We start from the raw sequence: 53,042 nt of genomic DNA, 5'->3' as shown, positions 1-53,042 counted from the left end.
TGGCCAGGTTGTACGCCAGGGCGTGCAGTTGCAGCCGCACCTCATTGTCGCGGAACTTCCGGCACGACAGCCGCGTCCAGCGAAAGGCGTATTTGCCCTCTTTGATGTGCTGCTCGGCGGTGCCGCGCTGGTTGTAGAACCGCACCACCCAGTCCGGCTCCATCGGCAGGTTGGTGACGATGAAGCCGACACGCGGGAACAGTTCGCCCGGATGCCATTCGATCTTGGCGATCACCCGGCGTTCCTTGTCCCAGGACGCCGCCTGATACTCGAATTCCTCGAAGAACCGCTTGACCTTGGTCAGTGACGGCCGCCCGACAGGGCGCGTTAGCCGATGCGCGATCTTGTCCTTGAGGACCGCGTTTGCGGGCAGCCGGATGGCGTAGAAGAACCGCGCTTCTTCCAATCGCTCATAGATCGCCGGGATCGCGTAGGCAGCATCGGCCCGGAAGAACCTGCCACCAAGGTCGCGCTCCGCGTAGCGCGCAATGACGGGGTCGAGAACATCACGCCAGCCATCGGCGCTGTGGACGTTGCCATGGCGCAGGGCGCAGCGTTCCAGCATCCCGAACTGGTTGAACAGAAAGTTGGGGTGATAGCAGCTACAGTCGAAATGGCCATTCCAGGCGGACCCTTCCTGGTCGCCATGGGTCGGGCTGACCGAGCTGTCCATGTCCAGAACGATGTACTTCAGCCCGTTACGGTCATGGAACCGGTCGATCCATTGCCCGTTCAGGTCGGCCAGCGCGGCACGGTTCCCGGCCAGAGCCAGCGTCTCGGTCTCGAACCGTCCCATCTGCGATGCCGAGGCCGCTTGTGCATCGACCGCTCTGCCGCCGACAACTTGGCGCATGACCGGATCGCAGGCGAGACGGTTGGCGTCGTTGACATCCTCGTATCCGGCCAGCCGCCCAAAGACTGATTGCCGGAACAGGCCGTCGAGCCGATGGACCGTGTTCTTGCCAGAGCGAGTATCGCGCAGCGCCGCTGACGCCAAATCGGACAACCCGAGCGCGTCATCAAGCTCGCGCATCACCAGAAGGCCGCCGTCGGAACTGAGCTGCGTGCCGCGAAATTCCAGCCGCACGCGAGGGTCGAAATCCACCCGATCTGCCCGTTGCAAGCCCGCACCCTCTGGGTGATCCATGAAACGCGCCCCTCGCAGCCTTCAACACCATGTTTTATATAGGAAATATAATGGTCAGGACAGCGAAATCAGCGCCTTACTTGGGAAATGTGGGATTGGACGCCGCCCTTGGTGATCCCGGCGGCGCGCGCCACTGCCTCGAAGGTCAGACCCGAGGCTCCGACACGGCTGACAATCGCCTCGGCCGCGTCCAGCACCTTGTCGCGGTCGATCGTTCTGGGACGTCCCGACATTTTCACCCTTCCATTTCAGTACGGGCGTATTTATTCCTTTCCGCAAGTTTGTCAAAGCCGCTTCTTCACTTCATGAGGTCCCGATGCCCGCTCGCAACCGCTGGTTGGCCCTTGCCGTCATCTCAAGCGCCCTGTTCCTCATCGTCATCGACATGACGGTGCTTTACACGGCGCTGCCTCGGCTGACGCATGATCTGGGCGCGACGGCGAACCAGAAGCTGTGGATCGTGAACGCCTATCCTCTGGTCGTCGCGGGCCTGCTGCCGGGCTTGGGCACGCTGGGCGACCGCTTCGGCCACCGCCGGATGTTCATGCTGGGGCTGGCGGTCTTCGGCTTGGCCTCGACCATGGCGGCCTTTGCCTGGTCGCCGCAGGCGCTGATCGGCGCGCGGGTGGCGATGGCCGTGGGCGCGGCAATGATGATGCCCGCCACATTGTCACTGATCCGCCTGACCTTCACCGATGAGGATGAGCGCGCCTTCGCCATCGGCATCTGGGCGGCCGTCGCCTCGGGCGGCGCGGCCATCGGGCCGGTGATCGGCGGCATCCTTCTGGAGTATTTCTGGTGGGGCTCGGTCTTCCTGATCAACGTGCCGGTGGTGCTGGTCGCGCTGGTGCTGGTGCCTCTGCTGCTGCCCTATCGCGAGGGGGTGAAGGACCGGCCCTGGGACCTCATCGGCTCATTGCAGGTGATGGTGGGTCTGGTCGGGCTGGTCTATGCGATCAAGGAAATCGCCAAACGCGATCCCGCCTGGGGTGAGGCCGCGCTGGTCTTCGCCATCGGCCTGATCGCCATGGTGCTGTTCGTCCGCAGACAGCTGGCCAGCGCCCATCCCCTGATCGACTTTTCGCTGTTCGCCATTCCGCGCTTCACGGCGGGGGTGATTGCGGCGCTGGTCGCCGCGGGCACGCTGATCGGGTTCGAGTTGGTCTTTACCCAACGCATGCAGCTGGTGCTGGGGCATTCGCCGCTTTACGCGGGGCTGTTGAACCTGCCCCTGCCGCTGGCGGCCTTCTTTGCCGGTCCGATTGCCGGGCTAATGCTGTCGCGTCTGGGGACCGAGCGGATGATCTGGCTGACGCTTCTGGTCGCCGGACTGGGGCTTGCGGGCTATCTTCTCAGCTATCAAGCCGCGGCCGCGATCTGGCTGGGCGCGCTGGCGGTGATGGGCTTCGCCATCGGGGCCTGCATGACCGCCGCCTCCAGCGCCATCATGCTGTCGGCACCCGAGGATCGCGCAGGCATGGCCGCCTCGGTCGAGGAGGTCTCCTATGAGCTGGGGGGTGCGCTTGGCGTGGCGATCCTCGGCAGCCTGTTCTCGGCGCTCTACACCTTCTTCCTGCATGTGCCGGACTCGGTCCCGCTCAGCGCCGCCGCGCGCGACAGTCTGGATGAGGCGATGATCCACGCCGAGACCCTGCCCGCCGATCAGGCGGCCGAGCTTCTTCAATACGCACGGCTCGCCTTCGATCACGCCTTCGTCTGGGTGACTTTCGCCGCCATCGTGATGCTTCTGGCGGCGTCGCTGATCGTCTGGAAACGCAGCGGAAAGCCCGTCGCGGCGCTCAATTCGGCCTCGTCGCAGCAGCCCGGAATGTGATCGACCGCTGCGGGAGGCCCCGCAGCGGCTCGACGCCCGTACCTCAGGTTGTTTCGAGAACTTTCCGATAATCTACTGTAGTCGGCAGATTTAATGCCAAAGCACCGGAACGGCCCCGCATCCGCCCCATGCGCGTGATTGCCTATGCTGCGCCATGATCCTTGCGCGGATTGCCCCATGGCTCGCACAATAACTCCATTGTGAACGCCAAGAGGGAGGAACCGACATGGCGGGAACGCAGCCGGCAACCGGATCGGTGCCAGCACAACCGGAACTGCACCGGGTCATGGGCCCGAAGCTACTTCTGCTTTTCATCATCGGAGACATTCTGGGAACCGGGGTCTATGCCCTGACCGGCACCGTCGCGGGCGAGGTCGGCGGCGCGGCATGGGCTCCGTTCCTGATCGCCTTTCTGGTGGCCACGATCACCGCGCTCTCATATCTGGAGCTGGTCACCAAATACCCACAGGCCGCAGGCGCTGCGCTTTACACGCATCGCGCCTTCGGCATCCACTTCCTGACCTTTCTGGTCGCCTTCACCGTCATGTGCTCGGGCATCACCTCAGCCTCGACCGCGTCGAACGCCTTTGCGGGCTTCGTGAACGACGGCTTCCACCTGGGCTTTCAGGCGGGCGGCACCGGCATCCTGACCATCGCTTTGGGCTTCATGGCGCTGGTCGCGATCATCAACTTCCGGGGCGTCGGCGAAAGCGTCAAGGCCAACGTCGTGCTGACCTGCGTCGAGCTTTCGGGCCTTCTGATGATCATCATGATCGGCTTTTACGCCATGAGCCAGGGCCGCGCCGATTTCTCCGAGGTGATGGTCTTCAAATCTTCCGAGGACAAGGGCGCCTTTCTGGCCCTGACCGCCGCCACGGCGCTGGCCTTCTTCGCCATGGTCGGGTTCGAAGATTCGGTGAACATGGCCGAGGAGGTCAAGGACCCCGTCCGGATCTTCCCGAAGATCATGTTGACCGGGCTGGGCGTCACCGGGGTCATCTATGTGCTGGTCTCGATCTGCGCGGTGGCGCTGGTGCCGGTGGGCGATCTCTCGGACCCGAGCAAAGGATCGGCGTTGACGCAGGTGGTGCGGGCCGGGGCACCGAACTTCCCCTTCGACAAGATCTTCCCCTTCATCGGCATGTTCGCAGTGGCGAACTCGGCGCTGATCAATATGCTGATGGCCAGCCGGTTGCTTTACGGGCTGGCGCGGCAGCGGGTCCTGCCGCATGGGCTTGGCCTTGTGCATCCGACGCGGCGCACGCCCTATGTCTCGATCGCCTTCACCACGGCTCTGGCCTTCGGGCTGATCTATTTCGTGGTCACCCGCTCCGAGACCCCGGCGATCAGCCTTCTGGGTGGCACGACCGCGCTGCTGTTGCTGTGCGTCTTCACGGTGGTGAACATCGCGCTGCTGGTGCTGCGCCGTCAGCCGGTCTCGCATGAGCATTTCCGCACCCCCGGCATCCTGCCCTGGATCGGCGCGCTGACCTGCGCCTTTCTGGCCGGGCCCTGGGCGCGCAGCGCCGCGCAGATGGAGCAGTACCGCATTGCCGGATGGCTGCTGGCGGTCGGTGTCGTGCTGTGGGTGGTGACCTGGATCTGGAACCGCGCGAGCCACCGCCATGCGGCGGGCTATCTTGAGAATGTCGAGGATCTGGCCGCGCATCACGGCGACTCCACCCGCAACTGATACCCGCAACTGATCTGGACCGAGGGGGCAAGCCGCCCCCTCGGCGCTAAATTCTCGCCTCCCGAGTGCCGGAGTTTTCCCCGCGTCACATCGCTTCGGGCTGGTCATTCAACAGCTTGAACGCCATAGTGACGCCAGTTTTTCAGCCGGTGCCGCCTATGTTCGATCCGTGGTTATTGCCAGTCTCTGACGATCCCCAGCCGCGATCCGCGCCGCAGAAAACCACCCTTGAAGGGGTTCAGCCTCTGGCGCGGCAGATCGGGGTCTGGCCCCGCCCGACGGTCCCTGACGCCCTGCATCCATGGCTCTTTGGCGATCCGGCTCAGCGCAGCTTTGCGCTGCTCGACGCCGCCCGCATCCGCTTCCTGCCCGAGCGCCTGCGCCAATCCGGCCTGCCGCACGCCTGCCTGTTTGACGGCACCACGGCCGAGGATCTGGCCGATACCGCGCCCTGGCTGGTGGAACTGGCCGAGGGCAATGACTTCACCCGCAGCCTTTTCACCCGGGGCGATGCGCATCGCGACCTGTGGGATGCCGAGGCGGGGGTGTTCCTGCGCTCGCCCCTGCCCCTGCAAGAGGTGCGCGCCCATCTGCGCAAGCTAACGCGGCTCTGCGATGAACAGGGCGAGTGGTTCTATCTGCGCTTTTGCGACCCGCTTTACGCGCGCCACCTGCTGACCCATGGCTCGGAAGAGATGCGGGCGCGTCTGTTGCGCAGCGGCCCGATGATGATGCGTGGCCCGCAGGACGGCCAGATGCTGATCTGGACGCCGCCCGCACAGCCCGATGATCTGGCCCCCCGCCGCGCGCTTCTGCTGCGCGTGCAGGACAGGCAGGCGCTGAAACTGGCGCGGCTGGAAAGCTTCACCACGCGCATGATCACCTGGCTGAGCGGACAGATCTGTCCAGCCGCTTTCGTTCAGTTTGAGCGTGGATCGCGATCATGCGCATAGCGGTGGCGCTCGCAATCGGCGGATAGCGGCGAGGATGGCGCGTACCATCGTGCCGGTGACAGCGACCTCGGCCAGCTGGAAGGTGATGGTGCGGGCGTGACGGACCACACGTGCCCCGATCTTGATCAGCTTCAGTTGCAGGCTGGTCAACGACCAGTCGGCCATGGCCTCGGGCAGCTCGATGCAGTGCAAGAAGGTGGCCAGGTTGTACGCCAGGGCGTGCAGTTGCAGCCGCACCTCATTGTCGCGGAACTTCCGGCACGACAGCCGCGTCCAGCGAAAGGCGTATTTGCCCTCTTTGATGTGCTGCTCGGCGGTGCCGCGCTGGTTGTAGAACCGCACCACCCAGTCCGGCTCCATCGGCAGGTTGGTGACGATGAAGCCGACACGCGGGAACAGTTCGCCCGGATGCCATTCGATCTTGGCGATCACCCGGCGTTCCTTGTCCCAGGACGCCGCCTGATACTCGAATTCCTCGAAGAACCGCTTGACCTTGGTCAGTGACGGCCGCCCGACAGGGCGCGTTAGCCGATGCGCGATCTTGTCCTTGAGGACCGCGTTTGCGGGCAGCCGGATGGCGTAGAAGAACCGCGCTTCTTCCAATCGCTCATAGATCGCCGGGATCGCGTAGGCAGCATCGGCCCGGAAGAACCTGCCACCAAGGTCGCGCTCCGCGTAGCGCGCAATGACGGGGTCGAGAACATCACGCCAGCCATCGGCGCTGTGGACGTTGCCATGGCGCAGGGCGCAGCGTTCCAGCATCCCGAACTGGTTGAACAGAAAGTTGGGGTGATAGCAGCTACAGTCGAAATGGCCATTCCAGGCGGACCCTTCCTGGTCGCCATGGGTCGGGCTGACCGAGCTGTCCATGTCCAGAACGATGTACTTCAGCCCGTTACGGTCATGGAACCGGTCGATCCATTGCCCGTTCAGGTCGGCCAGCGCGGCACGGTTCCCGGCCAGAGCCAGCGTCTCGGTCTCGAACCGTCCCATCTGCGATGCCGAGGCCGCTTGTGCATCGACCGCTCTGCCGCCGACAACTTGGCGCATGACCGGATCGCAGGCGAGACGGTTGGCGTCGTTGACATCCTCGTATCCGGCCAGCCGCCCAAAGACTGATTGCCGGAACAGGCCGTCGAGCCGATGGACCGTGTTCTTGCCAGAGCGAGTATCGCGCAGCGCCGCTGACGCCAAATCGGACAACCCGAGCGCGTCATCAAGCTCGCGCATCACCAGAAGGCCGCCGTCGGAACTGAGCTGCGTGCCGCGAAATTCCAGCCGCACGCGAGGGTCGAAATCCACCCGATCTGCCCGTTGCAAGCCCGCACCCTCTGGGTGATCCATGAAACGCGCCCCTCGCAGCCTTCAACACCATGTTTTATATAGGAAATATAATGGTCAGGACAGCGAAATCAGCGCCTTACTTGGGAAATGTGGGTTGATACTGGGCCTTTTCGTTTTCGATCTCGGCAGCGGCCGACCGGACCTGTGCAACCATCCCAGCGCCACCGATTGAGAAATAGAGGGTGGGCACCAGGAGCAGGAGAGCGACAACACCAGCCCCGACCAGGCCGAAGGTCAGCTTCCTGATCTGCGCATCCTTTTGGGCTGTCAGATCGTCTAACTGGGCCTTGGACGCGGCAACCTCGCGCGTGAACACCTTCACGACCTCGACCGTATCATGCAGATCGCGTTCGGCACCCTTCACCAACACGTCTTTCGTCTCGGTAGCCACCTTCTGAAAATCTGTCAGAAATCCGCTGATGGTTCTGCGAGCTGCCTCGACCGACTTCGAGGTTTCTCCCGAGGCGAACTCCAGCTCCGCGTTCTGAACCGCAGCTGCATCGCTGGCCTTCTTTACAAAGCCCTCCAAGAGCGCGTTCATCTGCTTGTCCGTCGCCTTCACGGCATCGCTGGCGCGAGCATCAAGCGCCTGTTCCACGGCCTTGGAGATCGCGGGCTGCAAACCCTCGATCTGGGCCTGAACCTCATCCCTGACACGCTTTGCGCCCTGTCTGGCCGCTTCCTCGATCAAGAGGATCTTCGGATCATCGATCTGGCCGAATCCATCACTGAATGCCGGTCCCGTCAGAACGACCGGCCGTCGCGCTTTCGCCGCAAGCTCGGCGTCGTCACCAACATATCGAACCGTGAGCGCTTGGGGTTCCGCCTTGACCAGCTCGAAACCGATCTTCCCCAGGTCGGCAATCACATCGCCCCGCGAACGCAGCTCGCCCGCCATAACAGCGTCTTCGACAAAGGTGGTCAGCGCCGGGCGCAGCCCTTTGTTCGCGCCCCTGTCGGCCAGCTGGAAGCTGGGTCGGATACCAGCCCGGTGCCGAGGCATCGGGTCTTGCAGATCGAACGTAAGGGCCTGCACCCGCGTCCAGAGCGCTGCCTTGTCGATCATCACCTTTGGCAGGGGCAGAGCTGCCTGCTCGGCCTTGTTCCACAAAGGCAGCAGGAACCGCAATTCGTGTCCCGCCCCCCAATTCAGATGCTGCCAGACGATCTCATAGTGCTCATGCCGCGCAAAATCTGGGAAAAAATCCGCCTCCCAGCGCTCCGCTATGCGCCGCAGGAACACATCATCATCTGGCTCGCGACCGGCGAACACGATAGCACCGGCCAGAGCGCGAGGCTGGCCCTGTATCGCCGCCTGGACGGCCTTGGAGCCGGTCTTCTTGAAAGCGGCCTCGACCGCTGGCAACCGGCCAATCAACTCGACTACGCGCGGGTTGTTCTGTCTATCCAGGAACCCGGTATCTTCAACCCTTGCCGCATCACGCGGAATGTCATCAAAGCGAAGCAGCATGGCTCCCTCCTGTGTCAGATGGCCGAAGGGGCCGAAATTTCCCGATAATAGTCCACGCCGCGTTCCGTGACCCCATAGCCCGATCCGGCGACTTCGCCATCCTCGGTGAATAGGCCATTGCGGTATTGGCAGTATCCTCGCTGCGTCAGATCGCGCAGGAAGCCTCTGGCAACCTCTCGCGGCATCCACTCCGTGGTGAAGTGTTGAAGCCTGTAGAACGTCTCACAGCGCCCGAATGGCGCTTCCCCGTCGATCATGACCGACAGGATATGCCGGTCAAAGAAAACCCTCGCCTCGGGGCATCTGTCAGCCTGTGCCATGACCCTTCCCCGCTGCTATTCTCGCGGATCGACCGCAAGCGCCCCGATCCGATCCGGCCGGAAGCCCGCCCAATGCTCGTCATCGGCAACCACCACCGGGGCTTGCCGATAGCCCAGCGTCTCCACAAAGGCATAAGCCTCCGCGTCCTCGACCAGATCAATCAGCTCGTAGGGAATGCCCTTTGCATCCAAGGCTTTTGTTGTGGCCGTGCATTGGACACAGCCTGGCTTGGTATAAACTGTCACAGTCATTTCATGTCCCTCAATCCATGTCGTCATTTTCAATCACAACATCGTCGTCGTCGTCGGCCACCATCACACCAGCGGCTCGCTTCGCAGCCCGCTCTTCGGCGGTCCTCGCCTTCACGGCATCCAGAAGGCGTTGAACCTCGGCTTTGGCCTTCTCGTGCTCGGATTGGTCGTTCCCAAGGGCCAGCACCATGTAGGAAAGTGAGGTTTTCAGATCGTCCTCGCCATGCCCGAGGATCTGGGCGAAGAACGCCGACTTCGTGCGGCGCAGCGAACCGAACCGCGCATATGCCAGCTCGGCATAGAGGGCGCGAAGCCATTTGACCGAGAGCTTGTCCAGCAGCTCTTCTGTCATTCCTTCGATATTGGAAAGGGAACCGCGCAGCTGCGCGTTGAACCGGCCGCTCTCACCGGAATTCAGATCACGGTAGTCAAACCCCTGCCAGCGCTGCCCCAGCTTGGATTCCCGGATTTCTTCCATCGCCTTGAGGATCAGCGGAACTGTGTCCACCTTCCCGTTCGGAATGACCGGGATGCGATAGGTCGCGCCGTGCATGGTGCCCTCGGCACCGCGCGTCTTTGCTTGGCCGGTGAATTCGAGCACATATTTCAGACGAACGCGCCCTTTCTTGATCTGCTCGACAACCGGCGTGAACTCGCCATCACGCACGACCTCAATAAAGCGCCGCCCGGTAAGCCCCATGACGCCCAACGCCTTCTGGCGCACATCAGTGCTGTCCAGCCACTCGACAAATGCCGCAACCATCTGCTCCGGGTTGGGGCACAGAACAAGGTTCTCGGCGCGGGACTTCACCGCCTTGGTGTAATCCCGGTTCAGCGTCTCGATCATACCCTCGGGAAAGGTGATGATCGCCAGAACGCGGCCTTCCAGATCGCGGCGCTCGTCGCCCTCGTCAAGCGACTCGAACCACTCTTTGATGCCTGCGCGAAACTTCACGATGTAGAGCTTTTGCGACCCAAGGGCCTTATCCGAGAATTCTTCGCGCTTGGTATTCCAAGCCGCCGTGAGCCGCCCCTGCCAGCCATGCTGGCCGACCATCAAGGCAACCTGGTGCGCGAATTCATCGATCTTCTTGGTAAGGGGATAGCGAGCCATATACCTCAACTCCTGTCGGGTTTGTTTAGGTATATATAAAACAGGGCAAGCCTGCTGGCAAGCTGTTTCCAAGGTAAACATTATTTTTACCTAATCACCCGAATGAAGGCATCTGGGTATCCCGACCGCCGCGCCCATCCCGCAAGCACTTCAGCTGTGTTGCGCTCTGTCTCCGGCATCAAGACGAGGTTCCAGGAACCTTGACGCCCCAAACGAGCTTCAAGCCCCACAGAGCGAATACGCTCGATCTGCCCTTCTGCGCTTTCCTGACGCCGGAAAGCCCCAACCTGGACATAGCGGGCACCGGCCGAAGCCTGCTGCCCGGCCTGTCCAAGGAAGACATGCACATCCAGCACCCGTGAAAGGTGCCGAGGCTCCGGCAGCGTGTCCCATTCCATGTCCTGCGCCACGGCCGGAGCGGCCCCCAGGGCCGCAACAGTCGCAACCGCCAGTATCAGCTTCGATCTCACCGCGTCATCCTTTCCTTTGTGATTAAGGTCCGCGCTTATGCGCGAGCCTTGCGCTTCCGTCCGGTTGCCGCCTTGCCCGACTTCGATCCGTGCGAGTCGATCCACTTGGAGAGAGACGACTTCGATTTGAGGGTTTCCGGGGGTATCTCGATCCCCTTCTGCCCCGCGATTTTCTCGGCCAGCTCAACCTGCTTCGAGCTGGGGCGATCATCGCCTTCACCTTTCGGCACCTGATCCTTGTGTGCATCAATCCACGCCGACAGCTGCTTGCGATCTTGCAGAACCTCATCGGCCAAAGTGACACCCAGCGCTCCGGCGATCTTGCGAGCGAAGGCCAGCTGGCTTTCGCTAGGACCGCCACCCTCGGTCATCGGCCCCAAGAACTCGCGGCAGATGCGCGCGTCCGAAGCAGCGCCTCGCGGCAGGCTGACACCATCACGCTGGGCCTTTGCCTTCGCAGCGGCCAGCATCTTTGCGCTCGGGGGCTGTTTCACATCGACCTTGAGCGCCCCGGCTCCTTCGGATCGGCGCTTCATCGCCTCAAGTAAGCGCTGCGTCTTCATCAGGATTTCATCGATCACATGCCGAGGATCGGCCTCGCCGCGCAGGATCGCATCGAGCGCCATTTCCATTTCAGCGGTCGCGGCAGGATCAAGCCACTCCGGGCATTCCTTCATCAGCTCCCGGTAGAATTCCAGCGCCAAGGGCGAAGCGTTGAGCCTGCCCTTCACCACCATGAAATATCCCTGCTTGATAAGCCCGGCGATAATGCTGTCGCGTGTCGCAGGCGTCCCAATCCCCTTGGCCTCATTGAGGCGTTCGGCCATCGCCGGATCGTCCGCAAAGCGCCAGGCTTCCTGCATAGCCTTGATGAGCGAGCCTTCCGTATAGAGCGACGGCGGTTTGGTCATCTTCGCGTCCACACCAGCGTCCTTGGCTGTGGCCTGCGCTCCGTTCGGCCATGCCGGGACGGCGGGATATTCCTCGCCATCCTCTTCGGCCTCGGCGGCGCTGGCTCCCATGGCCTCGCGCCAGCCCGCAATCTTCTCGACCACACCCACGGCCGAAAACTTTCGCTTCTCGCTCGACATGGATATTTCGGTGCGATCATAGATGCGATCCGGCCCGACAGCGGCCAGATAGGTTCGGGCGATATGATCGAACAGCTTGCCTTCGTCCTGGCTCAACCGATTGTAGATCGTCTCCCAAGCCTCGACGGTCTTGATGTTGGGCACGATGGCATGGTGCGATGACCCTTCCAGAGCTTTATCTGAAAAGTGACCAGCCTTGCCCTTACGGATCACCGGAGTCTGGTAGCTCACGCCCAGCTTGCCCAGCGCATTCAGCCCGTCCAGCATAGCCTGTGCATTGCCGATCTCGACTTCCGGCAGATAGCGGTTTTCTGCACGGGGATAGGTCGTGATCTTGTGCGTTTCATAGAGGGCCTGCGCCACATCCAAGGTCTTCTTGGCTGACCAGCCCCACCGCGAAGCATAGATTTGCAGCGTGGGAAGGTCGTTCAGCTTCGGCGGGCCTTGGCGCTTCTCTTCCTTCACGACAGACAAAGGCCCGGCCCATGTCCGCAGCCCGGCGACTATCGCCTCACCTACGGCCTTGTCGAAGATCCGCGCATCCTCGCCCGGCCTGTGGTTCAGCCTGACGATTTCACCGTTGTGCTGCGCATCCAACCACAAATCCCAATAGGGACGCGGTGTAAAACCATCGACCTCGATCTGTCGCTTGCACACGATAGCCATGGTGGGCGTTTTGACACGGCCCATGCCCATGGCACCGCGCATCCCGTCCGGTTTCAGGGCAACCGTTGCGGCTCGGGTCGCGGAAAGGTTGGCGATCTGATCGACCTGGGCACGAGCGACAGCGGCTTGATAGAGCCGCAGATGCTCGCTGTTCGGCCGCAGGTTGGCGAATGCCTCTTGCAGGGATTTCTCATCCTCCGCATTGAACATAGCGCGGAAAACCTGCCCCTTGAATTTGAGATAGCGCGTCAGGTTCTCCCCGATGGCCTGCCCCTCGCGGTCACAGTCCGTCGCGATGATGACGCGATCCGCGTCCTTCAGCTCGGCCTTGATTTCCCGCAGGAGCTTGTCTTTTCCGCCCGACTTGTCTTCGGAAAAGGGATAGAAGCCCGATGCAGGCCGCAGCAACTCGCAGCTCCACTTCGCCCAATCGGGATTGACCTCTTCGGGATCGGCCAGACGGATGATGTGGCCCCGCAGGCCGATCACCCGGCCGAACCGATTGCCGACCGCCGCTTGGACATTGCGGGCTTGGGATGGCTTTTCGCAAAGCACGATGGATTTCATGGACGGATCAATCTCCTACGCTCACGCCCTGCCCAAGGCCCCCTTCAAAGGGAGCCTTGGGCCATGCGTCTATTCTAGAACGGGATCTCATCATCATAGTCGTGCTGATCGATGGGGTTGCGGCCATCGATGGGCGGGCCATCCGGCACCTTGCCCTTGCCCTTGGCCTTGCCGCCGCTCGCGGCACCCCGGCCGATTTCATTGGATTGCGACTCGTCGCGGTCATTCGCCTCGCCGCGCTCAAGAGAATGCAGCTTGCCGCCCATGGGAACGAGGACACCGCGATTGTAGAAGGTCTGGCCGTCAACCTCGCGCCGGGACTCGTTGTTCTCGCCCTCGACATAGACCAACATGCCTTTGCGCAGCCGATCCCGGCCATGCTTGATGCGGTATTTGTCGAACGTCACCACGTTGTGGCCGACAGTGACCTCCTGCCACTGGTCGTTTTGGTCGCGGTAGCTGCGCGATGTAATCACGCGAACCCGCATGAAGTCTCGACCAGCTGGCGTCTGCCCGAAAGTCGGATCATCCGCCAGTCGGCCGAGCAACCGGACCTCATTGATGTTCAGCATTCCCCGAAACTCCTGCTTATGTTGACGACTTGCACGGTAGCCGATGGTCAAGCATAATTCAATCTAAATACAATTTGCAAATTATCGAAGGGGAATCCCATGAAGCCTGTTCAGGCTCAATTCGCCATCGCCATGATCGCCATGGGTGGCGGGACCGCTGCCGGGGGCGCGGTCCACAGCGCCAGCCAATGGGCCTATGGTCCCTTGGGCTTGCTGTGCATCGTCCTGGCGTTCACACAGGCCAAGACGGCCAAGAGCGCCGCACTGGTGGGCTGGATCGGTGGCTTTTGCTATTTCGCAGCCGCCTTACCCTTCTTGCTGACCGGCTATGCCGCCATCGGCATCACCGGCTTGAAACCCGTGATCGGCGTTGTCGCTCTCTATGCTTTGTTGTCGGTCTGGTGGCCGGTCGCATTCGCACTGGCGTTCCGCTACGGGCGGGGCGTCTATGCACCCTTCCTGCTTGCGGTCTTGTGGAGCCTTGCAGAGCTGCTGCGCAGCTACGTCTTCCCCGCGATCCCCGTGGCGCAAATCGCCTCGATCCTCTCCCAGATGCCTATGGTCCAGCTCTCACGATTCATCACCGTCGAGCTGCTGGGCACATTCCTGATCGCGGTCTGCGCGACAGCGGCCTTCGACATGACGAAGCGCCGCTGGCCGCTGGCAAGCATCGCAATTTTTGTGGGCGCATCGGTTCTCGGCCTATGGGCCAGCAAACCCGCGCCCCTCCCTGAAATGCCGCGTATCGCCTCGATCAGCACCGCGATCCCGCAAGCCGAGCGTTGGAACGATGCGCTGATGCCGTCCTATATCGCTGATTTGACCAGCCGCACCCGCACAGCCTTTGATGCCGGTGCCGAGCTGGTGATCTGGCCCGAAGTTGCGGTGCCGTTCTTTCATGACGAGCTGACGACCGAGCTGGCCGCAGCAAAGCCGCCCGAAGGCGCATATCTGGCCCTGGGCATCATGACGCCCATCGAGGCGGAACCCGGCCGCTTCTGGAACAGCTTCCTGATCCTGGATTCTAATCTGAACGAGGTCGCCCGATATGATAAGCGCCAGCTCTTCCCCTTTGGTGAATACATCCCCTATGCCGAAGAGCTTGAACGCCTCTTTGGAATGAGCACCATCGCCGCCAGTCCAAATGCGATTGCACACGGCGCAGGATCGCCGCTCATAACCCTTCCGGGCCTGCCCGGCACCATCGTAGCCCAAATCTGCTATGAAGGCTCCTATGCCGTCTCTCGCGCTGATAGGGGCGCTGCTGGGGCATACATCGTCAATATCAGCAATGACGCCTGGTGGCCTGGTGTTGGCGCTCGCTTTGTCGAACAGGAAGCCCGGCTTCGGGCTATCGAGGCAGGCTTGCCGCTGGTCCGAGTTCCAAACAAGCACCCCGCCGCAACCTTCGATGCGCGGGGGAACCCCCTTTGATGAATTAGCCCTGTGCGGCAAGTCCGACACCGCTTCGGATGTTTTTGAAAACTCGATCAAGGGCAGCATAGCGCAAGCCCTGATCGTGGATCGCACTCGCCTCGCGCCATGAGCGGGCCATTCTATCGCCCTTCGCCACCCCCCTACACAAAGCGTCAACGACCATCAAAATCTCGCACTCGCAGGGATCGTCATCCGCTGACGCCAAAACAGCCATTTCCAAAGTATCGAGCGCTGCGCGGAGTTCTTCACGGATAGGTATTTGCTCCGACCAGTCGCCACCAAACGCGACATTTCGCAGCTGCTGCCTGCGTTCCATGCTCTTCATCCCTTCAAACCGAAAAAGAACATATGTAGAACATGCGTGATGCAGAGTCACGTTTAAGAGTAATCCATGGGAGAGTTTCGGACCCTATACATCGACATGAACGGCTTCTTCGCGAGCGTGGAGCAGCATGAAAACCCGCGACTCCGTGGTCGGCCGGTTGCGATCACGGCTGTCGATGACAAAAGCGGGGCCTGCGTGGCTTGCAGCTACGAGGCCAAAGCCTTCGGCATCAAGACAGGAACGCCCGTCTGGGAAGCCAAGCGCCTGTGCCCCCAGGTCGTTTTCCTACCATCGCGCCATAGGCTCTATGTGCGTTACAATCTGCGCATATCTGGCATCCTGGACGAGATGGCGGAAGTGGAGCGCATCCGCTCTGTCGATGAATTCCAGATCAGGCTATCAGGCGAGGCTACCGAGCAGGCCGGGGCCTATGAGCTGGTGCGGCGCATGAAGGACCGAGTGTCGCGCGAGATCGGTCCAAGCATCAAGTTTTCCGCTGGCATCGGGCCAAACGCTCTTCTCAGCAAGATTGCTGGCAAGCTGGAAAAGCCAGATGGGTGCCAGTGGTTAAGCCCGCGAAACATGCCAGACCGCCTGTCGCATCTGAAGCTCGATGACCTCCCCGGCATCAGCAAGGGCATCAAGGCTCGCCTCTTTGCAGCTCGCGTATGGGACATACCAGCCCTCTATGCCTTGGACCCGCGCCACGCCCGCATGATCTGGCGCTCTGTCGAGGGCGAGCGGTTTGTCAGGGCCTTACAAGGCGCGGACATACCAGTGGTTCCGACAGAGAGGAACGGCTACGGCAACAGCAAGATCCTGTCGCCGGAGAACCGGCCGGTGCCGCAAGCCTATCTGGTAGGAAGGTGGCTGGTAGAGAAATCGACCTCACGTCTTCGCCGTGATGGGCGCGTATCGTGCCGCTTCACATTGTCCGTCCACCTTATGCCCGATGGCGGCTTCACACGCTCGATCCGATGCGAAGCAAGCCAGGACACGGCCTACTTCCTCGATCTGCACCGCAGCTTATGGCGTCAGCTATGGCCGATGCTGCGCGGCCGACTGGTCATGTCGGTAGGCGTCCACTTGGCTGACGTATCCATGCTTGCGGATCGGCCGGGTGATCTGTTTGCGCCCAGAAGCCCGGCCACCCCTACTCAGGGCGAAAGGCTCTCTGGTGTAGTTGACCTGATAAATCGAAGGTTCGGCGCTGGCTCAATCCATTTCGGTGTAAATAAACCGCACCCTGGCTTTTTTGAACGCGGGTAGACTACAGCTCAGATGCTGGCGCTTGGCGCAAGGCAAACACCGGGTGCAAGATTTCCCTACGGCCCGAGGCATCGCAGGCGCGGATATAGCCGACCTGCACAAAGTCAGGCGAACGGCGGGCCGCGTCAATCACAGATTTTATCTTGTTCAACAGATGCCTCCGGCTTCCGCCAGATCGCTCATAGGCATCATGGCAAAGGTTCGGATCACCAGCCCACGCCCGCTTGGCACCCTGTTCAAGCATGACGGCTTTCAGGCATTGGGCGATAGGCTGGCGCATCACTAGACCCTGTTTGCCGCGTCCCGATAAACAGCGTTGCGTTCGCGCTTCCCGACCGCCACCACACTCACGACAAGCTCTGCATCCCTGACCTCATAGACCAGACGATACCCGACAGATCGCAGCTTGATCTTGTAGCGGTTGTGCGATCCATGGAGCTTTGAAGCTGGCACATGCGGGTTCTCCAGCCGCTCTGCCAGCTTCTTCTTGAATTGGGCGCGGATCGTCGCCCCAAGTCCGTCCCATTCCTTCTTGGCTTCCTCTCGGAAGCGCAGCTCATAGGTCATCGAGCTTGACCGGGATTTCGCGGCTGTTGGCTCTGGCGTCCGCGATGGCGTTCAGCTCTGCGTCCTCGATCAGGTTCAGCATGGCCTCGTATTCGTCGGCCGGAACGCAATAGAACGCAGGCTCATTGCGATTCAGGATCGCGACCGCCGCCCCGTTCCCCGCCGCCATGGTCCCCATGGGGTTGCGCTTCAACTCTGTAACGCTGGCAGTCACGCTCGCATGAATGGAATGTGTCACGGGCCTTCTCCTTCGCGCCTTTTATAGACCATTAAATAGCACTCTTACAGGCGCTTTTCAATGCCCGCCCGCGTGTGACATTTCCGCCTCGGTGGCCGGGCGGTTTGAGACGTGGTTGCCGCCCACACTCACAGCAACGCCCCGAGGATCATCACATGCAAGCAGATCGTGCCGAGGCTCGCGATCAGCTGGGAGACCGGGCCATAGCGATGGACTGTCCACGCTAGAGCTGCGCCAGACATTAGCGAGAGGATGACCAGCAGCCGGTGCTGGGCGTAGAAACTGTCCAGCGCTGCATTCATGGCCCCGAAGGCGCTTTCCCCGGCCAAACCGAAGCTGCTGTAAACGCCATCCCCCAGCTCGGCGCTACCCACGTCCAGAAGCACCGCCGCGAATCCGACGAGGCTCCCCCCGAAGATCAGAAGCGCCCAGAACCCAAGCAGGTAGTGCATCGTCCCGTATCCGAGCCGGTAGCAGGCGCTCGTGAATTCCTTGGGCAGCTCGAAGCCCTGATCTGAATGCCTTGCCGTCATGACTTTCCCTTTCTCTATCTAAATATGAATTGTATTCTGCCCGCCTTCCTGTTTAGCTGCAAGGCATATGTTTTTTCGCCTATGTCACATATGAGGGAACCCATATGGCACTTTTCATTGACAACGAAGACGTTGTGACCCTGGCCGCGCAGCTGGTCGCTGCGACCGGCAAAACGAAGGTTGCTGTGGTCAAGGAAGCTCTGGCGCTTCACCTTCAGCAGATTCAGTCGAAGCCATCGCTGTCAGAAAGCATCCGGGCCTTGCAGGCCAAGGTGAAGGATGACGGCTTCATCGCACCGGGGGGCCTGTGATGTTCATCGACAGCTCTGCCTTTCTGGCGATCCTTATGGCCGATCCTGCCGCGAACGATCTGCTCTCCCGCCTGCAAGCCTCGCGGCGCAAGCCGGTCACAACCACGACCACCCGCCCCCAGGTCATCATGACGATGGCCGAGAATCGCGCCCAAGGCCGCGCCATCGCCCCAGAGGACGTGCAGCTTGCCACGGATGCCTATGACGAACTCCTGAAGCTGCTCGAATGCGCGGAGATCATGGTCACGACCAAGATCAGCCGTCTTGCCGTGGAGACGGCCGCAATCTACGGCGTGGGCGCTGGGCACCCCGCCCAGCTGACCATGGCCGACTGCATGGCCTATGCCGGTGCCAAATCCTCGGGGATGCCCCTGCTCCACGCCAGCAAGCATTTAGCGGAGACGGACCTTGCGTAGCATCCTGATCCTCGCCCTCATCGCCAGCACGGCGACAGCAGCCATTGCCGGTGACGGCCTGGTCGGCCGAGCTTCCGTGATCGACGGCGACACCATCGAGCTGCACGGCCAGCGCATTCGCCTCCACGGCATGGACGCCCCAGAGGCCCGGCAGCGGTGCTCGCACCCTGACGGTTCCGAATGGCGGTGCGGCCGAGAGGCCGCGTTTGCCCTCGACGAGCTTCTACGCGGCCGTGTTCTGACCTGTGAAAGACGCGATCAGGACCGCTATCAGCGCGTCGTTGCCGTGTGCCGGATCGAATCGATCGATATAGGGGAATGGATGGTGCTGAATGGGCTTGTCCAAGACGGCCATTCCATTGCTGCTCGCGGCCTATGGTGCGGCCAACGTAGCGGGAAATCTTGTCGTCGGGCGGTTCGCTGACCGATTCACAATTCCGGTTCTCGCCATTGGCCTGATAGCCCTTGCCATTGCGCTCGCCGTCTTCGCGCTCTTTGCGGCGATTCCTGCAATCAGCGTATCGGCCTTCATCCTGATCGGCCTGTTTGGCGTGGCGATGAATCCGGCAATGGTCGCGCGAGTGATGCGTGCCGCTCATCCCGGCCCGCTGGTGAATGCCATGCACGCCTCCGTCATCACGGCCGGACTCGCTTTCGGCACCTGGGCCGGCGGCGCGAGTATCGATGTCGGTTATGGTCTTACCGCGCCGCTTTGGGTTGGGTTCGGCCTTGCGGTGCTTGGACTCGTGAGCCTCGCCCCGTCGAGCGCGCGGCGGCTTTCGTCGGAGAAAATTCGATGAGGCGAGCATAGCGATGCGGCGGCGGCGTTCGGCACCGATGAATGATCGCCAAGGGGGGATGCCGACCGCACTGGGGTCGCGCATTCCCATGACATCGCTGATCCAGACGCTTGCTGTCGCCGAATATCTGAACTTCCGCCACGCGGCGAACGCGCTCGGCGTGGCGCAATCCAGCGTCAGTGCGCGCGTGAAGGCGCTGGAGGAAGACCTTGGCATCCTCCTGTTCGAGCGTCATGCCCGTGGCGTTCGACTGACGGAAGCCGGCCGCCACTTCGTCGAACGGGTGGCAACCGGCATCGACCATCTCGACCATGCAGTCAGGACCGCCGGCATGGTGGCGCGGGGAGAGCATGGCCGGCTGCGCGTCGGCATCCACGCGCTGATCCCCGGCAGCTTCCTCGCCACCCTGATCGAACGCTACCGGGAGCAGCATCCGGGCGTCGAGGTTGAGATCGCCGAAGGCACCGCCCGCGAGAGCGTCATGCGGCTTCGCGCCAACGGGCTCGATTTGGCTTTCGTGGCGGGCTCGCCCGAATTTCCCGACTGTCATTCACGCCGGATATGGAGCGAACGGCTTCTCGCCGTGCTGCCATCATGCCACCCGTTCGCCGAGGCAGCGGGCATCACCTGGGCCGATCTGGCGAGCGAGACCTTCATCGTCCGGCAGGGCGGCACCGGGCCGCAGGTGCATGACCATATCGTGCTGCGCCTCGCCGCCAGCGCGCCGGGGCTGTCGATCCTCCGCTTCGACGTTGAGCGCGGCACGCTGCTGTCGATGGTGGCGCAGGGCTACGGCATCACCATAGTCGGAGAGTCGACGACGCTTCTGCATACGTCCGGCGTGACGTTCCTGCCGATCCGCGACGAGCCGGAACCGCTGGCGTTCTCGGCCGTCTGGTCGCCGTTCAACCGCAGCGCAGCACTGCGAAACCTGCTCTCCTTGGCTGACGAAATGGGCCGATTGATCCTGACTCCTGACCCATCGGCCCGATAGCGGCATTCCTAGCGTTAAATTCCCAACATAAACTGCATGCGCATGCAAATATATTGACTTGCCCAGGCGGATCATTAATGTGCATGCACACGCAAATAAATGGCCGAGGTAAAATGACCCAGATAACCGTCTATTCCGACTATGTATGCCCCTACTGCCTGCTCGCAGAGCAGGTGCTCTCCGACGCGATCGGAGACCGAGACATCCGCATTGCCTGGCGGGCTTTCGAGCTTCGACCTGACCCGTTGCCCACGCTACGGCCCGAAGACCCCTACCTGCCGGCGGTCTGGCGCAAGTCAGTCTATCCCCTCGCGGAGAGGCTGGGTGTGCCGATCAAGCTGCCGTCACTCTCGCCCCAGCCGCGAACCGCCAAGGCGTTCGAGCTGCTGGCGCTGGCGCAGGACAGGGGACTGGACCACTCCTACTCCATGCGCGTCCTGCGCGCCTTCTTCGAGGAGGATCGCGACATCGGCGATCCAGACGTTCTCGTGGCACTTGCAGCCGATGCGGGAATCGATCCCGACGAAGCCCGACAGGTGCTTGAAGACGGCACCTATGCCGAACGTCACCGCGAAGCTCTGCGCCATGCCCGCGAGGACATGACGATCACCTCGGTTCCGACCATCGTTGTCGGCGACCGGGTGTTCCGGGGAACGCCGCCCGCAGACGAATTAAAAGCAGCCATCGATCGGCTCGAAAGCGAAGCCGCCGCCGATGATCGCTCCCTTCCGAACAAGACTGGAGAATAGTCATGCACTGGTTGTATCTGGGCGTCGCCGTGGTCTTCGAGGTCGCGGTCGCGATCTCGGCGGGCAACGCCAAAGGCTTCACCCGTCCGGGCTGGACCGCCGCCACCCTCATTAGCGGCGCCATCGCCACCTTCTTCCTCAGCCTCGCGCTGCTCACCTTCGACGTCGGCGTCGGCTATGCGATGTGGACCTCCATCGCGGGCGTGGGGATCGTCATCCTCGGCGCGCTGTTCTTCGGCCAGCGTCTCGACTGGAAAAAGTTCTTGGGCATCGTCCTCGTGATCGGCGGCGTCGTCGGCTTGCGCCTCAGTGGCGCGGCATAGGCTACCGCTTCATCCCTTCACCTTCTCTCAATCGAAAGACCTGAACATCATGACCAATATCGATGAGACCAAAGGCAGCGGGCGCGCATGGGCCGCGCTGCTGCTCGCCAGCGCCTTCGAGATCGGCTACGCGCTCAGCGTCGGCGGCAGCCAGGCCTTCACCGTCCTGAGCTGGTCGATCTCCGCCCTCGTGTTCTTCCTGCTCACGCTCTATTTCCTCAGCGTCGCCCTGCGCAGCATCGACGTAGGGATCGGTTACGCCGTATGGGCCGGCATCGGCGCGGTCGGCGCGGCCGTCTTCGGCGGCATCCTGCTCGACCAGCCGCTCACCCCGATCCAGGCCTTCTGGCTGGCCGTTATCATCGGTGGCGTCGTCTGGCTCAAGCTCGCCGACAGCGCCAAGATTCAGGCGAAGCTGAGCTGATCTCTCGGCCAGAGATGAAGCCCCCGGGAGAATCCGATGACCGTCGATCCCACCACCCGTCTTACGCAGCTCATGTCCGAGGCGGTTTCCTTCTCAACCGAGCATGTCCATGCCGGAGGCATACCGTTCACGGCTTTCGTCGTGGATACCGCCGGAAAAGTCCTCGGGCGCGGCGTCAACCGCGTCCGGGAGCATCACGACCCGACTGCGCATGCGGAGGTCGAGGCGATCCGCAATGCGTGCCGCACCCACCGCACGCCCTATCTGCATGGCACAACGCTGCTGGCGTCGGGTGAACCCTGTGCGATGTGCTACATGAGCGCGCTCTATGCGGGCGTCTCGCAGGTGTTCTTCGCCGCCGACCGCGACGAGGCGGCGGCGCACGGGTTCGACTATCGCGAAACCTATGCCTTGTTCGCAGACGATCCCCTGACTTGGCGCGCTCCGGCCGTTGGAAAGCTCGCCGTGCCGGAAGCGCTGCGCCCGTTCACCGAGTTTCACACCGCCCGACATGTTTCCTGAAATGCGTGTGGCACCTTGAGAGAGCGCTTGCATGGGCATACATATGAGTTATCGCCCTGCTCATTCCCTGTCCAATAGGAGCCTGCCAATTATGTCGAAGAGAAGCGCGTCATGGCTCAAGCTGATTCACGTCGTCGCCAACATCGAGGCGGAACTTGGCAAGGTCCTGCAAGCGGGACATGGGCTTGGCCTGTCGGAATACCGTGCGCTGGAGGTGCTGGCGCGTTCGCAGGATTCCGAGCTTCGCATGCAGGAGCTGGCTGCTCATCTAAGGCTGAACCAAAGCTCGGTGTCGCGAATGGTCGAGCGTCTGGAGCGGGGCGGGCTGACGGTTCGCGATCTCTGCCCGGACGACAAGCGCGGCGTCTACACGGTCCTGACCGACAAGGGACGCCAGCGTCTCGAAAGCGCGCAGCCGGATTACGAAAAGGCGCTCGACGCGGCGTTGAAAGAGCATGGCTGCGAGGACCTGCTGGCGGCGCGGTTCATCAAGGTCCCGCAGCCGGCGTAGAGTTGGATTTCCCGGCTGGCGGAACCGTTCGTTTCCTCCCATCCCGTCATCGCCAGGAAAAGCGCTCATGACGACCTATCACAGCTACGATCCGCGCGAAGGACACCGGCTGGCTCACAGTCCGATCAAGGCGATCATCGCGCCGCGTCCGATCGGCTGGATTTCCACGCTCGGCCCGGACGGCGTTGCCAACCTCGCTCCCTACAGCTTCTTCAACATCGTCTCGGAGAAGCCGCCGATCCTGCTGTTCAGCAGCGAGGGACGGAAGGATACCATCCGCAACATCGAGGCGGCGGGAGAGTTCGTTTTCAACCTCGCGACGAGCAGCCTCGCTGATGCCATGAATGTCACATCAGCGGACTGGCCGGCCGAAGTCGATGAGTTTCAGAAAGCGGGGCTGGGGAAGGTAGCATCCGAGGTGGTAGCCGCGCCGCGTATTGCAAAATCGCCGGCCGCAATGGAATGCAAGCTTCTCGACGTAAGGCGGCTCGTAGATCTCGACGGCCGTGACGTGGACGCCGAAATCGTCATCGGCCAGGCGGCGCGCATCCACATTCGTCAGGATGTTATCACCGAGGGGCAATTCGACATCGCAAAGGCCGGCACGATTGCCCGCGCGGGTTATCGTGGTGATTATGTCGTCGTAACGGAGACATTCGAGATGCTCCGGCCATCCGTGGTTCGTTGAGCCATGCGACGGCGGCGGCATTCAGCACCGATGATCGACCGCCAACGGGGAATGCCAACCGTGCTGGGGTCGCGCATTCCCCTTGTGGCGCTCATCCAGACGCTCGCCGTCGCCGAATATCTGAACTTCCGCCATGCCGCGAACGCCCTGGGCATCAGCCAGTCGAGCGTCAGTGCCCGTGTCAAGGCGCTGGAAGAAGACCTTGGCGTCCTCCTGTTCGAGCGCCATGCGCGCGGCGTCCGACTGACCGAAGCCGGACGCCACTTCGTCGAGCGGGTGGCGGTCGGCATCGACCAGCTAGACCACGCCGTCAGGACCGCCGGCATGGTGGCGCGCGGAGAGCATGGCCGGTTGCGCGTCGGCATCCATGCCCTCATTCCCGGCAGCTTCCCGGCCAACCTGATCGAACGCTACCGGGAGCAGCATCCGGGCATCGAGGTGCAGATTGCCGAAAGCGCCGCCCGCGAGAGCATCATGCAGGTTCGGGCCAACAGGCTGGACGTGACCTTCGTGGCGGGATCGCCCGAGTTGCCCGACTGTCATTCACGCCGGATATGGAGCGAACGGCTTCTCGCCGTGCTCCCCTCGTGCCATCCGCTCCGCGATACCGAGGGCGTTACCTGGGCCGATCTGACGAACGAGACCTTCATTGTCCGGCAGGGCGGCACCGGGCCGCAGGTGCATGACCACATCGTCATGCGCCTCGCCGGGAACGCGCCGAACCTCTCGATCCTGCGCTTCGACGTTGAGCGCGGCACGCTGCTGTCGATGGTCGCGCAGGGCTATGGCGTCACCATAGTCGGAGAGTCGACAACGCTCCTGCACACGTCCGGCGTGACGTTCCTGCCGATCCTCGACGAGCCGGAACCGCTTGCGTTCTCCGCGATCTGGTCGCCGCACAATCGCAGTCCGGCTCTCCAAAGCCTTCTCGACATTGCAGGCCAGATGAGTCGGTCGGGCCGGTCGATCTGAATTCTTCGGCAGTTATCGGCCTCGCGCTCCCGGTACGATCCGTCCTATTTGCCGCCGATAGTATCCGGCAGCCCTCCGGCACCGTCTTTCCTGTTGCCTGTCGCGAATTTGCCTACTCTCTGATCGGCTCCGTCTCTTTTGCCGATTGGAGCCCGTGTGCGCGGAGGCCGAATCCTTTGGGGTCAGATCGCCGTGGTCTTCACCATCGTTCTGGTGATGACCTGGGCCGCGACGCAATGGGTCGCCTTCCGCCTCGGCTTCCAGCCCCAGCTTGGCAATCCATGGTTCGAGCTGGCGGGATTGCCCGTCTATCACCCGCCGGCCTTCTTCTGGTGGTGGTTCTCGTTCGACGCCTACGCGCCCGCGATCTTTACCGAAGGCGGCATCATCGCCGTGTCCGGCGGCTTCCTCGCCATCGTCGCCGCCATCTTCATGTCGATCATCCGGGCACGCGAGGCGCGCAACGTCGCCACCTACGGTTCGGCGCGATGGGCCGAGGATCGCGAAATCCGCGCCGCTGGATTGCTCGGCCCCGATGGCGTCGTGCTCGGCCGATACGACCGGGACTATCTGCGCCATGATGGTCCCGAGCATGTCCTTTGCTTCGCGCCGACCCGCAGCGGCAAGGGCGTCGGCCTTGTGGTGCCGACGCTGCTGACCTGGCCGGGAAGCTGCATCGTCCACGACATCAAGGGCGAGAACTGGACGCTGACGGCCGGCTTTCGGGCCAAGCACGGCCGCGTCCTGCTGTTCGATCCGACCAACGCGAAGTCCTCGGCCTACAACCCGCTGCTGGAGGTGCGGCAAGGGGAATGGGAAGTCCGCGACGTGCAGAACATCGCGGATATTCTGGTCGATCCCGAAGGCAGCCTCGACAAGCGCAACCATTGGGAAAAGACCAGCCATTCGCTGCTTGTCGGCGCGATCCTGCACGTCCTCTATGCCGAGAAGGACAAGACGCTGGCGGGCGTCGCCAACTTCCTGTCCGATCCGCGCCGGCCGGTCGAGGCGACGTTGCGCGCGATGATGGACACGCCGCACCTGGGCGAAGCCGGCGTTCATCCCGTCATCGCCTCGTCGGCGCGCGAACTGCTGAACAAGTCCGAGAATGAACGGTCGGGCGTGCTCAGCACCGCCATGTCGTTTCTCGGCCTCTATCGCGATCCCGTCGTGGCGCGGGTGACGGCGCGCTGCGACTGGCGCATCGCCGATCTGGTCGGGAGCCGCAAGCCGGTCACGCTCTACCTCGTCGTGCCACCGTCCGACATCAACCGCACAAAGCCGCTGATCCGGCTCATCCTCAACCAGATCGGCCGGCGGCTGACCGAGGAGTTGCACACGTCCGGCAAGCGCCATCGCCTGCTGTTGATGCTGGACGAGTTTCCCGCATTGGGCCGGCTCGATTTCTTCGAAAGCGCCTTGGCCTTCATGGCGGGCTACGGCCTCAAGGGCTTCCTGATCGCGCAGAGCCTCAATCAGATCGAGCGCGCCTATGGGCCGAACAACGCCATCCTCGACAACTGCCACGTCCGCGTCAGCTTTGCCACGAACGACGAACGCACCGCCAAGCGGGTGAGTGATGCGCTCGGCACCGCGACCGAGCTGCGCGATTCCACCAACTATGCCGGGCACCGCCTCGCGCCCTGGCTCGGCCATCTCATGGTGTCGCGGCAGGAGACCGCGCGGCCGTTGATGACGCCGGGCGAGATCATGCAGCTTCCGCCGACCGACGAGATCGTCATGGTGGCGGGGACTCCGCCGATCCGCGCCGCCAAGGCCCGCTATTACGAGGACGCGCGGTTTCGCGAGCGCATCCTGACGCCGCCCGATCCGGCAGGCGATCGTGCTGCCACCGATCCGTCATCCGACGACTGGTCGAGCCGGATCGCCGCGCCCGCCAGCCGCGCCGCCACGGCGACCGCCAGCGACGCCGAGGGTGATCCCGCCAATGCCGGCATCCGCTGCGAGCCGGAATTGCCCGAGCATGAGGAAGTGGTCGCGCCGCCGCCGCCCGAACAGGAGTTCGAGTTACTGGACGACAACGAGCCCGAGATCGACGCCGCAAAGGCCCGCGCCATGCGGCAGCGCATGCGGATGGTGGCGCGGCAGGTCTCCATGAACCCGGACGATGGAATCGAACTGTGAGGACACGCCCATGACGAACCGCAGCCGCGTCAATGTGTATCTGGCCCCCGAACTGCTCGGCGAGGTGAAGGCGCTGGCCCCGCGCCCCAAGGTCGCCCAATCGAGGATCGTCGAGGCGGCGGTTGCCTCTTTCCTCTCCAATGATTCAGCCGAGCTTCTGGAGGCGGCCATGTCGCGCCGCCTGGACAAGCTCGGCCGCCAGATCGACGCGCTCGACGAAGATCTCGCCGTGCTCGGCGAGACGCTCTCGCTGTTCGTGCAATTCTGGATGACCATCACGCCGCCATTGCCGGAAGCCGCGCAATCGGCCGCCCGCACGAAGGGGACCGAGCGGTTCGAGGGCTTCCTGCAAACCCTCGGCAAGCGGCTGGCGACCGGCGACAGGTTCCTGAAAGAACTGTCGCGCGATTTCGATTCGCTTTCCGAAAGTCATTCGACAGTTCAGTCCGAGACCAGCGGCGATCAAACGTAGGTTTTCAGACCCGTCCTATTTGCCGTCGATCACCGCCGATGCCCGCACGCAGCTAGATACTTGTTGAACCGGCCCGATTTGGGGCTCTTTTAATCGACCCCGTTACGGGGACCGTCTGTCGCGCCCCATGAGGAATCGGGGCTGACATGACCGCCAACCACCACAGACCGGAAGCGCTCCAGCGCGGCGCGCGCATGCTACGCACCGCGCTCGGCCCCGCCATCGCGCGCTTCCTCGAAGACCCGGCCGTGGTCGAGGTGATGCTGAACCCGGACGGGCGGTTGTGGATCGACCGCCTATCCGAAGGGCTTTCCGACACGGGCGAGCGCCTGTCCGCTGCCGATGGCGAACGTATCGTTCGGCTGGTCGCGCATCATGTCGGCGCGGAGGTTCATGCCCGCAGCCCGCGCGTCTCGGCCGAGCTGCCGGAGTCGGGCGAAAGATTCGAGGGCCTGCTGCCGCCCGTGGTCGCCGCCCCGGCCTTCGCCATCCGCAAGCCCGCCGTCGCCGTGTTCAGCCTAGACGACTATGTGGCGGCGGGGATCATGTCCACCGATCAGGCCGCGACGTTACGCGCGGCCGTTTCCTCCCGCGCAAACATGCTCGTGGCGGGCGGCACCAGCACCGGCAAGACCACATTGACCAACGCGCTGCTCGCCGAGGTGGCGAAGACGGCGGATCGCGTCGTCATCATCGAGGATACGCGCGAGCTGCAATGCGCCGCGCCCAACCTTGTCGCCATGCGGACCAAGGACGGCGTGGCGACGCTCTCCGATCTGGTCCGCTCGTCGCTGCGCCTGCGCCCCGACCGCATTCCCATCGGCGAGGTGCGCGGCGCGGAAGCCCTTGACCTTCTGAAAGCATGGGGCACCGGGCATCCGGGCGGGATCGGCACCATCCATGCCGGTTCCGGCATCGGCGCGCTGCGCCGCCTTGAACAGCTCATTCAAGAGGCTGTCGTCACCGTCCCGCGCGCGCTGATCGCCGAGACCATCGACCTCGTGGCCGTCCTGTCCGGGCGCGGCTCCGCGCGCCGGCTGGCCGAACTCGCCCGCGTCGAGGGGCTGGGGCCGGACGGCGACTACCGCATCACTCATCCCAGCCCATTGGCAATCCCCACCAGCACAGGAGAACCCGAATGATCCGCACCCTTACGCGCGGCTATCGCTTCGCCGCGACAGCCACGTCCGCTCTCGCTATCAGCCTCATGCTCGCCCCGGCCGCCCATGCGTCGGGATCGTCGATGCCGTGGGAGCAGCCGCTTCAGCAAATCCTCCAGTCGATCGAAGGGCCGGTCGCCAAGATCATCGCCGTCATCATCATCATCGTGACCGGCCTGACGCTGGCCTTCGGCGACACCAGCGGCGGCTTCCGTCGCCTGATCCAGATCGTGTTCGGCCTGTCCATCGCCTTCGCGGCAAGCTCGTTCTTCCTGTCGTTCTTCTCGTTCGGCGGCGGGGCGCTCGTTTGATGGCGGTCGGCCTCGAACAGCTCGACGCGGTGCCGGGCTTCACCGTGCCGGTCCACCGGGCGCTGACCGAGCACATCCTGCTCGGCGGCGCGCCGCGCGCCATCGCCATCATGAACGGCACGCTGGCCGGGGCCGTGGGCCTCGGCCTGCGCCTCTGGCTGGTCGGCCTCGCCATCTGGGCCATCGGCCATTTCGCGGCCGTGTGGGCGGCCAAGCGCGACCCGCTCTTCGTCGAGGTCGGGCGGCGGCATCTGCGCATCCCGGCTTTTCTGGCGGTCTGAGGGGAGACGCATCCATGATGAACCTTGCTGAATACCGCCGCACCGCCGCCCGGCTGGCAGACTATCTGCCCTGGGCCGCGCTGGTCGGCTCCGGCGTCGTCTTGAACAAGGACGGCTCTTTCCAGAGGACGGCGAAGTTTCGCGGTCCCGATCTGGATTCCGCCGTTGCGGCCGAGCTGGTCGCCGTCGCCGGCCGCATCAACAACGCCGTGCGCCGTCTGGGCTCGGGCTGGAGCATCTTCGTCGAGGCGCAGCGCAGCGAGGCCGCGACCTATCCCGACAGCACCTTTCCCGATCCCGCGTCGGCGCTGGTCGATGCCGAGCGCAAGGCCGGGTTCGAGGAAGCCGGCACGCATTTCGTGTCGGGCTGCTTCCTGACCTTCCTCTATCTGCCGCCGGCCGAGGAAGCCGCCCGCGCCGAAACCTGGCTCTACGAGGGCCGCGAGCAATCCGGCGTCGATCCCTGGGAAGCCCTGCGCGGCTTCGCCGATCGCACCGACCGCGTGCTGGCGCTGCTCGACGGCTTCATGCCCGAATGCCGCTGGCTCGATGACGGCGAGACCCTGACCTACCTGCATTCGACGGTTTCAACGAACCGGCATCGCGTGCGCGTGCCCGAAGTGCCGATGCACCTCGACGCGCTGCTCGCCGACCAGCCGCTGACCGGCGGGCTGGAGCCACGCCTTGGCGGCGCGCATCTGCGCGTGCTGACCATCGTCGGCTTCCCGACCGCGACGACGCCCGGCCTGCTCGACGAGATGAACCGGCTGCCGTTCCCGTATCGCTGGAGCACCCGCGCGATCCTGCTCGACAAGACGGACGCGACCCGGCTGCTCACCAAGATCAGGCGGCAATGGTTCGCCAAGCGCAAGTCGATCGCGGCGATCCTCAAAGAGGTGATGACCAACGAGCAATCCGCGCTCGTGGACACCGACGCCGCCAACAAGGCGCTCGACGCCGACATGGCCCTGCAGGAACTCGGCGCGGACGTGGCGGGCATGGCCTATGTCACCGCGACCGTCACCGTCTGGGATGCCGACCCGCGCATCGCCGACGAGAAGCTGCGGCTGGTCGAGAAGGTCATCCAGGGCCGCGACTTCACCGCCATGGCCGAGAGCGTCAACGCGGTGGATGCGTGGCTCGGCTCGCTGCCCGGACACGCCTACGCGAACGTCCGCCAGCCGCCCATCAGCACCTTGAATCTCGCCCACATGATCCCGCTTTCGGCGGTGTGGGCGGGGCCGGAACGGGACGAGCATTTCGGTAGCCCCCCTCTGCTTTATGCACAGACCGAAGGCTCGACCCCGTTCCGGTTATCCCTCCATGTCGGCGATGTCGGCCACACCCTCGTCGTCGGCCCGACCGGCGCGGGCAAGTCCGTGCTGCTGGCGCTCATGGCGCTCCAGTTCCGGCGCTATGCGCGCGCGCAGGTCTTCGCCTTCGACTTCGGCGGCTCGATCCGCGCCGCCGCGCTCGCCATGGGCGGCGACTGGCACGACCTCGGCGGCAACAGCGCCGCCGCGCCGCCGGTGGATCCTATCGAGCGGGCGCTGGCCGCGCTCGACCCGCTCTACGATGGCGTCGCGCTGCAACCGCTCGCCCGCGTCCACGACACCTACGAGCGCGCCTGGGCGGCCGACTGGATCGTCGCCATCCTCATGCGCGAGGGCGTCGCCATCACGCCCGAGGTAAAGGAGCACATCTGGACGGCGCTGACCTCGCTGGCCTCCGCCCCGGTCGGGGAACGCACCATCACCGGCCTTTCGGTCCTCCTGCAATCCAACGACCTCAAGCAAGCCCTTCGGCCCTATTGCGTCGGCGGGGCCTATGGCCGGCTGCTCGACGCCGAGAGCGAACATCTCGGCACGTCGGACGTGCAGGCGTTCGAGATCGAGGGGCTGGTCGGCACCGGCGCGGCTCCGGCCGTGCTCGCCTACCTGTTCCACCGCATCGGCGACCGGCTCGACGGCCGCCCGACGCTGCTCATCATCGACGAGGGCTGGCTTGCGCTCGACGACGAGGGGTTCGCCGGCCAGCTCCGCGAATGGCTGAAGACGCTGCGCAAGAAGAACGCCAGCGTGATCTTCGCCACGCAAAGCCTGAGCGACATCGACGGCAGCAACATCGCGCCCGCGATCATCGAGAGCTGCCCGACGCGGCTCCTGCTGCCGAACGAGCGGGCCATCGAACCACAGATCACCGCCATCTATCGCCGCTTCGGCCTGAACGATCGCCAGATCGAGATTTTGGCGAGGGCCACGCCGAAGCGCGACTATTACTGCCAGTCGCGGCGCGGCAACCGGCTGTTCGAGCTGGGCCTGTCCGAAGTCGGCCTCGCGCTCTGCGCCGCCTCCGCCAAATCCGATCAGACCCGCATCGCCGAACTCGTCGCCGAGCACGGCCGCGACGGCTTCCTTGCCGCGTGGCTCCGCGAGCGCGGCGTCGATTGGGCGGCCGAGCTGATCCCCGACCTCACCAACATCACCCCCCAGCCTGAGAAGGAGACCACACCATGATTATCCGATCCTCGACCCCTCGCGCCGCACTGGTCGCGGCGGCGATCCTCGCCGTGCCTGTCGCGCTTTCGCCGATGGCGGCAGCGCCGGCCCACGCCCAGTTCTTCGGCCGGATCGTTTACGACCCGTCCAACTATGCGCAAAACGTCCTGACCGCCGCGCGCACGCTGGAGCAGATCAACAACCAGATCACCTCGCTCCAGAACGAGGCGCAGATGCTCATCAACCAGGCCCGCAATCTCGCGAGCCTGCCGCATTCCTCGCTCCAGCAGATTCAGCGGAGCGTCCAGCGCACGCAACAGCTTCTCGGCCAGGCGCAGAACATCGCCTTCGAGGTCGGCCAGATCGATCAGGCGTTCCAGCAGCAATACGGCAACGTCTCGCTCTCGGCCACCGACCGGCAGCTTGTCACCGACGCGCGCTCGCGCTGGGAGAACACGGTCGGCGGCTTGCAGGACGCCATGCGCGTGCAGGCCGGCGTCGTCGGCAACATCGAGACCAACCGCGCCGAGATGGCCGCGCTCGTCGGCCAGAGCCAGGGTGCGACCGGCGCGCTGCAAGCCACCCAGGCCGGCAACCAGCTTCTCGCCCTCCAGTCGCAGCAGCTTTCCGACCTGATCGCGCTCATGTCGGCGAACGGCCGCGCCGACGCGCTGACCGAGGCGGAGCGCGCCACGGCGGCCGAGCAGGGGCGCGAGCAGCGCCGCCGCTTCCTGACGCCGGGCGCCGGCTACCAGCCGGGCAACGCGCGGATGTTCAACAACGGCAGCAACTGACGGGAGGGGTCGCCATGGACGGCAAGATGCTGGCCCGGCTCGGGGCCGTGGTGTTCGTCGCCATCGCCGTGACGGCGACCGCAATCGACATGGCGCGGAAGGACGAACCTTCCGCGCCGCCCGCCGCGCCGGCCCTCCAGCCGCCGCCCGATCCGCTGCGCGAAGGCCAGCGCCGCTGCCAGCGGCTCGGCGAGGCCGCCGCGAACGACGCCGAATGCCTGCGCGTCTGGGCCGAGACCCGCGACCGCTTCCTGGGCCGCACGTCCGCGCCCGCCGCGCCGCAGTCCAGCGAAGGGCGGTAGGCACATGGGCAATACCGGCGTCATCGACAATTTCCTTGGGGTCTTCACCCGCTACATCGACTCAGGCTTCGGCCTGCTCGGCGGCGAGGTCGCGTTCATCGCCACGACGTTGATCGTGATCGACGTGACGCTCGCCGCGCTGTTCTGGAGTTGGGGCGCCGACGACGACATCATGGCGCGGCTGGTCAAGAAGACCCTGTTCGTCGGCGTCTTCGCCTACATCATCTCCAACTGGAACAACCTCGCGCGCATCGTCTTCGAGAGCTTCGCCGGCCTCGGCCTGATGGCGTCCGGCACCGGCTTCTCCGTCGAGGATCTGATGCGGCCGGGCCGCGTCGCGCAGACCGGCCTCGACGCCGGCCGCCCGCTGCTCGACTCCATTTCCGACCTGATGGGCTGGATCGCCTTCTTCGAGAACTTCATCCAGATCGCTTGCCTGCTGTTCGCCTGGGCGCTGGTCGTGCTGGCCTTCTTCATTCTGGCGATCCAGCTTTTCGTGACGCTGATCGAGTTCAAGCTGACGACGCTCGCCGGCTTCGTGCTGATCCCCTTCGGCCTGTTCGGCAAGACGGCGTTCATGGCCGAGCGCGTGCTTGGCAACGTCATCTCGTCCGGCATCAAGGTTCTGGTGCTCGCCGTCATCATCGGCATCGGCTCGACCCTGTTCAGCCAGTTCACCGCCGGCTTCGGCGGCCAGACGCCCAGCATCGACGACGCCATGGCCATCGTGCTCGCCGCGCTGTCGCTGCTCGGCCTCGGCATCTTCGGCCCCGGCATCGCCAACGGCATCGTCTCCGGCGGGCCGCAGCTCGGCGCAGGCGCGGCCGTGGGCACGGGCCTCGCCGCAGGCGGCATGGTGCTCGCCGGCGGTGCTGCCGCTGGCGGCGGCGCGATGCTGGCCGCCAAGGGTGGCGCGGCCGCCCTGTCGGGCGGAGCCGCGGCCGTCCGCGGGGGCGCTGCCGCTGCCGGCGCGGCGAGCGCCGCCTACAGCGTCGGCTCGCTCGGCCAGTCCGGCGCGGCCGGCGTCGCCTCCGGCCTGGGCGGTGTCGCCCGCTCCGCAGGCTCCGCCGCCATATCGCCCCTCAAGCGCGCCGCCTCAAACGCCGCCCAATCGGTCAAATCCAGCTTCAGCGACGGCGCACGCGCGGGCTTCGCCGCCGGTGGCGGCACCTCCTCAATGGGCACGGTCGGCGGCGCGAGCGCCGCTCCCGCCGCCGCACCGTCCGCCTCGGTCGCAGGCACGCCGCCCGCCTGGGCGCAGCGGATGCAGCATTCCCGATCCCTCAGCCACGGCACCACCATGGCCGCCCACGCAGTGCGCTCCGGCGACAGCCATGGCTCCGGCTCCTCCGTCAACCTTTCAGAAAGCGACCGCTCATGAGCCTCTTCAAACGACCCGCAACCCATTACGGCAAATCGCCCGAACCCGAGACGCCCTATCAGAAGGCCGCGCAGGTCTGGGACGAGCGCATCGGCTCGTCCCGCGTGCAGGCCCGCAACTGGCGCTTCATGGCCTTCGGCAGCCTGATCCTCTCCGCCGGCTTCGCATCCGCGCTCGTCTTGCAGTCGGCGCGCGGGACCGTCGTGCCCTGGGTGGTGCAGGTCGATCGCCTCGGCCAGGCGCAGGCGGTCGCGCCGGCCGTCGCCGACTATCGCCCGACCGACCCGCAGATCGCATGGCATCTCGGCCGCTTCATCGAGCAGGTCCGCGCGATCCCGTCCGACGCCATCATCGTCCGCCAGAACTGGTTGAGGGCTTATGAGTGGACCACGGATCGCGGCGCGGCGGCGCTCAACGACCATGCCCGCGCCAACGACCCGTTCACGAAGGTCGGGCGGCAACAGGTCGCCGTCGAGGTGTCCAGCGTCATCCGGGCATCGCCCGACAGCTTCCGCGTCGCCTGGACCGAGCGCCACTACGAGAACGGCCAGCTCTCCCGCACCGAGCGCTGGACCGCGATCCTGACCATCGTGATCCAGACGCCGCGCGACACCGAGCGCCTGCGCGTCAATCCGCTCGGCATCTACGTCAACGCCATCAACTGGTCGCGGGAGATGAGCCAATGACCCATGCGCCCCTCCACAAGCCCGCACTCGCGGCTTTGCTTCTCTCGGCGACCATGCTCGCCGGATGCGCCACCAACCGGCCGCCGCAGTTCAGCTACGACGCCGACGTGCCGCCCTTGCCGGTGACGCAGGCGGCCGTCACCGACGACCGGCCCCGGCCGCTGCACGTTCCGCCGGCCTGGAACGTGGCGCGCGGCGGACAGGCCGCAGGCACGCCGGTCGGCCGCGTCGAGAACGCCAACGCCGCAGCCCGCATCGAGCCGCGCCGCGAAGGCTACCACAACGCCATCCAGATTTACCCGTGGAGCGAAGGCGCGCTCTATCAGGTCTATGCCGCAGTCGGGCAGATCACGACGATCGCGCTGGAGCCCGGCGAGAGCCTGACCGGCGCGGGACCGATCGCGGCCGGCGACACCGCCCGCTGGATCATCGGCGACACCGAGAGCGGATCGGGCGCGACCCGGCGCGTGCATGTGCTGGTGAAGCCGACCCGGCCGGACATCTCCACCAATCTCGTCATCACCACCGACCGGCGCATCTACATGGTCGAGCTGCGCGCCCGCGACGCGCTCTACATGCCCGCTGTCGCATGGGCCTATCCCGCGCCGCCGGCCGGCCAGCGCCAGACCGTTCCGGCCGCGCCCGTCATCCCGGCCGAGGCAGCGCGCAACTATCGCTACGGCCTGACCGGCGACAGTCCGCCATGGCGGCCCATCTCCGTCTTCGACGACGGCCGCCGCGTCTATGTCGTCTTCCCGCGCGGCATCGTTCAGGGCGAGATGCCGCCGATCTTCGTGCTCGGCTCGGACGGCGAGCCGCAGATCGTCAACAGCCGCATCCACCAGAACATCCTGATCGTGGACCGCCTGTTCGGCGCGGCCGAGCTGCGCCTTGGCGGCGGCGACCGCCAGCAGACGGTTCGCATCGTCCGCATCGAGCAGACGCGGGCGGCCGCTTCGCAGCCCGCCGGCGCAACCACGGGAGGGCCATCGTCATGACGGAGACCGTCACCACCACCGACACCGCCGCGCCGATGCGGCTGCGCGCCGAGCCGCCGCGCGTCACCCGCCTGTCGCGCAAGATGCTGGCGGGCGTGTCCGCTGTCGCGCTGGTCGCCATCGGTGGGGCGCTGGTCTATGCGCTCCAGACCCGCGACGGCGGCACGGGCGGCGAGGAACTTTATTCGACCGAGAACCGCCCCACGGCGGACGGCCTTGCCGGCCTGCCGCGCGATTATACCGGCCCTGTCCTCGGCCCGCCGCTGCCGGGCGACCTCGGCCGGCCGATCCTCGACGCGCAGAACCGAGGACAGCCGGTCGCACCGCCCGTCATGACGACGCCCGCCGTCGATCCGGAGGAACAGCGGCGTCTCGCCGAGGAAGAAGCCGCGCGCCTCAGTCGCGTCTTCTTCCAGACCGCGCCGGGGACGGCGACCGCTTCCGGCGCCGCCGCGCCGGGCCTTGCCGGTCTCGGCCTGGCCGGCCAGCCCGGCGTCGCGGGCACGCAGGACAGGCATACCGCCTTCCTGACCGCGCCTGTCGATCGGCGCACCGTCGCGCCGGATCGCGTCACGCCGCCGGCCTCGCCGTATATCCTTCAGGCCGGGGCCGTGATCCCGGCCGCGCTTATCACCGGCATCCGTTCCGACCTACCGGGGCAAATCACCGCGCAAGTGACCGAGAACGTCTATGACAGCCCGACCGGCTCGCTGCTGCTGATCCCGCAGGGAACGCGCATCATCGGCCAGTATGATGACGGCGTGACCTTCGGCCAGCGCCGCGTGCTGCTGGTCTGGAACCGCCTGATCCTGCCGGGCGGCCGTTCCATCGTCCTTGAGCGCCTGCCGGGCGCGGACGCCAGCGGCTATGCCGGCCTTGAGGATGGCGTCGATTATCATTGGTGGGATCTGATGAAGGCCGCAGGGCTGTCCACGCTGCTCGCGGTCGGCACCGAGCTGGCGACCAGCGACGAGGACCGGCTGATCCGGGCCATCCGCGACGGCGCGCAGGATACCGTCAATCAGGCCGGCCAGCAGATCGTGCAGCGCCAGTTGCAGGTCGCGCCGACGCTCACCATCCGGCCCGGCTTCCCGGTCAGGATCATCGTCACCCGCGACCTTGTGTTCGGGCCGGCAGGAGGCTGACCATGACCAAGCTGAAACTCGGCCCGCTGCCCGACGACAAGCCCGTCAAGGTCGCGGTGGAGCTGCCCGCGCCGCTCCACCGCGATCTGGTTGCCTACGCCGAAGTCCTGGCCCGCGAGAGCGGCCAGCCCGCCGCCGATCCCGTCAAGCTCATCGTGCCGATGCTGGAGCGCTTCATCGCCACGGACCGGGGCTTTGCGAAGGCTCGGCGGGCGGCAGACTCGTCGAGGACGGGATAGTTGCTTCGCCTCTTCGAGCGACGGTTCAGGATGGCAGATTGTCTCGCTGCGTCCTGCTTTGCGCAACAAGGTGCCTGATGTCGTCGCCAAGCTCGCCATTCTGCCAGGCGGTTTCGTCTTCGATCGAGCCGCCTGCGGCTTTGACAGCCCTCAACGCATAGCTGGCGGCCACCAGGGAGTGGTCCGCAAAATGGGCGGTCGCAACAGCCTGAGCAATCGAGCGAGCTACGGCAACTGATACCGGATGCTCATAGCTTCTCGCGGCGGCATGAGCGGCGGCCGAAGCCTTCTGCGCGATACCTGTCGGTTCCTCGGCTGCTTGCCATCTTTTGCCGATGTCCAGTGCGTGTTGGAGCCGTGGGTCAAGATCATCGGCCATCAGCGGCACGACGTGTTCCGCACAATTCAATGCCCAGCGCATAAGCGACCTGTGATGCGCCTGCGACAGCAGTCCCCCGCGATGTTCGGCAATGTATCGTCTGTCTCGCATGCGACGGAAAATAGCCGTTCTGGCGAGTGTTCACCATTGCGATCTGGTCGCCTATGCGGAGGTTTGGCCCGCGAGAGCGGCCAGCCCATCACCGATCCCGTCAGGCTGATCGTGCCGATGCTGGAGCGGTTCATGGCCACGGACCGGGGGTTTGCGAAGGCCCGGCGGACAACTCGGCACGGTTAGCGATCGACTGCTTCCGACCCCATTGCAGGCGTTCATCAGCAACGCAGGCGATGCCGGAAGCAGACATTCACTGCCTCTAAAACATGACGAAGACGCGCTGGTCGGCGCTGGGTAAGATGTCACATCAGCCCATTGTCCTTCAGCAGTTGGACTTCATCGCCTGTTATCCAACCAAAAACCTTCAGCTTCCCGTCGTTCTGCTCAAGGAGATAGGTGTTGGTGAACGGCACATCGATATGCCTGCCATCCTTCTCGAACTCGCTATTCCAGCCCACGTGGGCGAGACAATGCGTTTCGTCGATTGGATGCACCTCGACGGCGGTGACGGTCATCGCCTTTGTTCCGATCTGGCGATATTGTTCATACCCTTTCGACATACGTTCGCCGAAGGCATCATCGTTGTCGCCTGCCATGACCCCTTGAGGCCCCGCGGCAATGAACTGAGCAGAGTAGAGGGAGCGGAGAGCTTCCATATCGAGTGATCCCTCCAAGCCGGCCTTGAAGGACATGGCATATCGATGAAAAAACTGCTCCACATCGTCTTTCGAGATAGTCATACGTAGCTCCATTCTCAGCGTTCGCACAAGTGTCCGTTATCTAGCCGAGATTACTGGAAGCTGTCAGTCCGCATACTACCCCAACATCGCCATGAAAGTTAGGGGTGCCGCCAGCGCACGGGCGCGAATGCGGCACGCTACAGGCCGCCGTTCCCCCTCCATGTTTCGCCTGATCCGGGGCGTCGAGCACCCCGAAATCCACTGGCGAAAACGGAGAATTCCATGCGCCCGAACCGCCGTCGCGTCCGCAAGGGACGCGCGCGACAGCCGGCCCCGGCCGCGCTTCCCGACGACCTTTACGACTACGCCGACGAACCTGAACCGCGTCGCAGCCCGCCGCCGCACGTCTTCGACGTGGAGAAGCTGCCGGTCATCGACGACTGGCCCGAGAAGGTGCCGATCACCGAGGCGGAAATCCAGGTGTTCGAGCGCTGGTTCGCCGATGTTTTCGACGAGATGTTCGGCTCGGTCGATCTGCCAAAAGACTTGCAAATATTATCTTGTGATGATAAGGATAAGCCATGATCTGAGAGGTGCGTTCCATCATGGCGACACTCAGGGTCGGGATCGCCGACCCCGATGAAATGAAGGCCAGAACCATGCGGATCGCGAGGGGCGAGGAAAAATCCGCGCCCGGCGACCCGACCATCTGGTTCCCCTCGACGGAATCGTTCGCCCGGCTTCTGTCGGCAGGCAATCGCGCGCTATTGCGCGTCGTCCACGAACAGGAGCCCGGCTCGCTGGAGGAACTGGCGCAGATCACCGGACGCGCGACGCCCAACGTCTCGCGCACCCTCAAGAAGATGGAGAGCTACGGCCTGATCCGCATGGAGAAGGGCAAGAGCCGCAAGCTGGAGCCCAAGGTCAATTACGACCGCGTGGAACTGGCCTTGCCCCTGTTCGAGCGCCGCAAGAAAGGAGCCCGCAAATGAACGTCCAGTCTCCCACCGTCGCCTTGCGCGCCGCCCTTTACCTGCGCGTCTCGACCGCCCGGCAGGCCGAGCATGACGTGTCGATCCCCGACCAGCGCAAGCAGGGCGAAGCCTATTGCGCGGCGCGCGGCTACCAGCTCGTCGACGTGTTCGTGGAGCCCGGCAACACCGCGACCAACGACCGCCGCCCGAGTTCCAGCGGATGATCGAGGAAGGCACGTCCAAGCCCGCGCCGTTCGACATCGTGCTGGTTCACAGCTTCTCGCGCTTCTTCCGCGACGCCTTCGACATGGAGTTCTACTATCGGCGCCTCGCCAAGAACGGCGTGCGCGTGGTCTCGATCACGCACAAGATGCTACTGGCGGCATAATACGGATGGTCTGCTTCGTCTTGTGGTCGGTGGCGAAGGCGAGGATGCCCATAAGCTCGCCGCGTAGCTCGGCATGGACCTCGCCGCGCTTCGGGCCGGGGGTCAGCACGATCTCACCGATGAGCGAGCGCAGCGCCTCGGCTGCCTCGCGGCCGCCATCGGGATCGTTGAGGGCTTCGGTGAACCGTTCCACGTTCCGGCGATAGACACTGGCGATGTTGGGATGCACGTCCGGCACATCGGCGGGAGCCTGCGCCATGCGTGCGGCGATCTCGGCCTTATCGCGCTCAAGATCGGCCATCCGCGCCTTCATCGACGGCTGATATAGTCCGTCCTCGATAGCCACCATGATGCCCGCGATAGCGCGCTCGATCTTCGCGAGCGCCTTCTGATCCGTATCCGCCTGCACCAGCCTGTCACGGTTCAGCCGGTTGGTTTCCTTGGCATAGGCGCGAACGGCTTCCGCTACCGCCTCGGACGATACCAGCTTCTCTTTCAGGCCCGCCAGCACGCGCACCTCGATCTCATCCCGGCGGATGGTGCGGCCGTTGTCGCAGATGCCTTTACGCAGATGGTTGCGGCAGGCGTAGCGGTCGGTCATCACCATGCTGATGCGGCCGCCGCAGCACCCGCAGGTGAGCAGGCCGGAAAGCAGCGTAACGGGCCGGTTGGTCAGATGCAGCCTTTTGGCCCGCGCCTCGCGGGTGGTACCGAGGTTGGGGCCGAACATGGCGGAAATGCTGCGCTGACGCTCCCGCACTGCCTGCCAGAGTGCATCGTCTACGATCCGCAGATGCGGAACTTCGGTCCTGATCCATTCGCTTTCCGGGTTCACGCGGGAGACGCGTGTGCCGGTCTCGGGGTTCTTGATGAACCGCTGCCGGTTCCATGCAAGGACACCGGCATAAAGCTCGTTGTTGAGGATGCCGATAGCTGCGACGGGATTGCCCCGGATCATTGCGTCGATCCACGGGCGTTTCTTGGGACCGGGGACACCTTCCCGGTTCAACTGGAATGCGATCTCCTTGGGGCTTCTGCCGCTGGCGTATTCGCGGAAGATGCGCCGCACGATCTCGGCTTCTTCCTCGACAATCGCACGCTCGCCCCGGATCGGCTCGCCATTGGCGTCGAGCTGGTGAACGGTGCGGTAGCCATAGGCGGCGCGTCCGCTGCCCGCCTTTCCCGCCTCCACGCGCCCGCGCTGGCCGCGATGGGTCTTGATAGCAAGGTCCTTGATGAACAGGGCGTTCATGGTGCCCTTGAGACCGACATGAAGCTCGTTGATCTCGCCTTCGGACAGGGTGACGATGGAAACGCCGGCGAAACGCAGGCGCTTGAACACGGCGGCCACGTCTTCCTGATCGCGGCTGATGCGGTCCAGCGCCTCGGACAGCACCATGTCGAAGCGCCCCGCTTGCGCGTCGGCCATAAGCGACCGGATGCCCGAGCGGAACATGGACGACCCGGAAATGGCCCGGTCTGAATAGGTCTCCACCACGGTCCAGCCCTCGCGCTCGGCGCGTTCACGGCACTGGCGCAACTGGTCCTCGATGGAGGCGTCACGCTGGTTCTCGGACGAATAGCGGGCGTAAAGGGCAATGCGAAGCATGGCGGTCTCCCTAGATTTGAAGCAATGCCTTGAGCTTGGCGCGAACATCGGCCAGCACGGCGGCAGTTACCTCGCCTTTGCGTCTGGCCTTGCGAGCGCGCCAATCAAGGTTCTTGATCTGATCGGCAAGAATAGCGCTTGGCGGGTTCTGGCTGATGACGACCTCGAAGGGATAACCTTTGAGCTTTGTCGTCAGCGGGCAGCACAACATCATGCCCCGCATCCCGTTATAGCGGGCGGGCGACAGCACCAGAGCGGGGCGATGGCCTGCCTGCTCGTGCCCGGCCTGTGGATCGAAGTTCACCCACACGATGTCGCCGCTGTCAGGCACCCATGCGGCCATCACCAGACTTCCTTGCCGACCGGAGCGCCGAAATCCACCTCGTCATGGAAGGTGTCGGGCGTCATGCCGGCCAACAGCTTGTCCAGATCATAGGAAAGGCTCTGGACGGGTTCTATGACGACCCGGCCATCTTCCTCGCGCACCTCAACCGCCTGATCGACATGCAGGTTGGCGGCGGTCATCACCGAATGCGGAATCCGAACAGAGGCGCTATTGCCCCATTTTTTGATGTTCACTTGCATGGCCTTGCCTCCTGTATCTATGGTGTCGATACAGTAGTGAGCCGCGCGATTGGTGTCAACAGTGTAGATACAGCATCCGGCCCCGATGGGAGCGCGCGCGAGGCGTCATGGATCATTCTTCTTCCGATGGCGCATCATTGTCATTGGCGGCGCACATGGCATTCTCGAAGTCCTCGCGCGCCATGCGCCTGCCGATCAGCCGGGCGATGGTCAGCACCACCGCGTCCAGCCGCTCCGCTGCATCGGCCTCGTGCCCGGCATCCTGTCCATCGGGTAGGCGATTGTCGTTCGCCGGTCTCCTCTGCCCTTTGTCGTCGCCGCGATCAGAAGTCATCGAAGTCGAACTCGCCGCGTGGCCGCCATCCGACAGGGTTTGCGATCCAGCGATTGATGTCGGATTCATGCCAGCCCGCGCCGTTGGTGCTGATTCTGAGTTGGGCCGGAAACGTGCCCTCGGCGATCTTGCGGTAGATGGTGGACCGGGACAGGCTGGTGCGGGCCTGAACGGTTTTCATGCGGATGATGCGGTCTGGTTGGCGCATGGTCGTGCTGCCTCCTGCTGGTCGTTTCTGACGATTGCAGAGACCAGACAGAACAACGATTTATCGTTGTGCAAGAGTTGGTTAGGCCCAGTAGGGCTATCGACGGCAAACGGCGGCAAATAGGATGGATCTATAGTCCGAGCCCCCGACCCATGCCGAGGTCTATGCCGTGGTTGAAGGCGAGTTGCTGGCAGAGGCTGCGGCCTGAGTCGATCCCGATGCCGAGTTTGCGCTTGTGATTGACGAGGAGCTACCTCCTCGCCGTTATGCAGGAAAGCCGTTGGTTAATCTATTGGGGCGCGCTGGCAATCGGACAGGAGTAGGCGTTTCACCCTTCCGCTAGCAGAACTGACGCGCCGGACACGCATATCGAGCTTGTTCGGCGCGCCGATATTACTTCCGTGAAGCGACCACGTTAAAAGTGAAAGATCGCCGACAGAGAAGTCAGCGTCCGGCCTCATGGGAACGACACGCCCAAATTGATCGACAAACACGCGCGAATTTCGAGAAAGAGAATTGTAACGCGTGATATTCCCCCTAACAACTTCTAAACCAACTCCCTCCTCGCGAGTATTAACCCAGTCTTTTGTGTTGTCGTTAAAAACAACCAATTCATGTCTAGGTGAGCCAATAGAGATTTTTCCGACTGTACCGTCGACTCCGATTGGACGGTGCGCGTCTTGTAGGCTTCCTTCGAGAACCTCGGATAATTCGTCAAAATCCACCGGCGGACGCTTTAACGGCGGCGGTTCCTTCCGTTCGTATAGCTTACGAAGGCTCGTTGTTTCCGGTTCAGCGTCCAAACTTCCAGTGGCTCTTTTAAACGCAGTCTTGATGAAATCGTACAACATTGGTGCACCGAGCGCAGCCCCAATGCCCGTAGTCGCTGGATACGCCTCAATCAGCACTAGCAATTCAAAAATAAAGCTACCTTGTCTTGCTGGCTTTATCAGTACTGACGCGTTCTTAAGAGCAGTTGCACGAGATATTACCTCTCCCGTCATATACGCATGCAGGACTATATGAACGGCCCTTGTGATGCCATCAATAGATGTTGCACCGTCATAACCGGGGAGAGCATTTTGATCTGCTAACCCGCCCTCATATTTCACCTTCAGTCTATGTTCTGCCAGTACTGGCATGATCCCCCCTCCAACTTTGATATTCACACCTGTAATACCTTGTGAAGGTTTTCGCTCAAAAATTGGTATGTCAACCTCGTTGGCTCCACCAGCCCTGTCCTCTCAGCATATTTCCATCCTAACACCACTTACAGTCCAAGACCCCGACCCATGCTGAGGTCGATGCCGTGATTGAAGGCGAGTTGCTGGCCAAGGCTGCGGCCTGAGTCGATCCCGATGCCGAGGTCTTTCTTGCGGCCTGCGAGGATGGATTCCATCTGCGGATCGCGTTCGAGGCTTTTCGCCATGTTGCCCATCTCGGCCCGCGTGGATCGGTAGCCGGCCATATCGCCCGCCTGATACTGGCGCTGGCTGGTCTGGTCGAGCTTTTGCCAGCGTTCCACAAAGCGATCCGCGCGGCGCTGCGGATCGGCGCGCATTTCGGTTTCGTGTTGCAGGGCGCGTCTGGCAGGGGCGGCGCGGTCGGGATCGCCTGACGCGACAGCCCCCGCAAATTCGGGGTTCTTCTTGTAAACCGCCTCGGCATCGCGCGAGCCGTGGGACCGGAGTTCGTCAAACTCGGCACGGGCCTCGCGCAGTTCCTGAACCTGTCCCGGTGTGGCGGCCATGTCTTGCGCCTGCGCCTTGAAGATCGCGTCCACAGCGCGGGCATGACGAACGAAGGCCCGGCCACGGGCGCGGCGCAACGCTGTCTCCGGGTCTTCCCCGGCCTGCCTCTCAGCCGCCGCCTTTCCGGCTGTTCCCCTTTCCGGCGGCTGCGCGGCGGCGGGGCCAGGCACGCCGTTATCGGAGGAGCGCAACCCGTCGAGCATCCCGTCAACGGCATCGCGCAGGCGTTCCGGCACGATCTTGCGCATGATCTCGGCGACACGGGCGCGGAAGGTGATGCCGCGCCGCTCGGCATAATCCTGCGCCGGAACGTAATCCGTCGCCATGTCCTTCGCCCGGTCGCGCGACAGGGTGTTGATGAGCGTGCCCTGACTGGCAAAGTCATCGCGGCCATAATGCAGGTTCATGCCGTCGCGGTGGCGCGACAGGGCGACATAGCTGCCGTGGGCGTCCATGCCGGGTGTCGCCAGCACATGCGTCCGATCCACCGTCATGCCCTGTGATTTGTGGATGGTCGCCGCATAGCCGTGGTCGATGCGGTCATAGTCTTTCAGGTCGAACGCGATAGAGCGGCCATCGTCTGTCTGCACCGTCATGCTCTGGGCGCTGACCTGTTCGATGGTGCCGAGCGTGCCGTTCTTGACGCCAAGGCCGCGCTCGTTTTGCAGGAACATGACGCGATCTCCGGCGGCGAAGCTGCGTTCTCCGCGCTCGACCGTCACGCGCACATCCTCGCCAAGATCGCCTGCGTCCCGCATCCGGTTGCGGGCGGCCTCGTTGAGTTCCCGCACTTCGGCATTGGTGTGGGTGAGGATGATACGGCTGCTGTCGGGGGATGCCTGCCGGTCGCGGTCCCATCGGTCGATCAGATCGCCGCGCGCCTGCTCGCGGGATGCGGCCTCATGCACCATGTCGTGACGGTTATAGGCATGGATCGCATCGCGGGTCTTGGCCGTCGCCAGATCGCGGGTGGCGTCGCGCTGCCAGTCTTCGCGCTGGCGGCGGACCTCGCCGATCTCCGCGCCACCGTGGCGCTCATGGATCGAACGGAAGGCCGCTCCCGCCTCGATGGATTGCAACTGCTGCGGATCACCGACCAGCACGACCTTTGCGCCTGCCTCGGCGGCATGGGACAGCACGCGCTCCAACTGGCGCGTGCCCACCATGCCCGCCTCGTCGATGACAAGCACATCGCGCGCCGTGAGCATGTCGCGGCTATTGGCCCAGCCATGTTCCATGCTGGCGATGGTGCGCGAAGAAATGCCCGATCCGCTTTCCAGATTCTCGGCGGCGATGCCGGACAGGGCAACGCCGCGAACCTCGTAACCGGATGCTTCCCATGCCTCCCGCGCTACGCCAAGCATGGCACTCTTTCCCGTCCCGGCATAGCCGACGACAATGCCAAGATCACGCCCGTCCGTGACATGCGCCAGCGCGTCGGCCTGCTCGCCGGAAAGCATAAGACCGCGCTGCTCGGCGCGGGCAAGGGCGTCGAGTCTGTCTTTCTCGTTGACCTCGTGCCGTTCCCTCTCGGTCATCATCTCGACGGCGCGATGAAGGCGCTGCTCGGCCTCAATCATGTCGCGCGTCGTGAATCTGTCGTCGCCGCGTCCGTCCTTGCCCAATTCGACCACATCGGGCGAACCGCGCATCGCGCCCATGACCTCGTTGAACTGGTCGATGCCGTCGCTGTGCCGATGCGCAAACATCGCCATGTCGCGGCGCGTGAACGTCGATTGCTGTTGTGTGATCGCGTCCAGCGCCACCGATGGATCGGCGATGATCCGCGCGCCGTTGTTTCGCGCGATCTCGCGGTGCATGTCCGCGCGGTCTGCGGCTTCGATCCCTTCGCCCTCGATCCGCTGCGCCGGTGCGCCGATCTGGCTTTGTGGCTCAAGCCCGATGCCCTGCGCCTCAAGGCTGCGATGGTCGATGCGAGCGTCAATGTCGAGTTCTGCCAGCCGCTCGTTGACATGCTCGGCCCAGCGTTCGCGCCAACGCTCCACCATCTCCGTGCGGTTCCAGTCGCGCACCTTCTTGCCGAACCCGACCTCATCGACTTCGCGCATGGTGAGCATGACGTGGGCGTGCGGTTTGGGCATACCGTCCTCGCCTATGTTCCAGTGCACATTCAAGTCGGCGATCATGCCCTGATCGACAAACTCGGCCTGCGCGAAGTCACGGGCAAGCTCGATGCCTTGCGCCTGCGTCATCTCGCGCGGAATGGCGAACTCCACCTCGCGGGCAAGCTGGGCATCCCTCCTGACCTCGAACGCCTCGACATCGTTCCAGAGCTGTTCGCGGTCGGACCAAACATCGGGTGCGTTCTCCGGCAACAGCACCTCGGAATGGACGACGCCGCGCTTGGCGGAAAAGTCCTGCACGCGGTCGATGCGTTCGTCGCGCAGCCGCGAGGCCGAACGGTAGGCTGCCGACGCCACCGCGCTCGACCCGGCCTTGCGGCCGATGACCTTGACGTGAAGATGATAGATCGCCATCGCGATCCAGCATTGGCACGGCCAAGCGCACGTCAGAACGACGTATAAGCGCGCCCTCCCTCGAAAAAATCTCGAGATGGACCGGCCCGTGCCAGACTGTCCCGGCAACAATACTGCGTTCCTCGCCATGAGCAACTATCCTTACCGCATCAATGACTTGAGACCGGGAAAGGACACGACGATGCGGAAACCCAGAGACTATGACGCGGAACTGAAGGCGCTTGAGGACAAGGCACGGGAACTGAAAACCCGCAAAGTGCAACAACTCGGCGAACTGGTGATCGCCACCGGGGCCGATGGCCTCACCGCCGACGAACTGGCCGGTGCGCTCGTCGCGCTGGCCGAAACCAAAGATGCCGGAACGAGGGAGGCATGGGCGAAACGCGGGGCAGAGTTCTTTCGTGGCAGGTCGCGGCGAACTGCATCAGCGCCTGATCGCGGCGCTGGCGGCGCTGCAACGCAATCGGGCGGCGCGCAACCGGCATCAGGCGGCGCGGGCGCGGTATGAGATGCGCACATGGCAGGTTGAACGCCGCAAGCGCACGCGGCACCTGATCGAACTTGGCGGTCTCGTCGTCAAAGCGGGTATCGTGGACCTGACTGGCGACGACCGGGCTACCATCTACGGCGCGCTGCTGTGGATGGCCGACAAGCTCAACAGCGAGGACGGCAAACGCGCACGAAGCCTGTGGGCCGGAATGGGGAAAGAGGCGTTCGCGGCAGAACAGGAAACGTCCAACGTCACCACGTCGCGGTCGTAGCAGGACCGGACGAGACCCGATGGCGGGCGACGCGGAGACCCCACATATCGCAGCGTCGCCCGCCATCGCGCGGCAACGCCGCGCAACAGCTTTCTGGCACGATTTTTCCTATGACACGTGGTTTTATATTTACCAGACCGATTAGTATGGTAAATAGGATGACATGCTGCCATACACGGAGTCCTGTCATGCCCCCGCTGATTTCCACCCTGCTTGACCACCCGGCGACCTTCGTTGTGGCGCGTGTCATCCTCACGACACTGTTTTGGAGCGAGGTCATTCTAGGGATCACGAACTTTCCAGCCTTCGTGGAGGCTATGAAGAGGGTTTCATTGCCGTTCCCGAAATTTTTCGCTGTGCTAACAATCCTGCTTCAACTCGTTGGATCGGTCTTGTTGATTACGAATGTCAGTGGCTTGGGCTGGTTCGGTGCCGGGATGCTCGGCGTGTTTACACTGCTGACCATTCCTTATGGTCACGCCTTTTGGAAATTTCCTCAGCCGCGCCGAACGCAAGAGCTTCATTTCGTGCTTGAGCACATCACTGTAGTTGGCGGCCTTCTGCTTGCCGCGATCCTTCTGACTAAGGGTTGACGATCAATGCCGCCGCCAGCCAATTCCAGAACACCGCGCGGTCGACCAAAAGACCCGGCCAAACGCGAAGCCTTGCTGGACGCCACAAGAGACCTTCTTCTCGCTCACGGAATGGGCGTCACGACAGAGAGCGTGCTCGAAAAGGCAGGCGTGTCGAAAGCGACGCTCTACGCGAATTTTTTGGACAAGCAGGCGCTGATCGAAGCCGTTCTTTCCCGCGAAGCAGAACGAATCCATTTAGACAAGACTGACTATGATGGAGGCGATCTTTCTTTGGAGCCGACGCTGCGTGCGTTCGGCATCCGATACCTTACCTTTATCAATGAAAGACGGCTTTACGGCTGGGACAGACTCATCGTGGAGGCGTCCGAAATATCCCCCGATCTTGCCCAACGTCTTTTCTTTGCCGGTCCCGGCAGAGGTTACGCGGAATTGACGGCGATCATCAGCAAAGCGGTGGAAGCCGGGCAACTGGTTATTGAATCCCCACATGCGGCGGCCGGAGATTTGAGAGGGCTCTGGCTTGGCTTTGTCGGTGTCGAAATCAACCTTCGCGTTCGTCCGCCTCTCAATCCGCATGAAATTGAAGAACGTGCGCAGCGTGGCGTTTGTCTGTTTATGCGGCTGTATGGGAAACGCGCCTGTTAGTCGGATTGTTATTTAGCCGCAGCTATTCAGCGGAAAGGAAAAATACGATGATCTACGCCAGTTTTATCCAGCGGCTTCACGTCAAGCACCGCCGAACAATCGAGCGTGGGTAGCGATGTGACAGCGGCGGCATTCAGCACCGATGGTAAACCATCAATGGGGAATGCCGACCATACCCGGTCGCGTATTCCTCTCGTGTCGCTGATCCAATCAGGTTGCAGCATGGAGCGGTGACGCCATGCTGCATATAGAGTGGTGGCACAATGCGGCCTACGGATACATTTGGCAGCTTGATGCCTCCGGCTTTGCTTGGGAATATCTGCGCCGCAACGACGAATATCGCCATGACTGCCAGACATTGGCGTTGACCGGCAGACAGGATGCGCAGCAACTGGAATCGTTTGCGCATCGCTGGGGGTTGCTGTTTCCCGAGTGACCCGGACACGGCGGCTGATCGGCAAGCTCCGCTCTGGTCGCCGCGCGTACATCCGAATGCCTTCATGCTGCTGCCCGTGGCGCATATAACCGACGCGAGTGGTCCGACAATCAAGCTCGCCCACCTCGAAGGTCTCGATCTGCGCCGCGCGGCTGATGGTTGGCACGGCATCTGGCGGGCCGATGGCATCGCGCATCAATTGTGGCTGCCCCGCGGTGCTCCCGATACCGCAGCCTTCTACGGCACGTTTTTGCCTTCGGGTGCCTTCTACGAACTGCGATCCCATGCTGCCCGGCGGTTCTGGCGCTCGATCGAAGGCCGCCGGCCGGGGCCGGAGTTTCGGGTCATGCCCGCCCAACTCCGCCAATGGCACGTCCTATCCCTGCGTGCGCTCGACGCCCGCCTGCACGGCGAAAGCTACCGCACCATCGCCGAAGCGCTACTTGGATTCAGCGGCAACAAACAGGATTGGGAAGTCGATCCGCTTAAGAACAAGACGCGCCGCCTCGTCGCCCACGCTACCATGATGATGCGCGGCGGTTATCGGCTGCTGCTGCACTATCCCATCAAAGCAGATGGGCAGCGCTGGATGGGCAACCCTTGAATGAAGTGGTATGTCGCGCCCGATCCTCTTCCCTATGCTCAAATGGGGATGGTGATCGATTTATGCTGGAAGTGCCATCTGGCAGGAGCTGGGCGACGATCCGATCCACGACATGATGCGCCGGATCATGGCGCTCTTCGACGAATACCAGTCGAAGGAGAACGGCAAGCATGTCACCCGCGCCTTGAAGGAGAACGTCCGCCAAGGCTTCTGAAACGGCGCGCTGCCGCCCATCGGCTACCGCGTCGTCGCGGGCGAGCAGCGCGGAACGAAGACCAAGAAGAAGCTCGAAATCGACCCGCTGCACGCCGACACGATCCGGCTGATCTACCGCCTTGCCCTGGAGGGCGAGGGCGACAGCGGCCAGATGGGCGTGAAGGCCATCGTCAAATATCTCAACGCCAAGGGCATCTTCACCCGCGACGGCGGGCGCTGGGGCATCGGGCAGGTTCACCGCATCCTGACCCGCCGCACCTATATCGGCGAGCACGAATGGGGGAAGCGCAGCAAGCACAACGACGCGCAGTCCTCCGAAGACATCGTCATCGTCGCGGTGCCGCCGATCATCGACCGCGAGACCTTCGAGACCATCCAGCAGCGCTTGCAGGCCCGTAATCCGAAGACCGAGCTTCCCGCGCGCGTCGTGATCGGCCCGACCCTGCTCACGGGCATCTGCTATTGCGGCAATTGCGGAGGCGCGATGACGATCCGCACCGGCAAGGGCGGCCGCTACCGCTACTATGCCTGCTCAATCAAGGCCCGGCAGGGCGAGACCGGCTGCAAGGGCCGGGCGATCCCCATGGACAAGCTGGACAAGATGATTGTCAGCCATATCGAGGATCGCTTGCTCGATCCCGATCGGCTGGAGGACTTGCTGGGCAGCGTCCTCGGCCGCCGCTCGGATCAGGCGGAACGCCGCCGCGATCACATCGCCGAGCTACAGCGCCGCGCGACCGAATCGGAAATGCGCCTCAAGCGCCTCTACGACGCCATCGAGGCTGGCGTCGCCGATTTGGACGACCTGTCGCTCAAGGAGCGCATCGCCGGCCTCAAGGTCATCCGCGATCAGGCGCGGGCCGACGCGGACCGCGCGCAAGCGCTGCTCGACAGTCCCGGCCAGAGCGCCATCAGCCCGACGATGATCGAGGGATTCACCCGCCGCGCCCGCGAGCGCATCCGAGGCCGGGAGGGCGGCTATCGGCGGGATCACCTGCGCTCGCTGGCCCAGCGTGTCGAGGTTGGAGACGACGCGATCCGCCTCATGGGCTCGAAGACGGAACTGCTAAGGACGCTTATTGCCGGACAAGGGCGGCAATCGGCGGCGATTGGCGTGCCCAGAGGCGGTCTGAAATGGCGGAGGAAGTGGGATTCGAACCCACGGATGGTTGCCCATCGGCGGTTTTCAAGACCGCTGCCTTAAACCACTCGGCCACTCCTCCCGGCCCGTCGAGGCGGGTCTTGGCGGATTAATTCGCACTCCGGCACGGCGCAAGCGGAATCTGCCGGTTCTGGCAGCAGCGACGCCAGCGTATCGGCCCGGCATGGCAGCGTCTGCGGAGGCCGGTCGCAGGCCAGGCGGCCATGCTGCCTTGCCTCTTTTCATAGCGCCAGGGGTGATGTGAATCTGTCGTGGCGCAGGCAATGCGGGTATGGCTATCATGCTGGCTGTTCCCGATGGCTCGAAGGGCTTGGCCACCCGCATCGCCGCCCAGGATCGAGTGCTGATTACGCGATGCCCTCGATGGCTTTGTAAGGCGGTGCCGCCGGGACGGATCGGGCACCGGGCGACTGGACCCATGGGGGCCGGACGCCGGCGGAGACCCGATGAGCTATGTCTCCCCGGCCAGCGGCAGGCAATTCATCGTGGTGCATGTCGGCGGCGCACAATCGGCCGATACGGGCGGCCATGTAATGGCCTTCGCCCCGCCCGAAGGCAGTTAAGACGGCGCCGCGGCGGCGTGGGGGGTGACCCCTTCACGCCGCGGGGATGCGACTCTCCGTCGATCACCTGTGCCGCCGGCGGGAAACAGCGCCCGGCCTCTGCGCCGTCGATCATCACGCATGCCCGTGGCTCGGCGCGGCCTGCGCCGGCGCGTCACGTCCCGGCCAGGAACAGGCTCCCGGATGGCGGCCGCTGGCGGTCCTTGACGCAGGGAATGCCGCAGAGCGCGCGATATTTCGCCACCGTGCGCCGCGCGATGGAAAAACCGCGTTCATTGAGGATCTGCGTAATCCGGGAATCGGTCAGCGGCTCGGCCGGCGCCGCCGGTCCAAGCAGCGCCTGAATCTCCTGGCAAAGCTGCAGCGTGGTAAGAGGCTTGCCGGCCGAGGCGGGCGCGATCTGCTTCACGAACAGGGTTTTCAGGGCGACGATACGGTCCGGCGCCTGAAGATGGACCGAGTTCACCACCCGGCTGACCGTGCTTTCGCTCAGCCCGAGGTTTTCGGCCACGGTTCGCTGCGACAGCGGGCTCAGGCCGGCGGGACCATGATCGAAATAGCCGGATTGATGATGGACCAGCGCGGCGCCGATGCGCAGCACCGTCCGGTGGCGCCGTTCCACGGCCTCGACGATCCAGCGGGCGGTGCCATAGGCGGCGCGCATGTCCCGCCGCGCCTCGGGGCCAAGCTTTCCGAACAGCGAGCCATCGACGCGCAGATCGGGAAGAAGCGAGCGATTCATCGCAACATGCCAGTTCCCGTCCCGGCGTTCGAGGATCAGATCGGGCACGATCTGGCGCGGGGGATCGAAGGTGAAGCCGCCGCCCGGCTTCGGATCCAGCTGCCGCAAAAGCGCCAGCACCCGCCGCACCTCGCACAGCGGCAGGCCGGTCTCTGCCGCCAGCGCCTGATCGCCGCCGGTCGCCAGCACCCCGAGCGCGGCCAGCACGCTGGCGGCGGCCGGGTCCATCTGGCCGCGCTCGGCCAGCTGCAGGCGCAGGCAATCGGCCAGGTCGCGGGCAAAGAGCCCGGTCGGCTCCATCGTCTGCAGCTTCTTCAGGACGGTTTCGAGACGCGCCGACGGCACGGCGTGATCCTGCGCCAGTTCGTCCAGGCCGCGCTCCAGCCAGCCCGAGGGCGAAAGGGCGTCTATCAGGATCTGGGCCGCATGGCGCTCGTTCGGCTCGATGCGGCAGAAGCGAAGCTGGTCCAGCACATGGGCGATGAGGCTGGTTCCGTCCGCCGGCAAATCCTGGGCCGGATCGGTGCGGGCATGATGCGAGGACGATCCGTGGCCGGGCAGGCGCAGGCGCAGGAACGGGTTCCGGGCCGCCTGCTCGGCCAGGAATCCCCCAAGTTCGCCGGCATCCATCTGAAGCAGCGCGATGGCCTGCCGCAACTCCGGGGTGATGTTGATAAGCGGCCGCACCTGGGCCGAGACGGAGTAACCGACCTGAATCGCGCGCTTCTGCATGTCAGGAGCTTACCCTGGTCTTGCGGACGATGGTACCGATGTCAACGTTCAGGGCCGCCGCCGCCCGTCTCTTGCTGCCG

The 53,042-nt window shown here is 63.8% G+C and carries 64 protein-coding genes, 1 tRNA gene and 4 pseudogenes (2 of these 69 cut by a window edge); 41 read left to right on the top strand and 28 right to left on the bottom strand.

Going from position 1 to position 53,042, the window contains the following annotated elements; all coding sequences use genetic code 11:
* Both NBE95_RS21470 and NBE95_RS21465 read right to left on the bottom strand, forming a co-directional pair.
* Positions 1 to 1,147 carry the 5' portion of an IS1380-like element IS1247 family transposase gene (locus tag NBE95_RS21470; protein ID WP_078527637.1) on the bottom strand. The gene continues 209 nt to the left of window position 1, outside the view, so the window shows 1,147 of its 1,356 coding nt (coding positions 1-1,147); the start codon lies at positions 1,145 to 1,147; its stop codon lies off the left edge, out of view.
* A 95-nt stretch (positions 1,148 to 1,242) separates the two neighbouring features.
* Positions 1,243 to 1,380 (bottom strand): annotated as a pseudogene (locus NBE95_RS21465) (TetR family transcriptional regulator); the annotation flags it as partial.
* Between the two features lie 83 nt (positions 1,381 to 1,463).
* On the opposite strand from NBE95_RS21465, the gene NBE95_RS21460 reads away from it, so the two are divergent.
* The 3 genes from NBE95_RS21460 (at position 1,464) to NBE95_RS21450 (ending at position 5,627) form a co-directional block, all read left to right on the top strand.
* The gene (locus NBE95_RS21460) at positions 1,464 to 2,981 is read left to right on the top strand and encodes an MFS transporter (protein ID WP_289896639.1); all 1,518 of its coding nucleotides are present in this window, start codon (positions 1,464 to 1,466) and stop codon (positions 2,979 to 2,981) included.
* 226 nt (positions 2,982 to 3,207) lie between these two features.
* Positions 3,208 to 4,674, top strand: coding sequence for an APC family permease (locus NBE95_RS21455; RefSeq protein WP_289896638.1), 1,467 nt, complete (start codon positions 3,208 to 3,210; stop codon positions 4,672 to 4,674).
* 176 nt (positions 4,675 to 4,850) lie between these two features.
* Entirely contained in the window at positions 4,851 to 5,627 is a 777-nt protein-coding gene (locus NBE95_RS21450; protein WP_289896637.1) for a DUF4123 domain-containing protein, read from the top strand.
* Here NBE95_RS21450 and NBE95_RS21445 read toward each other — a convergent pair.
* From NBE95_RS21445 to ssb, 8 genes are all read right to left on the bottom strand, one after another.
* A complete protein-coding gene (locus NBE95_RS21445; protein WP_078527637.1) occupies positions 5,616 to 6,971 on the bottom strand; it encodes an IS1380-like element IS1247 family transposase in 1,356 nt (451 codons plus the stop codon). The genes NBE95_RS21450 and NBE95_RS21445 overlap by 12 nt on opposite strands.
* A gap of 76 nt (positions 6,972 to 7,047) precedes the next feature.
* Positions 7,048 to 8,442 (bottom strand): hypothetical protein, encoded by a 1,395-nt coding sequence (locus NBE95_RS21440; RefSeq protein ID WP_289896636.1) that lies wholly within the window; start codon positions 8,440 to 8,442, stop codon positions 7,048 to 7,050.
* Positions 8,443 to 8,456: 14 nt separating this feature from the next.
* Positions 8,457 to 8,762, bottom strand: coding sequence for a hypothetical protein (locus NBE95_RS21435; RefSeq protein WP_289896635.1), 306 nt, complete (start codon positions 8,760 to 8,762; stop codon positions 8,457 to 8,459).
* A 15-nt stretch (positions 8,763 to 8,777) separates the two neighbouring features.
* Complete coding sequence (nrdH, locus tag NBE95_RS21430) at positions 8,778 to 9,014, bottom strand: glutaredoxin-like protein NrdH (protein ID WP_289896634.1); 237 nt, start codon at positions 9,012 to 9,014, stop codon at positions 8,778 to 8,780.
* A gap of 10 nt (positions 9,015 to 9,024) precedes the next feature.
* Positions 9,025 to 10,128, bottom strand: coding sequence for a protelomerase family protein (locus NBE95_RS21425; RefSeq protein WP_289896633.1), 1,104 nt, complete (start codon positions 10,126 to 10,128; stop codon positions 9,025 to 9,027).
* Positions 10,129 to 10,214: 86 nt separating this feature from the next.
* Positions 10,215 to 10,598 (bottom strand): SPOR domain-containing protein, encoded by a 384-nt coding sequence (locus tag NBE95_RS21420; RefSeq protein ID WP_289896632.1) that lies wholly within the window; start codon positions 10,596 to 10,598, stop codon positions 10,215 to 10,217.
* 35 nt (positions 10,599 to 10,633) lie between these two features.
* Entirely contained in the window at positions 10,634 to 12,922 is a 2,289-nt protein-coding gene (locus NBE95_RS21415) for a DNA topoisomerase (protein WP_289896631.1), read from the bottom strand.
* Between the two features lie 74 nt (positions 12,923 to 12,996).
* Entirely contained in the window at positions 12,997 to 13,494 is a 498-nt protein-coding gene (gene ssb, locus NBE95_RS21410; protein ID WP_289896630.1) for a single-stranded DNA-binding protein, read from the bottom strand.
* Positions 13,495 to 13,593: 99 nt separating this feature from the next.
* Between ssb and lnt the strand changes: the two genes are divergently transcribed.
* The gene (gene lnt / locus NBE95_RS21405; RefSeq protein WP_289896629.1) at positions 13,594 to 14,928 is read left to right on the top strand and encodes an apolipoprotein N-acyltransferase; all 1,335 of its coding nucleotides are present in this window, start codon (positions 13,594 to 13,596) and stop codon (positions 14,926 to 14,928) included.
* 4 nt (positions 14,929 to 14,932) lie between these two features.
* Here the strand turns inward: lnt and NBE95_RS21400 are convergent, their stop codons facing one another.
* Positions 14,933 to 15,247 (bottom strand): hypothetical protein, encoded by a 315-nt coding sequence (locus tag NBE95_RS21400; RefSeq protein WP_289896628.1) that lies wholly within the window; start codon positions 15,245 to 15,247, stop codon positions 14,933 to 14,935.
* 105 nt (positions 15,248 to 15,352) lie between these two features.
* On the opposite strand from NBE95_RS21400, the gene NBE95_RS21395 reads away from it, so the two are divergent.
* Positions 15,353 to 16,525, top strand: a complete 1,173-nt coding sequence (locus NBE95_RS21395; protein WP_289896627.1) for a UMUC-like DNA-repair protein — start codon at positions 15,353 to 15,355, stop codon at positions 16,523 to 16,525.
* Position 16,526: 1 nt separating this feature from the next.
* Here the strand turns inward: NBE95_RS21395 and NBE95_RS21390 are convergent, their stop codons facing one another.
* From NBE95_RS21390 to NBE95_RS21375, 4 genes are all read right to left on the bottom strand, one after another.
* On the bottom strand, positions 16,527 to 16,805 hold the full coding sequence (locus tag NBE95_RS21390; protein WP_289896626.1) for a hypothetical protein: 279 nt from the start codon (positions 16,803 to 16,805) through the stop codon (positions 16,527 to 16,529).
* Between the two features lie 2 nt (positions 16,806 to 16,807).
* Positions 16,808 to 17,092, bottom strand: coding sequence for a type II toxin-antitoxin system RelE/ParE family toxin (locus NBE95_RS21385; RefSeq protein WP_289896625.1), 285 nt, complete (start codon positions 17,090 to 17,092; stop codon positions 16,808 to 16,810).
* Positions 17,082 to 17,330 carry a plasmid stabilization protein gene (locus tag NBE95_RS21380; RefSeq protein ID WP_289896624.1) on the bottom strand — a complete coding sequence of 83 codons (249 nt, stop codon included), beginning with the start codon at positions 17,328 to 17,330 and terminating at the stop codon, positions 17,082 to 17,084. The genes NBE95_RS21385 and NBE95_RS21380 overlap by 11 nt, the downstream gene beginning before the upstream one ends.
* A 128-nt stretch (positions 17,331 to 17,458) precedes the next feature.
* A complete protein-coding gene (locus tag NBE95_RS21375; RefSeq protein ID WP_289896623.1) occupies positions 17,459 to 17,863 on the bottom strand; it encodes a hypothetical protein in 405 nt (134 codons plus the stop codon).
* Between the two features lie 104 nt (positions 17,864 to 17,967).
* Here NBE95_RS21375 and NBE95_RS21370 point away from each other — a divergent pair, with 104 nt between their 5' ends.
* The 25 genes from NBE95_RS21370 (at position 17,968) to NBE95_RS21250 (ending at position 36,985) form a co-directional block, all read left to right on the top strand.
* The gene (locus NBE95_RS21370; protein ID WP_289896622.1) at positions 17,968 to 18,174 is read left to right on the top strand and encodes a type II toxin-antitoxin system VapB family antitoxin; all 207 of its coding nucleotides are present in this window, start codon (positions 17,968 to 17,970) and stop codon (positions 18,172 to 18,174) included.
* On the top strand, positions 18,174 to 18,590 hold the full coding sequence (locus tag NBE95_RS21365; protein WP_289896621.1) for a type II toxin-antitoxin system VapC family toxin: 417 nt from the start codon (positions 18,174 to 18,176) through the stop codon (positions 18,588 to 18,590). The genes NBE95_RS21370 and NBE95_RS21365 overlap by 1 nt, the downstream gene beginning before the upstream one ends.
* Positions 18,583 to 19,014, top strand: coding sequence for a thermonuclease family protein (locus tag NBE95_RS21360; RefSeq protein WP_354670384.1), 432 nt, complete (start codon positions 18,583 to 18,585; stop codon positions 19,012 to 19,014). Before NBE95_RS21365 ends, NBE95_RS21360 begins: the two co-directional genes overlap by 8 nt.
* Positions 18,923 to 19,390 (top strand): MFS transporter, encoded by a 468-nt coding sequence (locus tag NBE95_RS21355; protein ID WP_354670383.1) that lies wholly within the window; start codon positions 18,923 to 18,925, stop codon positions 19,388 to 19,390. The genes NBE95_RS21360 and NBE95_RS21355 overlap by 92 nt, the downstream gene beginning before the upstream one ends.
* Before the next feature lie 58 nt (positions 19,391 to 19,448).
* On the top strand, positions 19,449 to 20,384 hold the full coding sequence (locus tag NBE95_RS21350) for a LysR family transcriptional regulator (RefSeq protein ID WP_289896620.1): 936 nt from the start codon (positions 19,449 to 19,451) through the stop codon (positions 20,382 to 20,384).
* A 113-nt stretch (positions 20,385 to 20,497) separates the two neighbouring features.
* Positions 20,498 to 21,133: a DsbA family oxidoreductase gene (locus NBE95_RS21345; protein ID WP_289896619.1), complete on the top strand. Its 636-nt coding sequence runs from the start codon at positions 20,498 to 20,500 to the stop codon at positions 21,131 to 21,133.
* Between the two features lie 2 nt (positions 21,134 to 21,135).
* The gene (locus tag NBE95_RS21340) at positions 21,136 to 21,456 is read left to right on the top strand and encodes an SMR family transporter (RefSeq protein ID WP_289896618.1); all 321 of its coding nucleotides are present in this window, start codon (positions 21,136 to 21,138) and stop codon (positions 21,454 to 21,456) included.
* Positions 21,457 to 21,505: 49 nt separating this feature from the next.
* The gene (locus NBE95_RS21335) at positions 21,506 to 21,880 is read left to right on the top strand and encodes an SMR family transporter (protein WP_289896617.1); all 375 of its coding nucleotides are present in this window, start codon (positions 21,506 to 21,508) and stop codon (positions 21,878 to 21,880) included.
* A 36-nt stretch (positions 21,881 to 21,916) separates the two neighbouring features.
* A complete protein-coding gene (locus tag NBE95_RS21330) occupies positions 21,917 to 22,402 on the top strand; it encodes a nucleoside deaminase (protein WP_289896616.1) in 486 nt (161 codons plus the stop codon).
* A 91-nt stretch (positions 22,403 to 22,493) separates the two neighbouring features.
* Positions 22,494 to 22,913, top strand: a complete 420-nt coding sequence (locus NBE95_RS21325; protein ID WP_289896615.1) for a MarR family transcriptional regulator — start codon at positions 22,494 to 22,496, stop codon at positions 22,911 to 22,913.
* Positions 22,914 to 22,980: 67 nt separating this feature from the next.
* A complete protein-coding gene (locus tag NBE95_RS21320) occupies positions 22,981 to 23,601 on the top strand; it encodes a flavin reductase family protein (RefSeq protein ID WP_289896614.1) in 621 nt (206 codons plus the stop codon).
* A 30-nt stretch (positions 23,602 to 23,631) separates the two neighbouring features.
* A complete protein-coding gene (locus tag NBE95_RS21315) occupies positions 23,632 to 24,573 on the top strand; it encodes a LysR substrate-binding domain-containing protein (RefSeq protein ID WP_289896613.1) in 942 nt (313 codons plus the stop codon).
* 156 nt (positions 24,574 to 24,729) lie between these two features.
* Complete coding sequence (locus tag NBE95_RS21310; protein ID WP_289896612.1) at positions 24,730 to 26,718, top strand: conjugal transfer protein TraG; 1,989 nt, start codon at positions 24,730 to 24,732, stop codon at positions 26,716 to 26,718.
* A 10-nt stretch (positions 26,719 to 26,728) separates the two neighbouring features.
* On the top strand, positions 26,729 to 27,190 hold the full coding sequence (locus NBE95_RS21305; RefSeq protein ID WP_289896611.1) for a CopG family transcriptional regulator: 462 nt from the start codon (positions 26,729 to 26,731) through the stop codon (positions 27,188 to 27,190).
* A gap of 146 nt (positions 27,191 to 27,336) precedes the next feature.
* Entirely contained in the window at positions 27,337 to 28,332 is a 996-nt protein-coding gene (gene trbB / locus NBE95_RS21300) for a P-type conjugative transfer ATPase TrbB (RefSeq protein ID WP_289896610.1), read from the top strand.
* Positions 28,329 to 28,661, top strand: coding sequence for a TrbC/VirB2 family protein (locus NBE95_RS21295; RefSeq protein ID WP_289896609.1), 333 nt, complete (start codon positions 28,329 to 28,331; stop codon positions 28,659 to 28,661). The genes trbB and NBE95_RS21295 overlap by 4 nt, the downstream gene beginning before the upstream one ends.
* Positions 28,661 to 28,942 (top strand): VirB3 family type IV secretion system protein, encoded by a 282-nt coding sequence (locus NBE95_RS21290; RefSeq protein ID WP_289896608.1) that lies wholly within the window; start codon positions 28,661 to 28,663, stop codon positions 28,940 to 28,942. Before NBE95_RS21295 ends, NBE95_RS21290 begins: the two co-directional genes overlap by 1 nt.
* A 14-nt stretch (positions 28,943 to 28,956) precedes the next feature.
* On the top strand, positions 28,957 to 31,458 hold the full coding sequence (trbE, locus tag NBE95_RS21285) for a conjugal transfer protein TrbE (RefSeq protein WP_289896607.1): 2,502 nt from the start codon (positions 28,957 to 28,959) through the stop codon (positions 31,456 to 31,458).
* Positions 31,455 to 32,234 carry a P-type conjugative transfer protein TrbJ gene (trbJ, locus tag NBE95_RS21280; RefSeq protein WP_289896606.1) on the top strand — a complete coding sequence of 260 codons (780 nt, stop codon included), beginning with the start codon at positions 31,455 to 31,457 and terminating at the stop codon, positions 32,232 to 32,234. Before trbE ends, trbJ begins: the two co-directional genes overlap by 4 nt.
* A 14-nt stretch (positions 32,235 to 32,248) precedes the next feature.
* Positions 32,249 to 32,536: a putative entry exclusion protein TrbK-alt gene (trbK-alt, locus tag NBE95_RS21275; RefSeq protein WP_289896605.1), complete on the top strand. Its 288-nt coding sequence runs from the start codon at positions 32,249 to 32,251 to the stop codon at positions 32,534 to 32,536.
* 4 nt (positions 32,537 to 32,540) lie between these two features.
* The gene (gene trbL, locus NBE95_RS21270; RefSeq protein ID WP_289896604.1) at positions 32,541 to 33,917 is read left to right on the top strand and encodes a P-type conjugative transfer protein TrbL; all 1,377 of its coding nucleotides are present in this window, start codon (positions 32,541 to 32,543) and stop codon (positions 33,915 to 33,917) included.
* Entirely contained in the window at positions 33,914 to 34,603 is a 690-nt protein-coding gene (gene trbF, locus NBE95_RS21265) for a conjugal transfer protein TrbF (RefSeq protein ID WP_289896603.1), read from the top strand. The genes trbL and trbF overlap by 4 nt, the downstream gene beginning before the upstream one ends.
* The gene (gene trbG / locus NBE95_RS21260) at positions 34,600 to 35,601 is read left to right on the top strand and encodes a P-type conjugative transfer protein TrbG (RefSeq protein ID WP_289896602.1); all 1,002 of its coding nucleotides are present in this window, start codon (positions 34,600 to 34,602) and stop codon (positions 35,599 to 35,601) included. Before trbF ends, trbG begins: the two co-directional genes overlap by 4 nt.
* Positions 35,598 to 36,746 carry a TrbI/VirB10 family protein gene (locus NBE95_RS21255; RefSeq protein ID WP_289896601.1) on the top strand — a complete coding sequence of 383 codons (1,149 nt, stop codon included), beginning with the start codon at positions 35,598 to 35,600 and terminating at the stop codon, positions 36,744 to 36,746. Before trbG ends, NBE95_RS21255 begins: the two co-directional genes overlap by 4 nt.
* A gap of 2 nt (positions 36,747 to 36,748) precedes the next feature.
* A complete protein-coding gene (locus NBE95_RS21250; protein ID WP_289896600.1) occupies positions 36,749 to 36,985 on the top strand; it encodes a DUF2274 domain-containing protein in 237 nt (78 codons plus the stop codon).
* Positions 36,986 to 37,010: 25 nt separating this feature from the next.
* On the opposite strand, the gene NBE95_RS21245 is transcribed toward NBE95_RS21250, so the two are convergent.
* Positions 37,011 to 37,475, bottom strand: coding sequence for a putative immunity protein (locus NBE95_RS21245; protein ID WP_354670382.1), 465 nt, complete (start codon positions 37,473 to 37,475; stop codon positions 37,011 to 37,013).
* Here NBE95_RS21245 and NBE95_RS21240 point away from each other — a divergent pair.
* Positions 37,456 to 37,661: pseudogene (locus NBE95_RS21240) on the top strand (DUF2274 domain-containing protein). The gene NBE95_RS21245 and the pseudogene NBE95_RS21240 overlap by 20 nt on opposite strands.
* A gap of 119 nt (positions 37,662 to 37,780) precedes the next feature.
* On the opposite strand, the gene NBE95_RS21235 reads toward NBE95_RS21240, so the two are convergent.
* Positions 37,781 to 38,218 (bottom strand): nuclear transport factor 2 family protein, encoded by a 438-nt coding sequence (locus tag NBE95_RS21235; protein ID WP_289896598.1) that lies wholly within the window; start codon positions 38,216 to 38,218, stop codon positions 37,781 to 37,783.
* A 222-nt stretch (positions 38,219 to 38,440) separates the two neighbouring features.
* Between NBE95_RS21235 and NBE95_RS21230 the strand changes: the two genes are divergently transcribed.
* From NBE95_RS21230 to NBE95_RS21220, 3 genes and pseudogenes are all read left to right on the top strand, one after another.
* The gene (locus NBE95_RS21230) at positions 38,441 to 38,743 is read left to right on the top strand and encodes a hypothetical protein (protein ID WP_289896597.1); all 303 of its coding nucleotides are present in this window, start codon (positions 38,441 to 38,443) and stop codon (positions 38,741 to 38,743) included.
* A gap of 20 nt (positions 38,744 to 38,763) precedes the next feature.
* The gene (locus tag NBE95_RS21225; protein WP_289896596.1) at positions 38,764 to 39,150 is read left to right on the top strand and encodes a helix-turn-helix domain-containing protein; all 387 of its coding nucleotides are present in this window, start codon (positions 38,764 to 38,766) and stop codon (positions 39,148 to 39,150) included.
* Positions 39,147 to 39,505 (top strand): annotated as a pseudogene (locus NBE95_RS21220) (recombinase family protein); the annotation flags it as partial. The gene NBE95_RS21225 and the pseudogene NBE95_RS21220, both read left to right, overlap by 4 nt.
* On the opposite strand, the gene NBE95_RS21215 reads toward NBE95_RS21220, so the two are convergent.
* From NBE95_RS21215 to traA, 7 genes are all read right to left on the bottom strand, one after another.
* The gene (locus tag NBE95_RS21215; protein WP_289896595.1) at positions 39,492 to 41,129 is read right to left on the bottom strand and encodes a recombinase family protein; all 1,638 of its coding nucleotides are present in this window, start codon (positions 41,127 to 41,129) and stop codon (positions 39,492 to 39,494) included. The pseudogene NBE95_RS21220 and the gene NBE95_RS21215 overlap by 14 nt on opposite strands.
* A gap of 10 nt (positions 41,130 to 41,139) precedes the next feature.
* Complete coding sequence (gene mazF, locus NBE95_RS21210; RefSeq protein ID WP_289896594.1) at positions 41,140 to 41,475, bottom strand: endoribonuclease MazF; 336 nt, start codon at positions 41,473 to 41,475, stop codon at positions 41,140 to 41,142.
* Positions 41,472 to 41,714, bottom strand: a complete 243-nt coding sequence (locus tag NBE95_RS21205; RefSeq protein ID WP_289896593.1) for an AbrB/MazE/SpoVT family DNA-binding domain-containing protein — start codon at positions 41,712 to 41,714, stop codon at positions 41,472 to 41,474. The genes mazF and NBE95_RS21205 overlap by 4 nt, the downstream gene beginning before the upstream one ends.
* Positions 41,715 to 41,826: 112 nt before the next feature.
* On the bottom strand, positions 41,827 to 42,048 hold the full coding sequence (locus NBE95_RS21200; RefSeq protein WP_289896592.1) for a hypothetical protein: 222 nt from the start codon (positions 42,046 to 42,048) through the stop codon (positions 41,827 to 41,829).
* On the bottom strand, positions 42,038 to 42,256 hold the full coding sequence (locus NBE95_RS21195; protein WP_289896591.1) for an AlpA family phage regulatory protein: 219 nt from the start codon (positions 42,254 to 42,256) through the stop codon (positions 42,038 to 42,040). Before NBE95_RS21195 ends, NBE95_RS21200 begins: the two co-directional genes overlap by 11 nt.
* A 284-nt stretch (positions 42,257 to 42,540) precedes the next feature.
* Positions 42,541 to 43,398: a hypothetical protein gene (locus NBE95_RS21190; RefSeq protein ID WP_289896590.1), complete on the bottom strand. Its 858-nt coding sequence runs from the start codon at positions 43,396 to 43,398 to the stop codon at positions 42,541 to 42,543.
* 128 nt (positions 43,399 to 43,526) lie between these two features.
* Positions 43,527 to 46,505 (bottom strand): Ti-type conjugative transfer relaxase TraA, encoded by a 2,979-nt coding sequence (gene traA, locus NBE95_RS21185; protein ID WP_289896589.1) that lies wholly within the window; start codon positions 46,503 to 46,505, stop codon positions 43,527 to 43,529.
* A 181-nt stretch (positions 46,506 to 46,686) separates the two neighbouring features.
* Between traA and NBE95_RS21180 the strand changes: the two genes are divergently transcribed.
* From NBE95_RS21180 to NBE95_RS21165, 4 genes are all read left to right on the top strand, one after another.
* Positions 46,687 to 47,013 (top strand): conjugal transfer protein TraD, encoded by a 327-nt coding sequence (locus tag NBE95_RS21180; RefSeq protein ID WP_289896588.1) that lies wholly within the window; start codon positions 46,687 to 46,689, stop codon positions 47,011 to 47,013.
* Between the two features lies 1 nt (position 47,014).
* Complete coding sequence (locus tag NBE95_RS21175) at positions 47,015 to 47,266, top strand: conjugal transfer protein TraD (RefSeq protein WP_354670381.1); 252 nt, start codon at positions 47,015 to 47,017, stop codon at positions 47,264 to 47,266.
* A 188-nt stretch (positions 47,267 to 47,454) separates the two neighbouring features.
* Positions 47,455 to 47,859: a DoxX family protein gene (locus NBE95_RS21170; protein WP_289896587.1), complete on the top strand. Its 405-nt coding sequence runs from the start codon at positions 47,455 to 47,457 to the stop codon at positions 47,857 to 47,859.
* Positions 47,860 to 47,865: 6 nt separating this feature from the next.
* Positions 47,866 to 48,507 (top strand): TetR/AcrR family transcriptional regulator, encoded by a 642-nt coding sequence (locus tag NBE95_RS21165; RefSeq protein ID WP_289896586.1) that lies wholly within the window; start codon positions 47,866 to 47,868, stop codon positions 48,505 to 48,507.
* A gap of 26 nt (positions 48,508 to 48,533) precedes the next feature.
* On the opposite strand, the gene NBE95_RS21160 is transcribed toward NBE95_RS21165, so the two are convergent.
* Positions 48,534 to 48,731, bottom strand: coding sequence for a hypothetical protein (locus NBE95_RS21160; RefSeq protein WP_289896585.1), 198 nt, complete (start codon positions 48,729 to 48,731; stop codon positions 48,534 to 48,536).
* 14 nt (positions 48,732 to 48,745) lie between these two features.
* Here NBE95_RS21160 and NBE95_RS21155 point away from each other — a divergent pair, with 14 nt between their 5' ends.
* From NBE95_RS21155 to NBE95_RS21145, 3 genes and pseudogenes are all read left to right on the top strand, one after another.
* Positions 48,746 to 48,943 (top strand): DUF6499 domain-containing protein, encoded by a 198-nt coding sequence (locus NBE95_RS21155; protein WP_289896584.1) that lies wholly within the window; start codon positions 48,746 to 48,748, stop codon positions 48,941 to 48,943.
* A gap of 64 nt (positions 48,944 to 49,007) precedes the next feature.
* The gene (locus NBE95_RS21150; RefSeq protein WP_289896583.1) at positions 49,008 to 49,547 is read left to right on the top strand and encodes a DUF2285 domain-containing protein; all 540 of its coding nucleotides are present in this window, start codon (positions 49,008 to 49,010) and stop codon (positions 49,545 to 49,547) included.
* Positions 49,548 to 49,629: 82 nt separating this feature from the next.
* Positions 49,630 to 50,928 (top strand): annotated as a pseudogene (locus NBE95_RS21145) (recombinase family protein); the annotation flags it as partial.
* On the opposite strand, the gene NBE95_RS21140 reads toward NBE95_RS21145, so the two are convergent.
* The 3 genes from NBE95_RS21140 to NBE95_RS21130 all read right to left on the bottom strand — a co-directional run.
* Positions 50,899 to 50,986: transfer RNA gene (locus NBE95_RS21140), tRNA-Ser, on the bottom strand. The pseudogene NBE95_RS21145 and the gene NBE95_RS21140 sit on opposite strands and share 30 nt — an antisense overlap.
* Positions 50,987 to 51,642: 656 nt before the next feature.
* Positions 51,643 to 52,962, bottom strand: coding sequence for an RNA polymerase factor sigma-54 (gene rpoN, locus NBE95_RS21135; RefSeq protein ID WP_289896582.1), 1,320 nt, complete (start codon positions 52,960 to 52,962; stop codon positions 51,643 to 51,645).
* Between the two features lies 1 nt (position 52,963).
* Positions 52,964 to 53,042: the end of a sigma 54-interacting transcriptional regulator gene (locus NBE95_RS21130; protein ID WP_289896581.1), read on the bottom strand. The gene runs 1,298 nt beyond the window's last position; the window shows 79 of its 1,377 coding nt (coding positions 1,299-1,377); the start codon falls outside the window, past its right edge — the gene reads right to left on this strand; its stop codon occupies positions 52,964 to 52,966.

This window comes from Paracoccus sp. TOH (assembly GCF_030388245.1).
Classification (GTDB): Bacteria; Pseudomonadota; Alphaproteobacteria; order Rhodobacterales; family Rhodobacteraceae; genus Paracoccus; species Paracoccus simplex.
The sequence above is the reverse complement of the archived record's forward strand: the minus strand, read 5'-3'. Positions and strand labels throughout refer to the sequence as shown.

Excerpts from the sequence above, each read along its gene's own strand:
- lnt (WP_289896629.1), top strand. The coding sequence starts at position 13,594 with ATGAAGCCTGTTCAGGCTCAATTCGCCATCGCCATGATCGCCATGGGT.
- NBE95_RS21215 (WP_289896595.1), bottom strand. The coding sequence starts at position 41,129 with ATGCTTCGCATTGCCCTTTACGCCCGCTATTCGTCCGAGAACCAGCGT.
- NBE95_RS21160 (WP_289896585.1), bottom strand. The coding sequence starts at position 48,731 with ATGCTGCAACCTGATTGGATCAGCGACACGAGAGGAATACGCGACCGG.
- NBE95_RS21375 (WP_289896623.1), bottom strand. The coding sequence starts at position 17,863 with ATGACGGCAAGGCATTCAGATCAGGGCTTCGAGCTGCCCAAGGAATTC.
- NBE95_RS21325 (WP_289896615.1), top strand. The coding sequence starts at position 22,494 with ATGTCGAAGAGAAGCGCGTCATGGCTCAAGCTGATTCACGTCGTCGCC.
- trbB (WP_289896610.1), top strand. The coding sequence starts at position 27,337 with ATGACCGCCAACCACCACAGACCGGAAGCGCTCCAGCGCGGCGCGCGC.
- NBE95_RS21305 (WP_289896611.1), top strand. The coding sequence starts at position 26,729 with ATGACGAACCGCAGCCGCGTCAATGTGTATCTGGCCCCCGAACTGCTC.
- NBE95_RS21155 (WP_289896584.1), top strand. The coding sequence starts at position 48,746 with ATGCTGCATATAGAGTGGTGGCACAATGCGGCCTACGGATACATTTGG.
- NBE95_RS21425 (WP_289896633.1), bottom strand. The coding sequence starts at position 10,128 with ATGGCTCGCTATCCCCTTACCAAGAAGATCGATGAATTCGCGCACCAG.
- trbK-alt (WP_289896605.1), top strand. The coding sequence starts at position 32,249 with ATGGACGGCAAGATGCTGGCCCGGCTCGGGGCCGTGGTGTTCGTCGCC.
- NBE95_RS21435 (WP_289896635.1), bottom strand. The coding sequence starts at position 8,762 with ATGGCACAGGCTGACAGATGCCCCGAGGCGAGGGTTTTCTTTGACCGG.
- trbG (WP_289896602.1), top strand. The coding sequence starts at position 34,600 with ATGACCCATGCGCCCCTCCACAAGCCCGCACTCGCGGCTTTGCTTCTC.
- NBE95_RS21340 (WP_289896618.1), top strand. The coding sequence starts at position 21,136 with ATGCACTGGTTGTATCTGGGCGTCGCCGTGGTCTTCGAGGTCGCGGTC.
- NBE95_RS21440 (WP_289896636.1), bottom strand. The coding sequence starts at position 8,442 with ATGCTGCTTCGCTTTGATGACATTCCGCGTGATGCGGCAAGGGTTGAA.
- NBE95_RS21460 (WP_289896639.1), top strand. The coding sequence starts at position 1,464 with ATGCCCGCTCGCAACCGCTGGTTGGCCCTTGCCGTCATCTCAAGCGCC.
- NBE95_RS21335 (WP_289896617.1), top strand. The coding sequence starts at position 21,506 with ATGACCAATATCGATGAGACCAAAGGCAGCGGGCGCGCATGGGCCGCG.
- NBE95_RS21295 (WP_289896609.1), top strand. The coding sequence starts at position 28,329 with ATGATCCGCACCCTTACGCGCGGCTATCGCTTCGCCGCGACAGCCACG.
- NBE95_RS21190 (WP_289896590.1), bottom strand. The coding sequence starts at position 43,398 with ATGCCAGTACTGGCAGAACATAGACTGAAGGTGAAATATGAGGGCGGG.
- NBE95_RS21355 (WP_354670383.1), top strand. The coding sequence starts at position 18,923 with ATGGGCTTGTCCAAGACGGCCATTCCATTGCTGCTCGCGGCCTATGGT.
- NBE95_RS21245 (WP_354670382.1), bottom strand. The coding sequence starts at position 37,475 with ATGCGAGACAGACGATACATTGCCGAACATCGCGGGGGACTGCTGTCG.
- NBE95_RS21320 (WP_289896614.1), top strand. The coding sequence starts at position 22,981 with ATGACGACCTATCACAGCTACGATCCGCGCGAAGGACACCGGCTGGCT.
- trbE (WP_289896607.1), top strand. The coding sequence starts at position 28,957 with ATGATGAACCTTGCTGAATACCGCCGCACCGCCGCCCGGCTGGCAGAC.
- NBE95_RS21395 (WP_289896627.1), top strand. The coding sequence starts at position 15,353 with ATGAACGGCTTCTTCGCGAGCGTGGAGCAGCATGAAAACCCGCGACTC.
- NBE95_RS21365 (WP_289896621.1), top strand. The coding sequence starts at position 18,174 with ATGTTCATCGACAGCTCTGCCTTTCTGGCGATCCTTATGGCCGATCCT.
- NBE95_RS21175 (WP_354670381.1), top strand. The coding sequence starts at position 47,015 with ATGCGCACATGGCAGGTTGAACGCCGCAAGCGCACGCGGCACCTGATC.
- NBE95_RS21315 (WP_289896613.1), top strand. The coding sequence starts at position 23,632 with ATGATCGACCGCCAACGGGGAATGCCAACCGTGCTGGGGTCGCGCATT.
- NBE95_RS21290 (WP_289896608.1), top strand. The coding sequence starts at position 28,661 with ATGGCGGTCGGCCTCGAACAGCTCGACGCGGTGCCGGGCTTCACCGTG.
- NBE95_RS21180 (WP_289896588.1), top strand. The coding sequence starts at position 46,687 with ATGCGGAAACCCAGAGACTATGACGCGGAACTGAAGGCGCTTGAGGAC.
- NBE95_RS21400 (WP_289896628.1), bottom strand. The coding sequence starts at position 15,247 with ATGGAACGCAGGCAGCAGCTGCGAAATGTCGCGTTTGGTGGCGACTGG.
- NBE95_RS21170 (WP_289896587.1), top strand. The coding sequence starts at position 47,455 with ATGCCCCCGCTGATTTCCACCCTGCTTGACCACCCGGCGACCTTCGTT.
- NBE95_RS21345 (WP_289896619.1), top strand. The coding sequence starts at position 20,498 with ATGACCCAGATAACCGTCTATTCCGACTATGTATGCCCCTACTGCCTG.
- trbJ (WP_289896606.1), top strand. The coding sequence starts at position 31,455 with ATGATTATCCGATCCTCGACCCCTCGCGCCGCACTGGTCGCGGCGGCG.
- NBE95_RS21255 (WP_289896601.1), top strand. The coding sequence starts at position 35,598 with ATGACGGAGACCGTCACCACCACCGACACCGCCGCGCCGATGCGGCTG.
- NBE95_RS21195 (WP_289896591.1), bottom strand. The coding sequence starts at position 42,256 with ATGCGCCAACCAGACCGCATCATCCGCATGAAAACCGTTCAGGCCCGC.
- NBE95_RS21390 (WP_289896626.1), bottom strand. The coding sequence starts at position 16,805 with ATGCGCCAGCCTATCGCCCAATGCCTGAAAGCCGTCATGCTTGAACAG.
- NBE95_RS21250 (WP_289896600.1), top strand. The coding sequence starts at position 36,749 with ATGACCAAGCTGAAACTCGGCCCGCTGCCCGACGACAAGCCCGTCAAG.
- NBE95_RS21415 (WP_289896631.1), bottom strand. The coding sequence starts at position 12,922 with ATGAAATCCATCGTGCTTTGCGAAAAGCCATCCCAAGCCCGCAATGTC.
- NBE95_RS21235 (WP_289896598.1), bottom strand. The coding sequence starts at position 38,218 with ATGACTATCTCGAAAGACGATGTGGAGCAGTTTTTTCATCGATATGCC.
- trbF (WP_289896603.1), top strand. The coding sequence starts at position 33,914 with ATGAGCCTCTTCAAACGACCCGCAACCCATTACGGCAAATCGCCCGAA.
- NBE95_RS21225 (WP_289896596.1), top strand. The coding sequence starts at position 38,764 with ATGGCGACACTCAGGGTCGGGATCGCCGACCCCGATGAAATGAAGGCC.
- NBE95_RS21350 (WP_289896620.1), top strand. The coding sequence starts at position 19,449 with ATGCCGACCGCACTGGGGTCGCGCATTCCCATGACATCGCTGATCCAG.
- nrdH (WP_289896634.1), bottom strand. The coding sequence starts at position 9,014 with ATGACTGTGACAGTTTATACCAAGCCAGGCTGTGTCCAATGCACGGCC.
- NBE95_RS21455 (WP_289896638.1), top strand. The coding sequence starts at position 3,208 with ATGGCGGGAACGCAGCCGGCAACCGGATCGGTGCCAGCACAACCGGAA.
- NBE95_RS21165 (WP_289896586.1), top strand. The coding sequence starts at position 47,866 with ATGCCGCCGCCAGCCAATTCCAGAACACCGCGCGGTCGACCAAAAGAC.
- NBE95_RS21205 (WP_289896593.1), bottom strand. The coding sequence starts at position 41,714 with ATGCAAGTGAACATCAAAAAATGGGGCAATAGCGCCTCTGTTCGGATT.
- NBE95_RS21150 (WP_289896583.1), top strand. The coding sequence starts at position 49,008 with ATGCTGCTGCCCGTGGCGCATATAACCGACGCGAGTGGTCCGACAATC.
- NBE95_RS21200 (WP_289896592.1), bottom strand. The coding sequence starts at position 42,048 with ATGACTTCTGATCGCGGCGACGACAAAGGGCAGAGGAGACCGGCGAAC.
- NBE95_RS21370 (WP_289896622.1), top strand. The coding sequence starts at position 17,968 with ATGGCACTTTTCATTGACAACGAAGACGTTGTGACCCTGGCCGCGCAG.
- NBE95_RS21445 (WP_078527637.1), bottom strand. The coding sequence starts at position 6,971 with ATGGATCACCCAGAGGGTGCGGGCTTGCAACGGGCAGATCGGGTGGAT.
- rpoN (WP_289896582.1), bottom strand. The coding sequence starts at position 52,962 with ATGCAGAAGCGCGCGATTCAGGTCGGTTACTCCGTCTCGGCCCAGGTG.
- traA (WP_289896589.1), bottom strand. The coding sequence starts at position 46,505 with ATGGCGATCTATCATCTTCACGTCAAGGTCATCGGCCGCAAGGCCGGG.
- NBE95_RS21330 (WP_289896616.1), top strand. The coding sequence starts at position 21,917 with ATGACCGTCGATCCCACCACCCGTCTTACGCAGCTCATGTCCGAGGCG.
- ssb (WP_289896630.1), bottom strand. The coding sequence starts at position 13,494 with ATGCTGAACATCAATGAGGTCCGGTTGCTCGGCCGACTGGCGGATGAT.
- NBE95_RS21385 (WP_289896625.1), bottom strand. The coding sequence starts at position 17,092 with ATGACCTATGAGCTGCGCTTCCGAGAGGAAGCCAAGAAGGAATGGGAC.
- NBE95_RS21230 (WP_289896597.1), top strand. The coding sequence starts at position 38,441 with ATGCGCCCGAACCGCCGTCGCGTCCGCAAGGGACGCGCGCGACAGCCG.
- trbL (WP_289896604.1), top strand. The coding sequence starts at position 32,541 with ATGGGCAATACCGGCGTCATCGACAATTTCCTTGGGGTCTTCACCCGC.